A 51,954-nucleotide genomic window follows, 5' to 3' on the forward strand; every position below is an offset into this window, starting at 1 on the left:
GCTGGGCTGGGCTGGGCTGGGCTGGGCTGGGCTGGGCTGGGCTGGGCTGGGCTGGGCTGGGCTGGGCTGGGCTGGGCTGGGCTGGGCTGGGCTGGGCTGGGCTGGGCTGGGGATGATCGCCATTTTCATATACCACAGGGAACATTATTCACGTCAGGTGACGGTGTCAGATAGTACAGCGGGATATTCGGGGGCAACCGCCGGGGCCGCCCTTTACTGTAATGCTAAAAAAAAACGGGCCTGAAATCCCAGGCCCGTCTGTCTGTAACAAGGTTTATTGCAGATTAATCAGAATCAATCTCGCTCAGATCGCCCTGAATTGCCTGAGCGTTCGGGTTAACTTCCGGTTTCAACTTACCGCCATTGGCCAGGAAGTCATACCGCTGGAAGTAAGCATTGCGGATAAAGGCATAAGGATCGCTCTGTTGTTTCAGCATGCCATCGGAATCCAGCAATTCGGCACGGGTTTCAATGCCTTCCAGCACCCATTTGCCTGCCGACATCCAGATAGTCAGAAAGCTGAGAGGCGGATACAGCGCATCGACCATATCCCCGCCGTCCTGACGCAACGTAAAGCTGCCATAACCCGGTAACTCGACATACGGGCCATAACCTACCCCGTAGTGACCCAGCGTAGTACCAAAGCCTTGCTCGTGCTCACGCGCCAGCGCAGGGTTTGCTTTACCGGCCACATCGATAAGTCCGCCCAGCCCCAGTGTTGAGTTCAGGAAGAAGCGGGTAAAGTGGATAGCCGCACGATGCACATCCCCTTCAAGCAAATAGTTCACCATGCTGGAAGGCTCATCCAGATTGCTTAATGCATTACTGATCCCGTTTCGCGCAGGTACCGGTACATAGTTCCGCCATGCAACCGCCACCGGACGTACGATATACGGGTCCAGCACGTTATAGTTCAGATTGAACATTGTACGGTTAAAACTTTCCAGCGGATCACTGTGATGTGCTGAACCGCCCCCTGTCGCCTGCGGAGCGGAGGCTTGTGCAACCGGCTGCGAAACCTGCTGTGCTTCAGGCTTTATCACCTGCTTATTTTTTTCAGTGTCCGGATGACTCCCGGCACACCCTACCAGCAGTAAACTGGCCACCCCCAGAATGGTCAGGCGGTAATGCATGCTGATCTCCCTGTGCAATGATCTGAAAGACCATCAGGGTTGCTGCTGGTTAATCTCAACAGCGACCGTCTGATGACCGTTATACGGTAATTTACCAGTCTGGCCATACCAGTCGCCCGATTGCGGATCCGCACTTCCGTCACGGGAAATCCGCACTCTCACCTGAATATTGTGCTGTGCTGATAGTAAACGTTCCTGAACCATTGCGTTACTGTCATCCAGAGTCACAGTCAACGGAAAATGGCTCAGCGGGATACGTTTCACTGCCACCGGGACCGGAGATACACCATCGGTCACTGAAATATACAATATTCCGTTCGGGGTTAACATTTTTTCTGCAGTCGGTGCAATCGCCACATTAAGCGTCAGTTTACTGCTCTGTTGTCCGGCATTGGTGCGAGCAAGCTCGATTCCCTGCTCTACCGCATTAGCTTCTTTGGAGTTTGCCGGCAGTAATGGCAGCATTTTTTGCCAATAACCGATCGCCGTATCGTAATTTTGCTGGGTATAGTTTACCGCCGCCAGCAAACTTAAAATGCGTAAATTATTTGGCTCGGCGGTCAGCATAGTACTGAGCATCACCTGAGCCTGGCGGTTATCCTGAGGATCCTGAGAACGCACCAATACGCTGGCATAATCCAGTTTCAGTTCATTGTTATCCGGTGCCAGTTTCAGTGCCCGCTGGAAAGCCTGACTGGAAAGCGGTGTATTATTCAGCACCATCCCCAACCGGCCCAGCATCGCCCAGTCATTAATATTATCAGGGTGCGACTGCAGGGACGTTCTCAGCCCGACCTCAAACTCTTCCAGTTCCTGAACATTCAGCGCTTTATCCTGCGGATTCATTAACTGAGCACGTAACTTCGGATACTGTGCGTTGATCTGATCCCATGCCAGTACCTGAGCCAGTCCTCCGGTTTTCAGATACATGCCCAGGGTCACCAGTACCAGAATAATCAGCCCCGGCCAGAGCACCCAGCGGCCGGAATGACGGCGGGTAACCGTCTGTTGTTGTGGAATATCCGTCAGCAGCGTTTGCTGTAACTCGATAATCATTTCCTGCTTTTCGGCAACAACACCCTGCTGCTCATCTTCATCCAGTTCATTCAGACGCTGACGGTAAAACGTTTTATTGAGCTGATCGCGCTGAGTGCTGGTGTCTTTCCCGGAACGCCAGCCACTGGTCAGAACCAGCGCACATGCCGCCAGCAAAAGTATAAAAATGCTTAACCATAACGCGCTCATAACGGCTTCCTGTCATCGTCCAGTAACGCAGCCAGTCTTTGCTGTTCAGCTTCATCAAGCTCGCTGCGCGTATTTTTTCTTCTGCTACGTAGGATGATCAACGCAGCACCTGCAATAATAAAACACGCCGGACCGACCCAAAGAATAATGGTTGACGGGGTGACCGGCGGCTCATAGGTGACAAAGTTACCGTAGCGGGCCACCATGTAACCGATAATCTGCTGGCGGCTCTGCCCCTGTTGCAACATCTCATAAACCTTCTGCCGCATGTCTGCCGCAATCATCGCGCCGGAATCCGCAATGCTGTTGTTCTGACATTTCGGACAACGCAAAGACTCGGTCAGAGAGCGATACTGTTCTTCCTGGGCCTGTGACTTAAATTGATAAGTATCAATGGCAGCCCAGAGACTAAAGCTGGTCATCATAGCCGCCATGAAAAGTATCAGTTTTTTCATCGATTATTTCTCCGCTGACTGGCTGTACTTATTCCACAGCGGTTGGATCTGCTGCTGCCAGACCTGAGCATCCACATTCCCTGCATGGCGGTAACGGATAATGCCTTTACCGTCGATCAGGAAAGTTTCCGGCGCGCCGTACACACCCAGATCCAGTCCCAGCATGCCGTCGCCATCGTACAGACTGAGCGAATAGGGGTTACCCAGGGTATTCAGCCAGTTAACCGCCTTAACCCGATCATCTTTATAGTTCAGGCCGACGATGCGGATACCTTTTTCGGCCAGCGTATTCAGATACTGATGCTCTGCGCGACAGGTCGGGCACCAGGTTGCCCACACGTTTAATAACAGAGGTTTGCCGTTCAGTAACGCGGTCTGGTCATAGTATTTGCCGGGATTTTGCAGGGATTCCAGTTTAAACACCGGCATCGGTTTACCCACCAACGCCGATTCCAGCAGGGTAGGATCATCCCCGTGGGCATTACGGTTGAGTTGCCAGAGTAAGGCGGCGGCCAGCAATAAAAACAATACCAGCGGGATAAACAGTATTTTCTTATTCATCAGTGCTGCTCCTCCCGGGACTGATGTTTTTTACGGGAACGGTAACGGGGATCCAGCAGGCACAGCACCCCTCCGACAGCCATAAAGACACCGCCAAACCAGATCCAGCGAACAAAAGGTTTGTAGTAAATGCGTACTGCCCAGGAACCATCACCAATCTCTTCACCCAGCGCAGCATAGAGATCGCAGGCAAAACCACCGCTGATAGCGGCTTCGGTCATCATGGTATGCGCCACCGGATAATAGCGTTTTTCCGCATGCAGCACAGCAACCGGCTTACCTTTATGCGTAACATCAATGATCGCCTGGCCGCCCGAATAGTTCGGACCGGTCAGACGCTGTACATCACGGAAAATAAAATGATAGTTATGAATATCGATGTTATCGCCGGGTTTCATCCGGACATCACGCTCCACACTGTATTGGGTGCTAAAGGCGATACCGATAACCGTGACCGCCACGCCCAGGTGTCCCAGCACCATGCCCCAGTGACTGCGTGACAGATGTAACAGGCCACGGAAAAAGCGGTGCCGGTGGGTAGCACGTTCATGCAACTCCATCAGCGTCAGTAAAATCACCCAGACAGACATCAGCAGCCCCACCACGGCCATCGCTTCAATGCGGTCCTGCAGGATCAGCGGTAATGCTATTGAGCAGATCAGGGTGACCACCACGGCAACGAGCAGGCGTTTAACCAGTTTTTTCGGCTCATCCCGACGCCAGCGCACCAGCGGCCCTATCCCCAGCATCAGTGCAAAAGGCGCCATGATCCAGGTAAACAGGGTATTAAAGAATGGCTCACCAATAGAAATGCTGCCCAGACCAAGTTCTTTATGAACCAGAGGTAGCAGTGTACCCAGTAACACCACCAGCATGGCGGCAATCAGCAATACGTTATTCCCCAGCAGAAAGGATTCCCGTGACCAGGCCTCGTTCTGCACCCGGCTGCGCACCTGTCCGCCACGCACGGCGTAGAGCAACAGTGAACTGCCGATGACAATCACCAGGAAAATCAGAATAAAAATACCGCGGGAGGGGTCGGACGCAAAAGAGTGCACAGAAACCAGTACCCCTGAACGTACCAGGAACGTCCCGAGCAGGCTCAGTGAAAAGGCTGTGATCGCCAGCAGCACGGTCCAGGATTTAAAGGTTCCGCGTTTTTCAGTGACGGCCAGGGAGTGAATCAATGCCGTACCTGCCAGCCAGGGCATCAGCGAGGCATTTTCTACCGGATCCCAGAACCACCAGCCCCCCCAGCCAAGAACGTAGTAGGACCAGGCGGATCCCAGCACAATACCAATGGTCAGGAAGACCCAGGCGGCAGTCGTCCAGGGACGCGACCAGCGCGCCCATGCGGTATCCAGACGCCCGGTCATCAGTGAGGCAATCGCAAAAGCAAAGGCAACGGAGAAACCGACATACCCCATATAGAGTAACGGCGGATGGAAAATCAGGCCGATATCCTGAAGCATCGGGTTAAGGTCACTGCCATCGACCGGGAAGTCAGGCAGAGTGCGAATGAACGGGTTGGACGTCAGAGTAATAAACAGCAGGAAGCCCAGATTAATCATGCCCATCACAGCGAGCACCCTGGCAATCGCGTCCTGCGGCATCCCCCGGCTCAGTAAGGCCACGGCCAGTGTCCAGCCACTGAGCATCAGCAGCCACAACAGTAATGAGCCTTCGTGAGCGCCCCAGGTGGCCGCAATGCGATACCAGACCGGTAGCAGGGTGTTTGAGTTTTCTGCCACATAAGCCACAGAGAAATCATTCACAATGAACGCGTGCACCAGGATCAGGAAGGCCCCGGCAATACAGGCAAACATACCGTAGCTCAGCGGACGGGCCATCCCCATCAGACGACTATCGAGCCGGGCGGCACCCCATAGCGGATAGATACTCAACAGTAATGCCAGACCCAGCGCCAGACATAACAAAAAACTGCCTATTTCAGGGATCATTGTTGCTCACCTTGCATGGTCTGGATATTTAACGCCGGATCGTCAGGATTCTTTTTCATCGCATGGGTAATTTCCGGCGGCGTATACTTCGCATCGTGTTTTGCGAGTACCTGCCGGGCTTTAATCACGTTGCCATCCTCCAGCACCCCCTCGGCCACAATGCCCTGCCCTTCCCGGAAGAGATCCGGAAGAATACCCACATAGGTAACCTCAACGACCCCATTGGCGTCATAGAGTTTGAACTGTACCGCCAGAGTGTTCGGGTCACGTTTAACACTGCCCGGCAGCACGATGCCCCCGATACGTAATTGCTGACCCGGGTGGGGTTTATCCGTATGGTCGGCCCCCCGTCCGTAAAGAATTTCCCCGGGGGTATAGAACAGATCAATGTTAGAACGCAGCGCATACATGACTAACCCGGTGGCCATCCCAAGCCCCACCAGAATTGCCACGACGACCATCAGGCGGCGGCGGCGACGAATGTTCACAGGGAGCCTCCGGCTTTAGCAGCGGTTTTCTTTTGTCGGGCAGCATTGACCCGTCGTTCGCGGGCCTCACGCTGTCTTATCTGTTTTAGTAACAGTGTTCGTTGTACCCGTGTGTGGACGATAAGCGCAGTGAAAGCCAGCAAGGTGAAGAACACTGACAGCCAGACGTAAAAGGCATATCCGCCCATCCGGAAGAAATCAGCCCACGAAGAAAAGGCAGGAGTCATGATTTACGCCCCTTATTAGCAATGACGGAAACCCAGGGACGGTTACGCTCGGTATACAGGATTAAGGTGCGCAGGCGGATTAATGTCAGCGTGATAAAGACCAGCAGATACCCGAGGATAGACCAGCGCAGAGGTGTGCGCATCGGTTGTGCAATATCCTGCTGCAGGAAGCCGGACGACCCCTGATGTAAGGTATTCCACCACTGAACAGAATAATGAATGACAGGCAGGTTAACGACCCCGACCAGAATGAGAATTCCGGCGGCCCGTCCGGCTACACGACGATCATCGAATGCATTATACAGGGTAATAACACCCATATAGATGAAGAGCAGCACCAGCTCAGACGTCAGACGGGCATCCCATATCCACCAGGTGCCCCACATCGGTTTACCCCACGCAGAACCGGTGACCAGCGCAATAAAGGTGAAAACAGCCCCCACCGGCGCCATCGCCGCGGCAACCAGATCAGACATCTTCATCTGCCAGACCAGACCGATAAAAGCGGCAATCGCCATGGAGGCATATACCCCCATCGACCACATTGCTGCCGGTACATGAAGATACATAATCCGGTAACTGTCGCCCTGCTGATAATCTGCAGGCGCATAGCCAAAGCCCCAGATCCAGCCCAGTAACAGAGTGATTGTCGCCACCAGTGCAAACCAGGGAATAAACCTGCCGCACAGATGATAAAGCCTTTCCGGCCTTGCCAGCTGATGTAACCATTTCCACATTTTCGTATTGCTCACTAATATTTACTAAAAGCGGCACAACACGCAGCTTATTGCAGACTGATCCGTAATGCTGCGGCTGTGGCAAAAGGTGCCAGCGTAATACTGGCGATTAGCATTGCGCCTAATATGGCCAGATAGCCCCCGATGGAGACACCCTGGCTGGCAGCATCAATGGCTGCACTTGAAAAAATCAGTACCGGGACGGCCAGCGGCAGAACCAGTAAACTTAGCAGTACCCCGCCCCGTCTTAATCCGACGGTCAGCCCGACCCCGATGGCCCCCAGAAAACTTAAAATCGGCGTTCCCAGTAGCAACGTCAGTGCCAGTCCACACCAGCCGGAAAAACTCAGTGACAGCAGCAAAGAGGCCAGTGGCGATAAAATAATTAGCGGTACACCGGTCACCAGCCAATGTGCGATCACTTTCCCCAACACAGTCAGAGGTAACGGCGCAGGTAATAACACCAGCTGTTCCAGTGAGCCGTCCAGGAAGTCATCACGGAACAACCGTTCCAGCGCCAGTAATGACGAAAGTAAGGCGGCCACCCAGACAACTCCCGGGGCTATCCTGGCCAGTAACGCAGACTCCGGACCGATCCCCAACGGAAACAGTGTGATCACGATCAGAAAAAACCATAGCGGATTAATAAGTTCCGAACTGTTGCGAAACGCTACTTTTAATTCCCGACGAATCATACTCACCAGCATGGCGCGTTCCCTTCCGCCAGCAAGCGTATTTTCCTGACCGGTATCTCCCGGGAAGGTAAATCCTGATGCGTAGTCAGAATAACGGATCCCCCCTGCCGGGCATGCACTGAGAATTGTGACATTATTTTTTCAACCCCTGCTTTATCGATAGCCGTCAGCGGCTCATCAAGGATCCAAAGCGGAGCCTCTGTCAACCATAGCCTGGCCAGCGCTACCCTGCGCTGTTGCCCGGCGGAGAGCTGCGAGACCGGCGCATCCTCATAACCCGTAAGTTCTACTTCTTCTAATGCATGAAATATTTGCTGATGACTGCAGGCTGGGTGAAAAAAGCGCAGATTTTCCAGTGCCGAGAGAACCCCTTTAATTCCCGGCAGATGGCCCAGATAAATCATTTGCCGGTGCCAGATATCACGCTGGGCGGCTATCGGAGTGCCTTCCCAGAGAATGTCTCCGGATTCAGCATGGCTCAGGCCCGACAGCAGGCGTAGTAACGAGGTTTTACCCGCACCATTCGGCCCCTCAATCTGAACAATATCGCCACGTTCCACGTTGAACGAGAGCTGCTCAAAAAGCACCCGTTCATCACGAACGCAGGTCAGTTTTTTGGCTTCCAGCATGCAGAATCTATTCGCTTTAACATTAAGAAAGCCGAACTATAGCATAAGGAAATCGGCTGCCGAATGGTGAAAATGGTCACGGTTCCATAAAAAAGCTCTGACGGACACTTTTCCGCCCAAAAAACAGACAATGATAAAATTTTGTTACGTTTATTTTTAAAACCCCGGCGGTGTAACGGGAAAAACACCGATTTCTGTAACAGCTGAGTTCCTCCTCCGGTGACCGTCACAACGCCGGAAAACCCGCTATTTTTAAGATAATTTGACACCTGCATGGCCTGATTCTCTTTCCCTCCCGACCGTTAACCGTACTAATAAATCACATCCACCCCGCATAAAATCAACATTGAAATAACAACAGTGGCAACCTGTAAATTACCGCAAAGACTCCCCTGATTTATTGAGAAAAAAGACTAAACTTAGCGGGTACAGATCCGTTAATTGACCGCCGGAGGGCAGAATGCAGAGTCCTGAAACACAGCGTATGCGAGCCAAAGAAGTCGACAGTGATGAAAAAAGTAATGAAGATGAAATCACCACCGCCGAAGAAGAACTACCCTCCTCCGCTGTCGCTATTCATGAAACGATCCGCCAGAGCGGTGAAAAAGAGCTGGAAAGAGACAGTATGGCATTACTGCTTTCTGCGGTTACTGCCGGATTATCGATGGGGACATCCCTGTTGGTAAAAGGGTTATTACAGGTGCACACGGAAGGTATGCCTGGCAGTTTTCTGCTCGAGAACTTTGGGTATTGTGTTGGCTTTATTATCGTCATCCTCGCGCATCAGCAACTCTTCACTGAGAACACCATCACGGCCGTATTGCCGGTGATGCATAAGCCGGTAAAAGGAAATATTCTGCTACTGCTGCGGCTTTGGGGGATCGTATTAGTGGGGAATTTTATCGGTACTGCGCTGATTGCACTCGCCTTTAATCATATGCCGGTTTTTGACGACACACTGCAACAGACCTTTGTCCATTTGAGCGAAACGGCTGTCAGACACGATGCTCTGCAGATGTTCTGTGGTGCGCTGATCTCGGGCTGGCTGATTGCGACCATGGTATGGATGTTTCCGCACGCCGGATCCGCAAAAGTCTTTGTGATCATAATGATCACCTGGATTATGTCGCTGGCCGGGTTGTCGCATATCGTCGTCGGTTCGGTAGAAGCTTTTTACCTGGTCTTCAATGGCCATATGAGCTGGGCTGAATTTTTCTGGCCGTTTGCCCTTCCTACTCTGCTCGGTAACATTACCGGCGGAACGTTTATTTTCGCCCTGCTCAGCCATGTGCAAATCCGCAATGACATGAGTGAACTGAATAAGCAGCATAAATGATTGTCCTGCCGGGGCCGGCTTACGGCCCCGGCCTTTCTTTATGTAACGGCATCCCCCCGCCCTTCGGGCTACCGTAGTTTCCCCGTTACAATACCGCGCCGGCCTTCCAACCCGGAACCCATTGTTCCTGCCCACTGCAGACGCGGAGATAATGTCTGCTGCAGGCCGCCGGACGGTTCAGGGAAGTCACAGACGGGATCGTACAGGAGAACCTTCAGCCCGTGCTTAACTGTCCGATGGTAAATTAAAGCTATCCCTCAGTTATTAAATATAAAAAATTCATCTGATACAGTCAGGTATCACCCCCTCAATGTCATGAATACTGGCTTACGATGCGTTGAATGACTAAGCCTGACCTGCCCCCTTAAGTTAAGAGACCGGTTCGGAACCGGGATGAAAATGATCTGACAAGGTCTGTGGCGTTAATGATGAATCATAGACAAAGATGATGGGTCGTAAACCGGGGGTAAGAGTGATAGCCACCGCCGGAACATTAACCTGTGAGGCAGCGCGTATGATGCAGCCTGATGGGTGTATTCGCTCTGATTAGCGCCCGCGGATATCGTATTTCCCCTCCAGGACCAGAAAGCCGTGACTCTTCAACTCGTCCAGAGAGATAGGTTCTCTGCTCACGGGAAGAAAAAAGCCATGCCCCTTAAGGAAAAGTAATATCTTAGGTTCCTCACCTGATCTCTTTACCCTGTAAAAACCTGTTTCCATAGAATGACTCTTCTGACCCTAAAACATTAATAAAATTAACATCAATAAATTATGTTTTCTTGATCCTGATCAATATATTCCTTCCGGACATGAAACTAAAAGTTAATTCCTTTAATAATCATCCGGATATACTTATCTCCCGCACGATAAATTGATAAGTTCTGGCGGGAAAACACTGTATTTTTAATAACTGAAACTTATTTTTACCTTAACCGCTATCCGTATCAGCCAGGAGTAAGGAAGCATCATGACACATAATAAGAATTGTCACACCCTGTAAAAATCCGGCCAATACCCGAGAATAATCGCTCATTGCCTGAGAGTAATAATATTTTCTTCAATAAAGACAACAGTCTGCGATTAACACTCCCTGTCATCGAATGAAAAATAAAAATACCTATACTAAAATATTTACTCTGTGATAGTGTAATTTTCGTAATCATTAATTCAGGAGGTATTACCATGCATGAGATGAGAAATATTGTCATCACTGGCGGGACAAAGGGTCTGGGCTATGTTTATGCGACACATCTTTCCAAAATACCTGAGTACCGGATCATTATTACCGGAAGAAGCAAGACTCCTCCCGCAGAAATAGAGCCTCTGCTGGGACCTGCATTCCATTATCGTTGTCTGGATGTGGCGAACGAACAGGAAATCATCCCCTTCTTTCTCAATATAAAAAAAGATTTCGGCCATCCTGATGTATTACTAAATAACGCGGGGGTATGGGGGCCGGTCGGAAAGTTCAATACCAATGCTATCGATGAATGGGTCGATGCATTAACGATTAATCTTTCCGGCGTGGTGAGATGTGCACATGCCGCAATAAACATTATGGAACCAGACCGGCACAGCGTTATCATTAATATGGTCAGTAACGCCGGCGCTTACCGTTGGCCTACCTGTTCCTCTTACTCAGTATCCAAGGCAGCGGTCATTAAATTTACCGAGAATATAGCCATCGAATTAAAGAAAAATAATATCTCTGTCTATTCATTCCATCCGGGCCTGGTTCACTCAACGGGGATGGTCATCGACTTATTCAGTCATCCTCCGGAAGAGCAAGGTGCGACCAGAAACGCTATGGAGTGGATTATTAAGGAGAAAGAACGCGGAAATACCGTCAGCGTTGAGGCAGGTATTCCCAATATTGAAAAGTTATGTAGCGGAAAATATGACTGTCTGAGTGGCCTTTATATGACAGAAGCCGATGATCTGGATACGATGTGCTCAGATATAAGAAAAATAAGAAAGCAAGATCTGTATCAGTTACGTATTAATAAATAATCCATCAGCTAAGCACAAGACGACACCAGGGAAGTAAAGAATAAAAAACCGCTAAAAAAGATAAAACCGATTTTAACTATGTAATACATTTAATCAGCGTGCCGGGGTCCCTCCCACAAACTAATATACTAACAGTTATCACCGGAAATACTCCCCGGAACACGGCTTGTCTGATTGTTAACGTTCAGTCCCGGGAATAAAAACTCCCGCCCATCCCGCTGGAATATATTAGTAAATTCCATAGTCTGTCCGCTATTTCAGGGCGCCTGACTTCATTTTGGTTACACAGTCCATGACTCACGGGAATGTTCACCCACCCTATGATTTTATCACTCTCTGCTATCGAGGGTTCTTTGCACTAAGATAATTACTGTATAAAGGGCACGCTCACCCTCTGATACCGGATCCTCACTTCACCCCTCCAAACCATCAATAATTATTATGAATAATTTTTTAAGGTAATCAGCTTAATTTTGACTCATCCGGTGAAATGAGCCTGTAAACCGGCCTTCGTCATTCCCGGACCGCTTGACACGCAAGACCCTTCCACAGAGAGCGCAACACATATGCCCTCCGGAACAGACAATATCACCGGCAGATTATTGAAAGTATCTGCTTGTAAAAACCTCATAGTTTACGGTAACATACAACCATATCATCATTCCGCTCCGCCGGAAACTTTGCGTCTCCTTAGTTAAATGGATATAGTTAGCGAAATCGTTAACCTCATGATTTAATTAAATAAAACAAGACTAAATCATCTCCTGATGTACACAGATATGTACTCACCCGTCAATTTCGATGCGCTTACTCCCGACTGAAGCAAAAAAAACGAATTTATTTTTTCGGCATCTTTGAGTCACAAACTCTTCACGAAGTACGTCACCACTCCGATCACCCTGGCATCGTCCAGTGCGTCACCTTCGATAATTCCACCGTCAGTAATAAACCGGCCGGCACCCACCGTGGCGAATACCTTCTGACCGGACACCTCCAGCAAGACGACCTTCCCCATCTTCACCCGTAATCCAGGTTCAGCCACAGCGTAACCTTCATCCGTCGGGATGATGATTGAGGATGCGGTGATCCCCATCACTGACTCAGGGGTTAACCGTGTTTCGACGTAATCTGCTGCGGGGGATGGGAAGGCCATGTGAGTTCTCCGATGTTTTATCGGAGGTTAGGTCATAATCAGGCGGCCAGATAGCTTTTAAGTGCTGACTCAGCGACATCAAGAGGGTTTCCGGTGCCCGGGTAATCAAATTTAAAAGGGTACAAACTGGCCCCCGGCGTATCTCCCACGGAGGTCTTAAACTGAGCTATCCCCGTCTTACCGTCAAAATAAGACAGACTGACGGCTTCGTATGTCACGTCTACTTTGTCTGACCCAGAGGAGATGCTGATGCCAAGCTGGTTATAGAGAGAGGTTTTATCTAACGTGGTCGATGCGGTGAATGACATATGCTTTCCTTTGTTTAGGATGTTGTGATCTGAGTTGCCGTGATGGCATAAGGTACGCCATCAATGTACAGAACAAGGTTTCGGGTCACGCCGGATGATGATTCACCGGAAATAAGGTCAAGGGTGGCCGCGCCTGCGACTAAACGCCCGTCACTCGCGATACCCAACCCTCCTCGTCGGACGTTCCCGGATGAATCTTGCTGCCAACCGGCCCGATTTAACCATGAGGTCATAGGGGTTCTTGCATCAGATGGGGGGTCTTCCTTGGTCACATCACCGAACCACAATGTTGCACTTAAGTTTGTGTTGTTGTACTGAGCTACCACATCCCCGGGCGAACTGACATCTGCCCGCAGTGAGCACATTGCATTGATTCCGACCTTTATCCAGAGCTCAAGGTTATTCCCCCCGCCACCAGTGAAACGAACATCAGTAACCGGACCACCATGATTTGACCAGTTAACATGCTGAGCTGAGCTATCAGATTTTCGCTGAATATTTATCAGGGAATGGCCGCCGTGCTGAGTAGACCATGGGTAAATTGCAGTAGTGTCCCACACGGCCCCGGCATCGCCGGTAACCTTAATCTGCAGTGAACTGCCTATATCCTGGAACCAGAATTTACCGACGTAATACCAGGTTTCAACCGTATTGGAATAAGTATTAATCAGCAGTGGCCCAGCTGCCATGCGCGATGCAACCGTACCATGAGAAGTGAAAATCCCGTGTGGCTCAAGAAAAGACTGACCGGGAAGATATGACGTGTTCCATGCCGTATCAACGTTATACCCGGTCTTCATATATTGAGGCTGTATGTCGGAAGTAATCAGCGTGAAATTTGAATTGCGCAGGTCAAGATATGACACATTTCCTGACGTATCTGTATAGCAGTCCTCGATACAGAAGGTAATCATAGCTATCTGGGAATCTGTCAGGTCTCCAGGATTTGATTTCTCAATCCAGCCATTTTTAATAATCGCCTGGCGTAGCCGTGGAGACTTAAATACCGGTGACGGATAAACATTTTGATAGTTAAAATTCGACCATTCAACGGCCGTCGGGTGGTCCCAGTTACCTGACGCCTGATTATCATAGCCAATCTCGTACAGACCTCCGTAAACACCATCACAATATGTTTCGTCGAAGCGAGTATCGAGTGTGTCTGACAGATTAAATCCAAGTCCGCCTACATTCTTCAAATACCAAAAGCGAATATGAACATTCTGGGGTCCTGATTGTATGTTCTCTAAAAAAGGCTGAACATTACTAGGAGTTGTTCCGGAAATAGTTGCCTGTCCATTGAAATTAAAAAAGGCAATATCACCATCATACGCTTCAATTTTGAAAACCGGCGAAGATGATTTGTCACTGAGAATAGTTAACTGACAATGTTTACCATGGGTAACTTCCGGGCCATGAAGGTTAAATGTATGGTTGTTTCCCGGAATTGAGGCTGTTGTAAAATCAACAGGAGAGGTATAGAAAATTCCTGCCGGAAAAATAATTCCGGGCGCAGCTGCCCCACCCAACCCCTGTGACCATAGGTGCATATTAATGATTGCATCATGGTTATCGAAAATTCCTCCCGGTACGCCGCCAAAATGCAGCACCGTAGCCTCATTCGTGTTACGGCACCGCTGCCACGCCCAGGAGTCAGAAACCTTTGCAGTAAAACCACCGTCATCAGCGTAACTACCGGACACAGCAACGAACTCATCACCGCCAAATGAGGACTGACCATAAGGTGTAATATCCTTATTCCAAGCTGCCAATAGTACTCGCTGTCCTTCATAAGTAGGTACCAGAAGGCGGAGATCAGCGAAGGAAGCTACCTGGCCTATGTATCCAAACCCAGATGATGAGTGAAAGACATTAGGATCAATCATTGATAAGTCAGGCCAGTAAAACTGCTGCACCATATAGCTATCATAGACAGCCATAGAGTAATTCTGAGTTGTGACAAACTTAGCCACCTGTCCGTGATATACAGGATAACCAGCAGCATTAATCACGATTGGCTGAGGAACCTGAACGGTATTACCACACTCATTTTCCACATAAACCGGTATCTGATTCTGCGGAAATGTCGGGTCAGTATCAGGAAGGCCGATAAAGATTTTACCGTTTGAGCATGCTTTGAATGAGCGTGACATGGTGAACGGAGTTACTGGGTTTGACACCATGATGTTATAGCTATTATCAGCCATTATTTTCTCCGGGCGAGTGATGGCCTCGCGGTTAAACGATAATTTATAAATTTCAGGTATAAAAAAACCCGCAGCTAAGCGGGTCGTAATCAATGAAAGTAACTTATCAGCGGATGGCGCGTTCTATATTCGCCAGCTTGTGCCTAACCATTTCAAGGTGATGTTGCAGGGAGAGCATTTGAAACTGCGCGGCGTCTATTTCGTAACCAAGCTCCTTGAGTTGAATTAACAGGCGACCAAGTGGATTAGGATTATCACCATTAGGCGCCAAGTGACCTGCCGAATAATGCCAGGGGCTCCGTAACTCTTCTGGCTTTACTACATGGCGGTAGTTCTCGAAATATGCCATCGGGTAAGACAGTGGCAAAGATATTTGCTTATCGTGTCGTGACAGCAATTCTCCCTCCAGGATAACGGAGTGAACATATTCGATAGCCGGTTCAATCTGCTCCGGGGTCAACTGCTCAAAACTGGTTATCTGGAACTTCTGATGAATAAGCGCGTATGCTTCTGGGTACATCATATGCCTTTTGCTGACCAGCATGTTTACGGCATCACGAAGTGGCGTTCTTTCCTCAGTAGTACTTTTCCGCGTCAGTGGTTTTTCATAACTGCCATTTTTGCGAATTGATGGCAGAACTTCGGCCGTAACCCATTTGCGAAATTTATGGGGTACAGAGCCTTTATTAACTGCATCACGACAACGCAGAACGAGGGTGTACATGCCAGATTCGCTGACGATGTTGGCTTGCTCATTACCTTTGCTCAAGCCCTTAATTGAAGTAAGGGCTACTTCTTCCTCGTCCAAATTCCTAAGAGCGTTAGTTGTTTGCGTTAAACCTAGCGCCTTACAGATATCAACCGCAACAAACCACGGCTCCCCTTGCTTATCTACAACGCGAATTTCGCTATCGCCAAAGCGGAAGATGGTGAACTCTGGGTTTTCTTTTGCTACAATTTTCATGTCGATTATTCCTAGTAGATGTTTCGATAACGAAGCCCTGACTGTTCACGCAGTTGGGGCTTCAACTTTTACTATCATTTCAGCAATCCTTCATTCCTTAGGCTGCGGATTAATCTCTGTATTATCTCTGAATTAAGTGACCTTCCCTCCTCTCTTGCTCTATCTTTGAGTAGCTCCTTTACTTCTGCTGGAATTCTTACTCCAAGTGGAGCTATATCTTTAACTTTCATACACACCTCAAATGGCTACACCGTGATAAATAAATAGTACACGGTGATTATTTTAAGTCAAATTTTTTTTGTCTACACTGTGTAGTTAATACACTGCGTAGGAGGTTTGATGAAAGGTGCAAGGGATATTAGCCCACTAGGGGTCAGGCTTCCTGATTCATTGAAGGCCAGATTGCAACAAGAATCTAAAAAAAATGGCCGGTCATTAAATTCAGAGATAGTCATGATTCTCCAATCTTACATCGAGCAAATAGATAACCCTGAGTCTATTAATGGCCTAGCAGACAAAGAGGCTGAGAGGTTCAAAGAGGCTCTTCTGGAAACCCTTAAATCCATGTACGGGAAGGAAAAATGATTCGTAAGGCCTTTTTGATAATTGCTCTTTTTTCTCCAATCTATGCAAACGCAAACTTGCAAGTGCTTACCACGGGAAATGATCTGCTTTATGACATTCAGCAAGGTAAGGCTGGAGATGGAGGCTCTAAGTTATTCATACTTGGTTTTGTCCGAGGGGTATCAGACATGCAGATGCTGACAGGTGCTGCATGTGAGCCTGATGGAGTCGATGTAAATCAGCTTACTGATGTTATAGAAGAATATCTTGAGAAAAACCCAGCAACAAGGAATCAAGCTGCTGCTTTTTTATCAGCCGTGGCTATTCATCAAACTTTTCCATGTAAAAAAGGCTGATTTGCACCCTATTGCACCCTGCCAGTGATATGCTGGCAGAAAAATAAGGAGGTTGGTTGTGAGAAAACTGCTCTTGATTGCCCCATTAATCCTAGTTGGATGCGCCAAAGTAAGTGACTATCAGAATAAATGTGAGCAGATCTACCCTAGACTCACAGATATGGCTAACTGTCTTGATAGAAGCATAAAAAATGATTCAAGAATGTCATCGGCATCACAGCCAAAGCTGTATGTCTTAGCTGCTAAGTATTTGGGGCAAGGAGTGGATAACGGCAATATTAGCGATGCTCAGGCAAGAATGGAACTTCAAAACCTATACGTTAACATGCAGAGGCAGGAATCAATGGATGAGCAATCGAGATCCGCTGCAATTCAACAGGGATTACTGAATGCTCAAGCCATTAGTACAATGCAATCTATACAGCAGCAAGCGAATAGGCCGACATATGTTCCACCTGTAAGATTGCAGAATAACAATCTAACCACTACATGCGATTCATACGGTAATCAAACCACATGCCATAGTTATTGATTGTTATCGCCACTCATACCACTCAGAGTTGAAACAATACCAACTCTGAGTAGTTGCTTCAGCCCGTCTATTCCCACTGCATCCTTTATGGCTTTGACTGCAACCTTGTCAGCAAGGAACCTCCTTTCTGCTACTTTTAGTTGGGCTGGAGAGCCGCCAGATTTGGCAACCTTAACGCCCTCTCTGACTGCTTTTTCAATAGCATACCTGCCGCTTCTCGTGGCTGATATTTTAGCAATGGTACTCTTTAGTGCTGCTCCAGCGGTAGCCCCAATTGCGGCACCAGCCATTCCCCCGCCCGCTCCGCCGACTACTGCGCCAGATACAGAGTTACCTACTGCATCTAAGACAGTTTTTGCTATAGGATGAATTCCAGAATCGAGCGCCTTCAATACTTCTGACGTTCTGCCTGTTTGTTCAATGTATTGCTGCGGCTTTACTGCTGACCTGGCCAATGTGCCGTAAGCATCAGCTATCCTGCCAAGATCGCGAGAATATCTGCTTATGGCCTGTATGTTTTGCGGAGTGAGAACTGAGGCTATGTGATTTATGCCAGCGGAGTCAGCCTTTCCTCCACGAACACCATGCGATAGTGCGTCTTGAATAATTGATGAAATTGCAGGAACTCTCTCGCTTTCAGGGAGTGAGGAAATGATGCTGTGAAAGCCATTTTGTCCATTCAACCCATTTGCAGCGGAGGAGCGCAATGAAGCTGATCCTTTAGTAATCAACGTGTCGTTTACAAGCCCACGCCCGAATAAAGATTCAGCATTATTTTGTGCTGTGATACGAGCTTTTGACAACTCGTTTGCATTACTCCAACTATCAAGAAACCCTCCTCGTTGCGCTAGAGACTGCATATCATCAGTTATAGCTCTTCTTACTTCCCCTGCTCTACGTGCAGCATTCGACTCCCCGCCACGAATATACTTTTGCTCGGCGTCTGCAAATTTTGCCCTCCAGGCCTTCATACCATCAAAAGTAACTCCGCCATTATTTGACGAAAGTAACTGCTTCATCTCGGGACTCAATGGGACGCCTGCTGATCGCTCTGACTGAATAACTGCATTGGCATTGCTCATCGGCATTCTTTGGTTAGGCATCGTTGATCTAACATCATCCCAAGCAGACTTTTCAGCATTCCTCATATCATCCAGATTGTTTTGGATGCGCTGCTTGATAGCCGAGCTTTTCTCTGATGCCGTGCCTGCCTCCGCTCCGAATTCGTCCAGGTTTCTATTCAAGTTGGTCGCTATTTCATTAAATGCCGCATGATGGGCATCCTGAACAACACCAGGTACAGAGGCCAAAGCACCCTCAGCGTGAGCAATCCCGCGACTACCAGAAGCCATCCCAGGAGTTAATTTGTTTACGTCCACTCCCGCTGTATTTGCAGCATCTGAAATATCGCTCGATACATTTGCTGCCTGACCTGAAATAACATTACGGCCGTTTTGGCTTTTTGCCAGGTTAACAACATCATTAGCTGTATTGATAGCTCCGGCATCAGCTGTGGGCGATGCATTACCCGCCGCTCTCATTACCTTTGAGTCTTGAGCAGCCCCACGAACGCCATTAAATACAGCAGGAACAGCCCTGGCCACTACTGAACCAGCCATCCCCATACCGGTATTTTCCAGCAACTGAGTCGGATCAATTTGTCCATTCTGCTGAGAACCCGCCAGTGTGCCAACGAGGTTTTCAGATAGCATGCTGGCGACCTGGTTTGCTGCGCGTTCTGTCCTGGATGCACCGATTGCGGAGGCGGTGGCCGCCGCGGCCTTCTCTGCACCAAATCCAGGCACAAGATACGGACCAATTTCCGCACCGAGCTGTGCATATGGGTCTGTTGGTCTGGCACTTTGAGGTAACTGGAACTGGTATACCTGGTCCTGCTTTGGCACACCCACGGCATCCAGAGCTGTGTTAACCACGCTCCCGGGAATATTCGCCACATTCACGCCAGCCTGTAACAGGCCTTTTCCTGCCTGTTCAACATTCTGCATCATGGTTGGTGATGGCTGCTCTTGAACCCATGGCTGATTAGCTTCCTGTGACAACTGGTCTAATTCTGCATCGCTACCTGGCTGAGCCTTTTGCTGTTGCGTCCACTGAGCAAAGCGAGGGTCATTGATGTATTCCTGCGTTTCCTGAGGCATAGCCTGGTTCTGGCCGGACTGATATTTCTGAACGTTGCCGGGACCCCAGTTATACGAAGCGAGTGCGGAAGTAACATCACCGCCATTCTGTCTTAACATCTGACCCAGGTATTTTCCAGCCGCGTCAACCTGCATATCCGGGTCTGATTTCAGTCGCTCAGGGTTATAGCCCATGCCCTTTGCCGTTTCCGGCATCACCTGGCCAAGCCCGATTGCCCCTTTCGGGCTTAATGCGTTCGGGTTGCCACTGGATTCTTTGCTGATCACCGCTCTGAGCAATCCAGACGGAATGCCATACTTTTGCTCAGTAGCAGAAACAACATCGGCACCCTGCTGAGGTGCCGACTGCTGAATGTTATTTGGTGACTGACCTATATCGAAGTCTGATTTGCTTGCCAGGCCATTCTGGATTGCTTTATCCATAACCTGTTGCTTTGTCGTTCCTTCGGGAACATTCGATATCACCCGGCCATTTGGAAGCCTTACATCCATAAAAAATCCTTAATTCATAGAGTGCCAGTCAACAGCACCTGCGCCAGAGGGGGTAGAGTAAGACTGAATATCAGAGCGGTATTTATCGACTAAAGGGCGCTGAGTCTGCAGGTACTTTGTCTGTCTTTGCAATACTGTCAGAAAGTTATTAACTGCAACTTTGGCCCTTGCAGGCGATACGCTTCTGTCCAGACTAAGAAAAGCCTGAGCTGCGGCCTGCCCTTCAGCATCCGACACTGGACCCGTACCCTTCATACCAACAACGCCCATCTGCCTGGCTTGAGACTGTAATTGCTGAATTTGGGACCAAGCATCAGCAAATCTTGTGCCTGGCAAAAGGTTGTTTATCTTCCCCGTAACTCCGAACAGCCCCCCCCAGGTATCAGGGTCGATTTTTTTAATACTATTTACCGTATCTAGCATGTTAGACGTAAGGTTTTGCTGTTGATCGTAACCACTTACGAATGCCTGCTTTTTCTGGATCTGCTGAGACTGCTGATTTTGGATATTAGCCGATACTTGCTGCCCTGACTGATTAGCAACTTGCTGCCTGATAGCCTGATCACCACGCTGAATGTCAATTTTCTGACCTTCAAAGCCGTTATTGACATTATCCTGCTGGATCTGGTGCTGAAATTTCTGGTTATCCAACTGATATTTGGCATTAGCGATGGTGCCAGCCTGAGTTATCTGGGCATTTTTGCTCTGAAGGTCAAAGTATTTATCTGGACCGATAGCATGCATCCCGACCAAATCAGTAATCTGATTAAATCGTTGAGGGTCGGTTTGAGCAATCTGAAATGCCTGGTTGGGGTCAATTCCCATCCCTTGCAGAGTTTGCTGATGCTTTTGGATGGCCGTCGCCACTGCCTGAGGACCTTGCGTGAGAGCTAACTTTAAGTCCATAGCAGCATTGCCCGCGCCTTGTTTTAGGCTATCATTCGCCAGTCCTATTGCCTGTTGCGTTGTAGCTGCTTGCGTCGGATAGCTGGCATAAAGCTTTTGCAGTGCTGCTGTATCATTATTTGCAAGGGCGTCGCCTACTTTTTGCTGGTATGTGTTCAGTGCCTGCTGATCATTAATTTGCTTAATACCCTGCAACACACTCGCCCCACCCTGCAATGCCTGAACTCCAACATTGTTCGCCCCCGACCTGTCAGCCTGGTTTGCCTGACTAATAGCATTGACAGCATAATTAGCATCGCTGGATTGAGGGGCGTTGCTGTTAGATGAAGCAATGACGCCGCCAAATTGTGGTATTCCTGATAACTGGAAAGTTGCCATTTTTCACCTCAAAAAAGACCACCAAGCAAGCCGATGCCGCCGCCAATTGCCGCACCTAATCCAGTACCAATCCCCGGTACTACGTTCCCGATTGCGGCGCCCGATATTGCACCGCTTGCCGCACCACCAATTCCTGATTGTAATGACGACGGGCGATTAGCATTAGCAGCTATCGCATTTGCCTGCTGCTGCAGAAGTTGACTGGTGTTATTTGCATAACTCTGCCCGGCTGATGCCTGGCCAGCCGCGGCGTTCATGCCAATACCCAAGAGATTGCTCTGATTCTGCATCTGATTCGACAGCCAGTTTTGCCCTAAAGTCGGAGCAATTGACGCTAGGCTGTTGCTTGTCGCAGTAGATCCAAGTCCGCCGGTAGCCTCAGATGATGCCAGTTGCTGATAGCGGGCTTGATTAGCCAGCTGTTTATACTGGTCCGAGTTGTAATAACTATTGAGTGCGTCATTTTGGCCAGACAGTGTTGATAGCCCCTGAAGCTGCTGTAATGCTGGCTGACCAACCGCCATATACGGCTTCAGGTTATTCATAACCGTTTGCCACTGGTCACGCTGTAAATCTATGCCACGGTTAGTAGCATCAGCCTGAGCCGAAGAGGCCGCACCAGCCCCACCTTTGTGCAATCCCACTTGGTAGCCAGATAAGAGCATTTCCTTTTTTTCTGGTTGCATGCCGTTAAATAACATTGTATTTCTCCTCGCACATTTTGCGTGTCATTTGATAAAGAGTTATTCCGACCGGAACACCTTCATTCAGGTATGCATCTTTCATATGCCCTATCCTTTCAGCACCCACAGCAAGGGCAGCAATAGCCCCATATCTGGTGGTGTCTGGGACCATAGTTACCATATTGGTGAATGATGAGTTTCTGAGCAGCCAGTTAATGAATACCGCATGAGCCTTGATTGCATATTTGCCACGGTATTTCGGGGCGTAGATAGGGTGGCACTCCACTGTGCTATGCCAGAAGGTTCGAATCTCATGAACTCCGGCGAGTGAATCTCCATCGTAAACCCCGAGATACAGGGCATCGGGCTTGATTAGGTAGTAATCTCCCTCATCAACGATGTTCCCCGTTATTTCTCTGTTGTTCAGAAATTCGGAAAGCCCAACAGGATCATCAATTACTTTTAATTTCATCGGAAATGAGTCCGTGCGTTACAGCCATGTCTTCAAGTGCTTTTACTCGCTGGCGGGTTTCAATTAGCGCCTGGACAATGGCCTGTATTTCAGTCTGAGAGTAAACAGCGCCAACCGTATAACTCTGGTCGGCGTTGAATGCTGATTTGCTGGCGGTACCAGTTGATAGGGTCCATCCGGTTTGCCGGGGACCGATAACCTTAGTCCCGTTTACCGAATATGACGATGCGACATTTAACGGTCCTGCAAGGCTCTGTGATGATGTGTGACTTTTTGAAAGGTAATCACCTGATATGTTGTCAATATCACCCCTGTCATCCTGCTGAGAGGTTTTAAGCGATGAAATGTCATCACTGTTCTGAGTTATTCGAGACTCATGGTCCAGCAGTTCAGTTTCATTGGCAGAAATTCGCTGTTCATGATTAGTTAACTCATTTTCGGCAGCCGATATTCTTTGTTCATGGTCTGCCAGTTCAGTTTCGGCAGCCTGTAACCGCTTTTCATGGTCTGCCAGCTCCATTTCTGCTGCGGTAAGGCGCTTTTCGTGGTCAGCTAATTCAATATCCTGCTCATCGTTTTTCACCTGAGCATCATAAGCGCCATTACCCGCCTCATTCGCTTTTCCGGCTACATTCCCGAGGTCAGACCCTTGCTGTATTACATAAAGTGAATACGGCTGGCTAAATCCATGCGGGAGTAGCGTTGCGTCGATTCGTGAAGCCTGAACTGTTACCGGTGTTTGAAGTGATGCATCAGCCATTATTCCAGCCTTACCTGACACCCTGACAGGGTTACAGGAGAAGAGGTTATGATCCGCACCTTAACACCCACATTTTTGCGGATATGTCCGAACCTGCGCCACAAAACGCGCCTGTCATATGCGAAAGATGAGTTTTGTTCAATCATCTGCTCACGGCCGAAATTAATGCCGTCAGTCGTTGCGGACAAAAACAGCCGGTCAGCTATCTGAGCTACGCCGGTCGATGCTTCAAGTTCGAAATCGAATACCCGCATGTTGTCGGCTTTGAATAGCGGAGTGTAGAGCAGGTGTTCCTGCTGGGCTCCATATTGTGCGGATGATGAAAAATTAAGCTGACCGGTCACAGCTTCTGTTTTATCTCCACAGGTGATTTGGTTACCCTCAAACATGAAATCTATCCCACGGTGCGGAGAGTCGTATAGGCCAGTTTTCATGATATTCCACTGCGGACCGTTACTGCTTGCTGATGCGTCATAGCAGAGAACATGGCCAGGTAGATGGATAATCATTAACTCATGGCCATCAAACCTGAGCGTTTCCATGACAGCAGATGAAAGGTCAGAAGCTGAATAACTGCGAAGTATTTTCTCAATACTTGCCGTGGCGATTGGTGCCGCTGAGCCCTGGCTGATGGCATAAACAGATGGCGCACCGCCTGACGGGTTGCTGATAAATGCATGTGAGTCACCGAACTTACACTTGCACCGTGTGCCGGCAATTCCCTTCTGCACCATTAGTGACGGCTGCGATACGTAAATTGCGGCACTGGTATCTGTCGACCCGGTCAGAGAGAAGTATTCGATTGTTGAAGAGCCGAACATCACAGCAAAGTCACGCCATGTATCACAGGCAAGTATGCCATCAGGCTGACTTTCTGCGGTATAGAATGGCCGATACTGGTCAGGGTGTGATTCGTCCTCAAGGTCAGTTACGCCGAAGTCCTGAGAACCGTCCTTTACCCACAGATAGCGCCCACGCAACCGGCACACATCACGAACTGAACCGATATCGTACTGCGCATAGGTCACATCCCCTACCGTTGACGGCCAGTTTTGCAGCGTCTTAGTGGTCCCGTCATAACGGTAAAGAGTCAGCACGCCATTAGCTGCCACTGCCTGACTTGTTGCTGAGTGAGCCATGCTGATTCGCCCGGCCCCAGACACATCACCCACTTGTGACTGGCCGCGATACAGCTTTCCTCCCAGGACCCGATACACTACCGACTCATGAGTATTAAACTGTACGCCCCTGGACAGGCCAGCCACATCATCACGCTTATCAATGCCCGGAAAAGACCGGAGATACCCACTGGAGTTCAACACCTCTTTCGGTGTCGCCAGCATATTGACCGGCAGCGCATCAATATAATCAGCGTTAGCCGGACTCTTCGCTATCCCCTTCATCAGGGGTAACTGTTGGATTGGCATTCTGTTTCCCCGGGTAGAAATTCCAGTTGTTGTAAGTCGCCAGGCGGTTACCGGAACCAACAGGCATCCGCTGAGGATATGAGTATCCGATACTGGCAGCACGACTGATGGCGGTGGACTTCATCAGCCGTTCTTTTCCGTAACGGGCAGTCATTACCACTTTGTCAGCTGGCGTAACCACGTAATCAGGTGCGATGCGAAGCGCCAGGTTATGAACCACGGCACTGACTGAACTGGACCGCATACCGTGGTCGTCACCTTCTGCCGGCGGGTTATCATCATCAGCAAAAACATAGCCAGTGATGATCCCCTGACCATCCTGATACCACTCAGACATCATCATTTCGAGGTCATCAACGGCGTCTTCCATTGACTGCGGCTCAACGTCTGTCAACGTGGCGTCAGAAGCAACACCCAGCTTCCTCAGGGCTGCGCGAACAATGTCGCCTTTAGTCTGCGTCAGCATCGGTAGCCGCCTTAGCCTTGCGGCGCACTGGCTTATCAAGAAGTTTTGACGGATGGTCAAGCCAGCCATCTTTTACGTGATTTTCCACCTCGGTGTGGTCAACCACTTTAACGTGCGCCATAACACCCCATACCTTGCACGGGCCGCCAGGCTTATAAACTGCGGTATCCATATCAGCCTCACGAAAAGGGGCCGAAGCCCCATAACGATGACAATTAAGCGGTTTGACCAGCCAGCCCAACACCGATAGCTTCCGGACGGGTGGCGTTCACGCCATACCAGAGCGCGATACGGCACTTCCCGGTAAGCGTGGCAATGTCGCCCTGAGTCGCCATGATTCCGCTCACACCTACGCCAGGAATATCAAAGGCAGTCGTTTTCATGCCAGCAAACAGGTCGCTGTTAGCAGGGATCGGCTGAGACACGATACGAATAGAATCATCCGCCCAGAAAACGTTAGTTTTGGCTGTGGCCACGTTCAGGATATTGATAGCGGTCGCATCTGCCAGCGTGGTGTTAACGTTGGCATAAGCGCGCTGCTCCGGTGACAGGGTAGTGTCATTCAGAGCTACCGGTTTCGGCGTGATTTCCAGATGAGTGCCGTCAACCACATTAACTACTGAGAATGTCGCGTCATCGGTCAGGACGTTCTTAGCCATCTGTCCGAGGAACTTCACTCCAGCAAAGGATATTTTGTCGCCGCGCTTGAACCCGGTAGTGCTGGACACGGCGACGGTAGCGAAACGGTTATCAACGTTGGTTTTGTTACCATCGTTATCCAGTTTCCACGCCTGAGGCGCGAATGACTGAGCGCCCGAAACAGTGACGCCAGTTGCGGTTGATGCTGACAGTGTTGGCAGCTTCGGTGAGCGCATGACGTCATCAAACCCGGCCACCTGACGTTGAATGGTTCCGGATTTATACGCGTCTTCCGGTACGTTACCGAAAATATCGCGACCAACCAGGTTATAACCGGCTTTTCGGTAATCATCAGGGTTAAAGAACCATGAAAGGCCAGCATCGCGATTCAGTTCTCGACTGAACATCAGCGATTCTGCATGAGCGACAAAGTCCCAGCCCTTTGACGAATCACCATTGATCTGAGCCGGGTCGGTTACCACCAGTGACCCCATATCAGCGGCCATGTTGGCAATTTTCAGTTCCAGATTGTTCGCCAGTTTACGCGCTGATGCCTGAATGCGGCGGCGGTAGCTGGTTTCATCACGCAGGTCGTCGGCACGAAGAGCGAAGTAATCGTTATCCGGGTCGCCTAGGTTAACGGCAACGCTCAGCTCTTCAATGCCGGTTTCTTTGCCTGTCAGGTCCCATCCTTCCTGACTTGGTGACTCCTGCTCTACCGGCATCCAGACCGTGTTACTGGAACGCTGCATTGACGCGGCTGGCGGGGTGTATTTGGTTGCTTTCTGCGCCATTGGCGTCAGGTTTTCGACGGTGTTGATCACCTCGTCGATAGCATAGGTTACTAGCTGACCTTCATTAAGAGCCATTATCGGATTCCTTTAAGTTTTGCTTTCAGTTTGCGGTAAGTCTCCGTGTCACCGCTGCTGGCCGCTTTATCCATCTGCTTTTGCAGAGATTCACGGTTTGCAGCTGTAACATCGCCGGACACAGCTTCATCAGCCGGCGGGGCTTTCGAGACGGGTTTACCGCGAGGCTTAATCGTGAGTTTTGCATCGAGTCGAGCCAGTTCAATGAGGGCTTGCTGACCGTCCATTGCTACGATCTGGCGTAACTTCTCCGGGTTGGCACCCAGGTGGTACATAATTGCCGCTGACTTTTCAGGAAACAGACGCATGATTTCGGTGTCGATACCCTCAGGCACCAACGACCGGAAGCTGTCTTCTTTCTCTTGATAGTCAGGAAGGTTTAGTTTCTCTGCCGCGTCGTAGTGTTTGCGTACTGCTTCGACCGTCTGCGTTGAACTTTGCGTGTACTCCTGCGTTTTGCGGCCCTGCTCTGCGACTGCATTGCTGCGGGCATCCTGAGCCTTAATCAGCCAGTCGTTGTTAGCCTGACTGAATGCTGCAAGTGCCCGCGTCTGGTCGTATCCATATTTCTCCAGACCTTCATCCGACAGATACTGATTGATGTCAGGCTGTGGCGGCAGGTCAGGGTTAACACGCAAATTCTCCGGCACTTCACCGCGTCGAACAGCTTCAAGCTGCTGCTCAATTTCACGCTGGCGCTTACGTTCGATACGCGCCTGTGCAAACTTTGCGTTAGTTGCCGGGTCTTGTTTCTGTTTATTCTCGTCGTCACCCAGAACAATCTCGAAGCCTTCTTCCTGACCTTCGCCACCGTTGGCATTACCGGTTAGCTGACTATCATCAAGTGCCGCTTGCTGATCGCCGGACAGGGTTTGTTCTTCAGTTGCCTGAATATCGTCGGTATTACTCATGATTCACCTCATGGAAGGGATAAAGTTACTCGCCGGGAATGGCGGAAGGTTGCTGATTCTGTTGCTGCGGAACCTGTTGTTGCTGACTCTGCTTTTGCAGGAGATTGGCAATATCGAGTTGCTGACCGTGATGCTGTTGGTTAGCTCTCAGCATTTGGTCAGCATCGTTATGTGCCGCGGTGTTCTGTTTCTGGTACCAGTCAGACAGGACGCTGAGCGCATCCCGTAGTGACTTATCGTTAAGTGATTTAGCGTTCGCCATCGCCTGAACTGCCTGAGCTTGAGTTAACTGCGCCTGCTGCTGCGCGGTGTAGGCTTTAATCTGCAAGTCCTGCTGCTGGTTCTGCGCTTTCATTTGTTCGGCCTGACCTTGTGCCAGTACACCCTGAGCCTGAACCATTGCCGGATCAGGTTGATTCTGTTGCTGCTGTTGCGCTTCCTGTAGCCACTGTTGCTCTTCGGCAGTTTCAGGTTGTTTGAGCCCCTGAATAACCAACTGCTTGTTGGCGTAGTCACGGGTAATCTCAATGCCCTTGCCATCCAGCAATGTTAGATACTGCAACAGCAATACGTTCCAGACCTGCTGTGACGGGTCAATCTGCCCGAGCAATTCCTTTAGTTCAGCGCGGTGCTGTTCTTTCATTGACTGGAATGAGGGGCCAACATCGGTGTAGCACTCAAAACGACCGCTAATATCGTTCAGTACTACGGTCTGCCCAGACGCCACATCAACTACGCTCGTCATCGTCTGGACCGTCTTCTCTTCGCCGTCCGGCAGTGTCATAGTGACCGTGCGCGGAACGTCGTAGATATCACTGACCATTGATGCATAGATTTCACCGTCACGACGCATTGCGGTAGCCAGATTGTCCTGAAACACAAATGTTTGCAGGTCTGAGCGCATGTTTAACTGGTTAACAGTGTCGAAAGCCACCTGACCATTAGCTGCTGAGTTATCAACGCCCAGATCGGCAACCTGTTGCACCGCATCAGACGCAGCCTGGAGCGCGTACTGGTTGGCAGGTGGTATCTCCGGGTCATCCAGATAACCAATGGCACCGAGCGGTAAATCACTGCTGCTCTCGTCGGTTCGGTTCTGTAGGTAGTACGGGTAATCAGCGTCACCCGAATACATGTACTCGTAACCTTCAATCTGCTCAGGGTAAAAAATAGGTTTCTTGCGAGGGTTACGGGCCACAATGTCGGCATTGAAGCTCATGATCATGTTGCGCAGGCGTTGGCCGTCTTTCGTCAGCCGGACAATACCCTCATAAACCTCCTTGTCCTCGACAAATCCCCACTCACCGAACACTGGCACAATCGGCAGATGCTCACCGGCAATAAGTTGCTTATCCTTCAGGATGGCAGACGATGACAGGATGGTTTTGTACACCCGTGAACGCTTGATTTTACGCTCGCCGATTTTCTTCATACCGCGGTCGGCCAGCATGTCGATGACGTTCTGAATATCACGCTTGAAGTAACTCACCGGCTCACCGGTCAGCGGGTCTTCGTAGATAAACGCGATTTCTTTTTTCTCGACGACCTCGTAATACTCAGCAATATGAATGACGTTGTTTGTCATCCAGGGAAACAGCCAGTCATTCGGAGACTGGAATGACGGAATATCGGTGGCATCAAGGCCAAACTCTTCAGCAAATGATTCCCAGCCATCCTGTGACAGTGCGCTAATCACGGTGACGTGCTTTGCGTCTGACTTATCCTGCTGCTTTGCATTGGCATCCCAGATAACGTGAGAACATGCCTCATGAATCGGTACACGCCGGATGATCTGGTTATTGCTGGTCGGGTCCTCGTCTTCGTACTCAGTGACGATACGCCAGGCACCGATACCACATTCAATCTGCTCCTTCACCGCAACATTAACCGAAGTCTTCGCAGTGTTGTGTCGCATGTCGGTGCGGTACATCCCCATCAGGATTTCAGCAGCGTTCGGGTCGGCGTTATCCTTGGGTCGAAACAGTACATCAATCGGGTTCTGACGCATTTCAGCAACCAGTTTCCGCACTACCGGGCGCACGATATCGAACTGGCCACGGTATTGCAGGGTGGTGTATTTGGTTAGCCAGTCATCCCATTGCGATACGCGACTGAAAAATAAATCGTTCTTCGCTTCGGTTCTGGCTTCTTCGCTGGCAGTCCAGTCCCGGTCAAACTTACCGAGAATGTCATCCAGTCTGTCGTTGGTGTCGGCCATTATCTTCCTCGCGAAATTGGTCTGATTGGTGCCGGTGTTTTCTTCTCTTTCGGCTTTTTGATGTCGCGCATCATTTTGGCGAACCGGCGCATCATGTAGCCGTAACGGACTGCTGACAGAACGTCATCATTCAGTTTTACGATCTTGCCGTTTTCGTCGCGGTGGTAGAGTCGGAATTCATCAAAAAATGGTTCACATGTGTTGAACACCTTGAACCGTCCATCGAGCATCATGTCTCGCATTTCAGTAATGCCGGGTTCAACAGCATTGCCGCCATCCGGCCATGTAGCGTGTTCAGGAAGCATCTGGAAACCGGCATCAGCGTATTGGGCCTTTAACTGCTCACCGCCGCCCTTTTCATGCTGATTGCCATCGTGTGGCCACGCGGTGGGGATTTTATTAGCCCATGACTTAACAGCGCCCCATGCCTGTACTGCGGTTTTCTCCTTGTCCTTCCAGACGCGTGAAACATAAATCGTGTCGGCGTCTTTATCCCACCACAATTGCACCTGTGCCTGCGGGTGATCCCAGCCAAAGTCCATTGCATCGATAACATAGAAATGGTCAGGGCATTCGAACGGATGACATTTGATGGTTTCTTCGGGTATCTGAAATATTCGTCCGCTGCCCATCGTCGGAATACCTCGGGCACGGGCTTCGCGCTCATGCTCAGGGTAAGAAGCGATGATTTGCTCTTTCTGCTCTTCGGAGTAGTGATCTGCATCGTAGATGGTCATGTTGACCACCTTCTGCATTTTGCTCGGATTCTTCAGGAACTTCGTGACAACATCAGACATTCCCATCAGCGGGGTGAATGTCAGCAGTGAGAACTGGCCGTATTTATTGGTACGGGTCAGCCCTTCTCCATAAATACTGTAGGGTGGCTCTTCATCGAACCAGACACCGTGAATAGTGTCACCCTGCCAGCGGGCTCGGCCCTGCGAGTACGGCTTGAAGTAGCAAATTGATATGCCGTCTTCAACACCCTCAGCTGTGCGATGCTTTATCAGCAGGTGGTCGACCAGATTCGGATAAAACGGCGACTTCTTCCAGCTGATGATGTCTTCTTTCGGGATTGAGCCATAACCCGGTTCGTCATTTTCTTCGATACGGCCACACAGAATACGCTGAGTGGTTTTGGTTACTGTTTCGTTAGTCTCACCGCCAACCCAGAACACCACCGGCTCATAGAATCGCTTGCCGCCCCACTCCCCACCGTAAGAACCGTCCGCGGGATAACCTTTGGTTCCCGGGTATCGACCGGTCAGATGGAATGCTACCTCAGCACCACCGGAATATGATTTACCCAGCTGGTTACCGGCCATGAAACATCGTTCGGTAAAGTCGTGGCCGGCATCAATAAATTCACGCTGCTTTCCGTAGGGGTGGTATTCAAATAACTGGTGGGTCCTGCGGTATTGTTCCTCTTCTTCCAGAAGCTCAAGCAGCTCTATCTGCTCGTCCTCTGAAAGTTCATCAAGCATCGTTTCGTTTACCACGGCTCAGTAACTCCTGTATTCGGGAGCGACGCTTATCGCGATCTCCCTTATCAGGTGTCACGTCCTCGACTTGCGATTGCTCTTTTAAGCCCAGGTCCCGGGCGATGATGTTTGCGTTAAGCAGGTCAGCAGCGGCACCGGAAAACTTCTGATCGTAGATGATTTCCTCTGCTCGCGTGGTGACGTAATTAAAATCATCCCGAGCCTTATAAAGCGCCCATGTCGGCTTAGTTATATCAAGGAAAATAATTAACCCTGTCAGTGTCATTGCCCGCATCTTGGCGATAGGCTCCTGCGTCACTTCTCCCTGATATGCGAATGCTTTCATTTCCCACAGCGGATTAGCCTCAACCCATTCGAAGTATTCACAGCAGGCTGTCCATAGCGCCTCGGGGGATTCGAACTTAGGATTACGCCCATGACTACTGCGGGCCTCCCAGAATCGGTTACCCTTTGGTGCTGCCATACAGAACATTCCTCTACATATAAAAATACCGGCCCCGGTAATTTGGTGACTGGCTTGGATGAAATAATATATAAAACTCTGTTAAGGCCACTATCATGATGACCTTTGCAGAATTTTATAAATCAGGATTGTGCGATAACACCCGCTGCCCGAAGCTGGGTCAGCGTGTCGTTCAGTTTAGCCGCTACGTTGTTAATCGCCGTTTGGGATGTAGGGAAGTCAGTTGCTGTTTGTGTGCCGATGTTGGCTACTGCCGCACCTTGCTTAACCCCGCCCAGCGCAGAAGAAGTGGCGGAAGTTAGTGTATACGCTGGCCCCGCTGGACCTGCTGGCCCTGCTGGCCCGGTCGCGCCAGTATCACCCTTATCACCTTTCGGCCCTTTATCATCATTATCTGCTGTGTACTTCGCTTCAAAGTCTGTTTTACTCAGGTACAGGATTTCACCGTACTGACTGTTAAACAGATAGCCACCAACCTGCGGGTTGAATGTTGCAGCAAAGGCAGCAGAGATATACTGCTCGTTATATGCGCCATCAAACGATACGAGACCAGAGCCGTCGTTAGCGTAAGTAATGGATTTAATCGGCAGTCCACGCACGTAAATGTCGTCGCTATCTTTGTAGAGCGGCCACTGAGGGATGTAGTTGGGATTTGTCATGATGTTCTCCTTTGCATTAAACAGCACCCGGATGGATGCTCTGTGATGCAGAGAGCCGTTGTGAAAGTGACTCTCGGGTTGGTTAGTGCGGCTCCGAAATCGGAGGGACCTATCGCTTAGAGGTGATACCCATATTCTGGGTAACGGTAGCGCAGATTTACGCTTTGCTTTTTAATCATGTGTTTAACACGCATTTAGAACCCGCCTCAAAATTGAGGAGAGCGATACGGGAATCACCGTAACGGGGTTTTCCTAAAAGGTGTAAAACCTACACTATTTGTGCAGGTCTGATGTGAGCAAATCTGCGTACATCTCTCTGGCTTACTAACTGGGCTGTTATTGCTGCGTTGGTTGGTATTTTTTGGATTTAGAAGCTCTCAAGGATTCTCTCCTTTCTTTCAGTGTCATTAACACCTCGATTAACACGTCAACGTTCTCTACGCATGCAACACCTTCGGCTACTCGACCGCTGGAGAAGTAATCGACTGCACTTTTAAGGTATCGTTGAGCAGTTACCAGTTGAGACTTTTCGTCTTTAGTCATGATCTCCGCCTTCCATAATTAACACCATGTCCGGGTTGGTCAGCTTCATGATGTGCTCATACTCAACTGCTAATACGCGCTTTTCTTTCTTCCTGTCGTTCATCAGGCGACTTCCAATCGTACCTTTGAGCTTTGAGCGAGTCTCTTTGATTACGAACTTATGCTGAGCCTCTTCACCTATTGCGGCGCGGCGGCGCAGTTGCTCCGACATCCAGTTAAATGCTGCGATGAAGTTTTCTTTAATTGCTGATGCAGCATGACCAGTAAACCCCATGATTAGGAACATGCATCCATCACGGGAGATATTCATCATTGGCTGAATGTCGCCATTTTTATCAATAAAATCAGTGGGCTCATAATTAAGCCGCTTAAATTCATCCGAGCATTTCAGATTTCTAATCGCGAGTAATACGTTTTTGTGCTTCTTGCCAAAGTATTCTGCGACCCTTACTGATGTAGTCATCAGATCACCGCCTGATACTGTGACCATTTCACGGAAATCGAAAGCAGGTAAGACTGTAGAATTGTTCATATCGGCATTTCCTTTTAGTGATGAACCCTGTCGCACAGGAAGACGGCCCCCAGAAAGCTCCGACAGCTAGCCGGTTCCTCAAGGTGCATCCTGAAAAGGTTCTGGGATTTAAGCGCGTGCGTTGCGCCAATAAAAAAGCCCACCGGTCAAAGTGGGCTTGGTACGTGGTAACGGATGCGTAACCCCGGGATTACAGGCGATTCATGGGATTGAGCTTATTTATCTCTTCATCCCGCATGGTCACCTCCATACTTTTAGTTTTCGACGCAGTGAAATTACTTGTCGGGTAATCACAATCGAGGCCACCGCAGTGATGGCCTCTGTTCTGATTACTGCTCGCTGAGTCTCTGCCTTAGCAAATACCCTTCAAGCATCCAGATTTTATTAACAGCGTTATCGCGTGCAATTTTGCGCCCGATCTCTGCATCAAAATTTTCAAGGCTGGCACAAGCGGATTCGCCGGTGACAGTGAAACCATTTTTCAGAGTCAGAACGCAGAAGGTAAGGGCCTGAAGATGTGAGTTATGTGCAACTTGGCCGCCTTTACCTTTGACGCCATCTGCTGCCGTGAAATACGTTTCCTCTGAGATGACGCTTTGGATGTGATCAGGCGTTACTCGAGGGGCTGTTTTGTCTTTGGCGACGATCTCATTTTCGATTTCGCTATCAGTCATAACTAACCTCTGTTCTGATTACAGGAACTTATCTTTCAGAGCGACCAGATCGGCCTCGGCGTCTTTGCCGAGGACTTCCAGACCGTGCTCAACAAGTTCGACGAACGCGTCAAACTTGGCTTTGGCCTGTTCCAGTGGTGAACTGGTTACAGGAGTTTCTGCGGCTGTTGTCTGGACTGCACTACCGCTGCCCGATGCTCCGGTATCAGTTGATACTGGCGTTTCGGTCACTGCTGGGGTAGCTGCTGCTGGTTCTGCTACGGATTGATCTGACATTTCTTCGCTCTCTTTTTTCGTAAAAAGGCTTTTCAGCCACTGGATGAATTTCATTGTGATTGCGCCTCAATTTTCCTGATGGCCTGCCGGTCGATGTTGGCCTGATTCAGCAAGCCGAATAGCTCAGCATTCAGCGTGACGCTGTCGCCGTAGGTGAAGTTGTCAGGAATGGTTGGTTTAGTGATTGGCGCTGTCAGCTCTGCCGGGATCGGCAGACACGGTACTGTGACTGCCCGGTACTCCGTTTGCTTCTGCTGCCTGGCGCAGCCGGTCAACAGCATCGCGATTAACGGCAGACTTAGCGCACTGGTCCGAATGCAGGTAGGTTTTAATCTCACTCTGTAGCGCCTTATTGTACTGGTCTGCGTCTGCCCGCTGCTGGAGCACATCAGACATGATTACGTTTTGCTTACTGATGGCAGCAGTTAACTTCTGCACACCGTCAGCCAGGTCATCGTTTTTATCCTGAAGCTCGTTAATCTGGGCGTCTTTGCTGTCGCTCAGTCTTTCCAGTCGCTCGTTTGTCGCGGTTAACTGGTGATTGCTGGTATTCAGCCCCCACAGAGCAATGCATACGAGAAGGATGAATAAGCATGGGATGATGACGTGGGCGTTATTGCGGAGTTTGGTGTAAATGGCTTTGGATTTTACGAGCAGTGTCAGCCAGAGCATAAAACCCCCTTGGCTTTCAGTAGTCGTGCTGTTCTGTCGTCCAGGCCGTTAGTGCCACCGTTAATGATTCGGGTAATAGCCAGTAAATCATCTTTGTCAGCGAGAGCATTCAGGCCGTGATTACTCCACCATGCAGCAGCCGACTCAGCAGCCAGTGCGTAAGTGGTTAACTGGTCAGGGTCTGCGACGATATCAACGCCCAGCCGCTTCACCAGGGCCTGATAATTACTGCGACCGGTAATCTGAATTAACCCGCGGCCTCGAAACCGGTAACCATCACCCGATGAAATATCACCATTCCCGTTCCGGTTGGCGTAGATGATGTTGGCTATCATCGGCTGGTCAGCCGGGTGAGCATTGGTACCGGCATCAACTCTGCCGTATTTCAGTGCATCTGCCTGACTTATTCGGTTGCCAAACATTGCCAGCAGCACACCATAGCGATAATTCAAACCTTCTTCGATCTTCGCAAACCCTCCCGATTCGTGTCCGGTCTGTGCGAGAAAGTGTGCCTGGCGGTACGGGTTGGTAATACCGAACTTATTCATCGCCGCGTTAATATTCGGGAACCAGACATCGCGGAGATAATCACCGACACCGGTGGCGGATTGGAAATTAGCTGCCGTCAGCATCTGCTTCCTCCTTGCTGTCGTTAAGGCCGAACTTCTGGCGGGCAAATGCAAACAGGGAATCAACACCGATGTACCCGACTGCCGCAGATACCGGCCAGCAGAGTTCAGGCGGAAAATTCCAGTGAAATATCGCGCAGATGGAGGTTAATGTCGGTTTAGCGAAGAAGCAGAGAATGCCGCACATCAGTGCGCCGGCGATTCTGTCTGTCCATCGTGCTTTTCTGTTCCGTGACGTTGCGAGGATCGACATGACAAAGGCCAGGACAGAGTAACCTGCCTCGTTCCTGTGCGTGGCTAGCCATGAGAGCATCGCAGCCCAGGTGTCCGGCCTTTCGCTCATAGTCTGTTTCTTCATAGTCACCCCCGAACGGGGATTGAGGTGTAGGGATTCACCCTGTGCCGTTAACGCTACAGTCAGAGAGGATGTTTTAACGGGTCGTCGATTGGCAAAGGGTGAAATTCAGGCATAAAAAAGGCCCTGCCGTAGCAGAGCCTGGATGAAATTATGGAGTGCTAGAAACGAAAAAAGCCCCGCGGGTTAGGCGAGGCTTAATGTTGGTTTGCTCTGTTCGCTTTTACGCTCCGAGCTTACAGTAAATATACCTAACTGCTTGCCCGATTTATTTAGCTATTCGTGCTTTATGCTGCGATTTGTGGAAATTCTTTCCTCATCTCACGCTGCGCAGCATAAAACATTTCTCCTTCAAGGATATTTTCAGCCCATTCTAACCTGTTGCGCGACTCCTTTGGTGTGGTGCCAGCCAGATAAGACAGTGACCGCTGAATGTCTTGCGAGCTTTTGCGCTTGCAGTACCGTAATCTGGCTACAGACCGGATCGGGTTGTCACGACCGAATGTCTTTGTCATTACGCGTTCCACAAAGTCAGCATCATCGGATTCTTTGGCGAGAGAGATGATGTTGGCTGCGGATGATTGAGGTATCAGCAAGTCACGAGCCTTGCGGTAAAGCTCATCGCCGCGCAGACCTTCACAGTAAAGCTGAGACACGATTTTCTCTATCTGCTTACCCTTCTGTTCACTCCATTCAGAGCGCATCATTAACCGGCCAATGACGTTGATCTGCCCTCGCTCATATTCCTCGTTGCCGAGGTGCTGACCCCAGAGATTCAGCATGTGGCGTACCCATCCCCGCTGTGACTCGTTAATGGTTTTCCAGCCGTTACCGAATAACCGGCGCATATCGGCTTCTGACCGGACAGCAGATATTTTCACTACTGAGCGGTAATCGTGTTCAATTCGCATTCTTTTTTCTCCGCTTACTGCCAGGCTGTGCCGGGTAGCTGTGTGATATTTTGTAGGGGGTTGTCGGGGTGATCGAGGTGAAGCGATTGAGGATTCGGGTTAACCAGGTCATGCAACGTCCTCCCATCGCTTTAGCTTCCCATCCAGCTCACGAACAACGACCAGCAAACCGCCCCCCCTCCGCTTCTCCAGCCGCTCAAGGCGCAACGCATCAATCTGACCGTCATCCAGCCAGAATCCAGCCTTCGTCAAAGCGTCTAAAACGCCTTTAGATAGGTTGTCTAAATCACGGGTGCGGATATCAGGAGGTGATGCGTAAATCGTTACTGAGAGGCGGTGAGGCGTTTTTACTGCGAGGTTTTGTTGCTGGATGATGTCGTTTACTGATGTGGCGTACTGCTTTCCCTTTTCGCTGATGTAATTTCGCCCTCTGGCATGCCGGTAGTACGTATTATTGGACGGTGGCCAGGGCAGGATCAGGTGATAGTCATTCATACCGATACCAGGCCCTCCCTCAACCAGATAACCTGCGTCCGGGCCATGCCTTCGAGCGCGCACTCTTTGGCATATCCTGCATCAACGAGGTGGGTGCGCCTGTCGATTTCATCGTGGCACTGCTGGCAGGCGATAGTTGCTATCAGATCAGGCGGTTTAATTCCGGTACCGCATAACCCGGCCAGGCGTATATGGGCTAGCACCGTGGTTTCCGGGTTATGGCTGCATACTCCGGGGATTCTTACCTGGCAATCACGTCCGCGGGCCGCCAGTCTCAGCTTATTCTTCGCCATCGCCTTCCTCCAGGTCATAAAAGTTCGGGCTCTTTGCGCTGTACAGTTCATCGCAGGAGTCACAGAGTTTCCCGTCAGTAGCCGTAAATCCGCAGGCTGTGCAGTCAGTTTGCATGGCACCCCCTGAGGTAACTATCCAGCAGTTTTATACGCCCTACCGATGGCATAGTGCTTTTCCGGTAAACGTTGGCCCATGCCCGCGCCGGATCGGTTTTGCACTGAATTTTGTCGTTATCAATCAGCCACCGGAGGTCCTGGTTTACTTTGCTGGCATGGAACCCTGTAGCTGCGATTATTTCGCCGTTGGTTAACCAGCGTCCGTCTTCAAAAAGGTCGAGTATCTTTTGCCTGAATGGTGTCATGCTGCCCTCTCCATCAGTCGTTTGCCGAAGTTAATAAGCTGATCCCGGTCCACCGTTTTGAACTGGCACGAACCCGTCGTCCACGGGTGCCAGATAATCAGCAGCGACCCCTTGTTATTGCCACCTACCGGCTTTCCGGCTTGCGAGGAGATAAACGCCAGACGGCCACCGGTTATCAGCCGGACTTCGCTGGCTGTTTTCACCGCCTCTTTGAACCAGCCCACGGATATATCCGCCGGAAGAAGCATCACGCACCCGACGTGATTCAGTTCTTTTTCCTTCGCTGCCTTTTCGACAAACGGTAGCGGTGCGCTGTATGGTGGGTTTAGCCAGACATAGCCATTCTCAACATGATCACCCCACTCTGTCTGAAGCGTGTCCTGTTCAACGGTGATGTACTTCCGGCAAAGCGCGTTGTGCGGGCTGGCAGCGGCATCAAGCTGGAACTGAAATTCAGCATTGAGTGCGCGGAATATTTCCGGCGGGGTTTGCCAGCTATCCTTGTGCTCTGCTGGCGTATTGGATTTATCAGTCATTCTGTTTCCTCAGAAAAAGGCATACAGCCTGTTTAAGGTGTTCGGGTCTTTGGTGCCCGCGAATACGTGTTTAATGGCGGCGTTAATCAGTGCGCTATACACCCTCTCGAAACGTTCCTGCTCCATGCTGGCGAAGGCCAGGCTTTCCGCTTCTGTCCGGACGTCACCGTTTAATCTGACCGTCTGGACATAGAAACCGGCCAGTATCGTCAGGTCTTTACGGAAACGGTCAAACTGGCTTTGTTCGTCCATATGCTCCAGGCCGGCACGGTTGGCGCACCAGTGCTGGAAGCAAAAGCCAAAGAAGGCCATTACCTTGCGGTGAAAGGATGGATTACGGGTCAGTTTGATTTCGGCGATGTAGGTTTCGCCGGATTTGAAGCGGTTGATTCGAGGAAGGTCTATATCGTCTGCTAGTGAGAATACGCCGCCCGGATGTTTCACCAGGTCGAATTGCAAAGGTCACTCTCCTTTCTGGCTATCCTGTAGTGCCTGTCGGGATGCTTTCCAGAATAACCATCTGTCGTTAGTTCTGGGTAGCGTGTAGAACCCTGACTCATCTTTATCTAACAAAAAATTTTTGCATAAATCGATGCCAGAAATACTGAGGATAAACGCCTCGAACTGCCTGCGGGCTTCATCCATTCTTTGGCCCCTTGTTTTGTAGCCTGTAGAACGCGCTTTGATACGCTTCCAATCGCCTTATCATCTGGCAGTTATGACAAAGAATTACAGCTGAAAATCCAGATAGCGGACTAAATTCTTTTTGCCCGCATCTCAAATCACTACCATTGGGATTAATGTGCTTACCACAGCCTTTGGATTCATCCATTGCCAGACTCCTTCATCATCAGGAACACGATCATTGCGGCGCGGAGTGGGTTTCTGTTGCTTGCTGAAACTCCGCTCTCATGCGCTGCCATCCAGGACGCCTTTCCGTGGGGAGTTAGCGATATACGCTCTCGGAGAATAATCCGAAATCCATCCTCTGCACGACTGCATGGACAAAAGCTCAGCTTGTGTACGACCCGTCCAAACCCTTTAAAAATTGAAGCAGATTTCGGGTTTAGTTCTCCCAGTTCGACTCGACATTTTGGGTTTTCAATTCGCCCAACTAAAACGGATATCTCGCCGTCAGTTAGCTTGCTGTAGTTCATATTCCTCTCCAAATTCAGGCACAAAAAAACCGTATTAAGCGGCGGCGGGGTTAGCTTGCTTTCTGGCCTCGCCAGTTACTGACCGGCTTCGATTCCTGCTCGTTCTGAGAAAATCGCTTCGCGGCTTCTTCCTGGTCGATTGTGACAAAGTGACCATTGCGCCATCCCATGTAAAACGTCTTCGGCTGACCGGACCGGTATTTGCCGATAATGATTTCAGCGATGCCGCGCATGTTGCTATGCTCGTCGTACACCTCGTCCCGGTACGGGAAGATAATCACGTCTGCGTCCTGCTCGATGGCCCCGGAGTCTTTCAGGTCTGCCATTGTCGGCCGCTTATCGACACGCCCTTCCACACCGCGGTTAAGCTGCGACAGGAGGATGACCGGTACTTTGTTTTTCAGGGAGAACTGCTTCAGCTTGCGGGTGATCTCCGCGATTGCCAGGTCGTGACGGTCAGACTTTGGCTTTCGCATCAGGCCTAGGTAGTCGATGGCCACAAAGCTCAGTCCGTTGTCGGCGTTCAGTCGCTCCGCATGAGCGATAATTTCATCGACACTCAACGTACCTTCCAGGACGTAATTGTCTTCGTTCTGAATCTGTGCCGCGGCATTGGTCAGGCGGGTGTACTGTTCGTCAATCATATCCAGCGGGTTGCGTAGTGCGCCTACTGCGATATTCCCGCGGTCAGCCAGATGGCGCTCAACAACCTGCATTTCTGACATTTCCATCGAGATAAACAGACCCCTGCCCTTCTGCCGGCCGATGTTGTTTGCGATGTGAATTGCGATCTCGGTCTTACCCATGCCCGGGCGACCGGCGATGATGATCAGGTCTGTCCGGTCAAAGCCGCCGTACTCATCATCCATCGGCCCGATACCGGTTTTCAGGTACAGCCCAGATTCTGCACCGGTCATTCGCTCCTCAAGGACAGCCATGTAATCGTCCAGCATATCCCCGATGCGGCGTGGTAACTTGTCGTTGGTTTCAAACTGGATCTTTGACAGGCCTGATGCTACTTCTGAGAGGGTTTCGTTGATGTTGTTGGTGTTGATACTTCCCAGCGAGTTAAGCGCCTCTGATAGCTGCGCCTTAGCCTTGCGGATCATCCAGCACTGGCGAACACGTTTGGCCCAAGCCTTGATGTTCGATGCCGCCGATGCTCCCTTTGCCACCTCAAGCACCCGATGGGATGTTTCCTCCGGAACGCCGTTTTTCACGCTGAATACGTCAACCGGTTCGGCCTGGTCCAGCAATCGGACAATGGCCCGGTACATTTCCCGCAAGTGGAAATTCTCAAACGATTCGACCGGTAGCTTACCGGCGATGTCCCGACAGTCGATGTGATCGCCTTTGACCATCATCGAGGCAACCAGTAATTCCTCAAACTCAATACTTTCCATGTCAGGCCTCAGTCGTCAGGATGGAGTCGATCATCCGCTGTGTCAGCGCAGTGGGAAGGCCATACTTCGTGCCGCTCGGGTTATTCCCGCAGGCATAATCCGTAGGCGTGTAGCCAAACTCGATATACCCGTTAACCATCGTGTCCACGTCAGCCGGTTCGCAGCCTGTTTGCTTGCAGTACGCAACATGCGAGGTATACAGGCGGGTCAGTCCAGCCAGATTGGTTTTGCTGATCACGGTGATTCTTGGTAGTCCGTATTTCTCGGCCTTGGCGTTCCAAGTGTTTATGAACCGTTGGTGGTCGAGTTGGATTTCAGAGTTTTTCTTCCTACTGCGTTTTGGCTTTTCAGGGTTTGATTCTTCCTGAACCGACAAACTCCCCTCTGGGGATTTAGGGGTAGTTTCTTTTTTCTTTTGAATAGTTTCTTTTGTGTTTAGCTGACTTGGCTTATGGGTATTAGCTGACTTAGCTAATGTTTCATTAGCTGGTTTGGCTAATGTTTCGCTATGTTGGCTAATGCCGGTATTCCAGTCAGAAACGACCTTGTTTACCCCGACTGCAATCCCTGTAGAAACAAGGATTCGCATCGCAATCATTTCGTTTTTTGCTTTACAGACATGCGTGTGATGAATGCCTGTCATCGCAGCGATCTGGGTATTGGTTATCCTGTCCAGCTTCTTGCCAAATCCGTATGTTTTCCTGATGATCGCAAGCACAACTTTTAGCTGCCGGGCAGTTAAATCGGCTGACATAACGGCTTCCAGTAGCTCGTTGGCGATGCGGGTATACCCATCATCGGTGTCGGCCACTTTGCGCTCCAGTTCTTCGTTTACCGGCTCATTTTGAACCAGCGATAAATGTCTAGCGGCGACCATTCTTCACCCCCGCTTTAGCCAGTCGATACTCACCAATAAGCCGGGCAGCAAAGGCCCGATTTTTAACTGCAACATCGACCAGACTGACCGGTCTTTCCGGGTGAAATTCTGGTGCCTTACCCTGGATTTTCTTCGTGTTTTTCATGTATAATTACCCCTGTTGAGTTGTTTAGAAATCAATGGTTAGTTGTGTAGAGGCTACTGTTCCCGCAGTGGCCTTTTTCTTTGTCAGAACGTTAAACATTTCCTGAAACGCCCTGCTGATCGGACTAACGTCTGATGCCATTCCGAAAGCACAAAGCACCGAAGCAATAAATCTCCAGTCTGTTCTGCTTATCTTCGATTCGTGGCACCCTACGAGGGCCGCCAGCTTGCGCTGTGTCAGCGTGGCAAGGTTGATGAGTAAATCAGTCTCCGCCCGGTCTATGGCTCGCTGAGATAGCTTGCTGTTATTTGCATGTTCCATTTGATTAAATCCTTGTGTGTTTAGTTGAGTGATCAGCAGGTGCTGTCACTTAGATTTATCAGTGTTTTTAGATAGGTTCGCTTTTCAGCGACGTAGGCGGGGGCCATTGTTAGAGAGCGGATGATGCTTAGGCTGCGCGATTGCTGCCTTTGGTACCATACATTAGCCAGTGCGGCTCACAATTGAGCGCTAAGGCCAGTTCAAACAGGAAGCGCGGGCGTTTGGTTGTTCCGTCTTCAATTCGCTGTAAAGATTGCTGTTTCATCCCAGCTTTCTCAGCTAACTGCGCTTGGGTCAGGTTTAACTCGATGCGCTTCTGTTTGAGGCGTTGAGAAATTGTATTCATTGACTCACCTCCACAGTTTTATCTGTATTTTCTAACAGTTAGTTCTGTTTGTCAAATACAGTTTTAACTGTGAGGATCAAGGCAAAAGGAGAGTAACTATGAGCCTTGCAGATCGTGTTCGTAAACGCCGTAATGAGCTGGGAATAACCCAAACAGAAGCAGCAGAAAAAGCGGGAATAAAGCAGCAGTCTTGGGCTAGCATTGAAGACGGGAAGACCCTTAAGCCCCGCAATATAGTTGGCATCTCTGAGGCTTTGCAGTGTGACCCTGCATGGCTTATGAATGGTGGTAATTTCCAGCCAGCTAGCGAAGTGAACACAAGGAGAATTCCGTTGATAAGCTATGTTCAGGCTGGCGCCCTAGCAACAAAGAGCACCATAGAAGCTATGGATGGGAACTTCGAATATGTCATGACAGACATGGACTGGTCTCAGTATACATTTGCCTTGAAGATTGTCGGTGACTCAATGGAGCCAGATTTCAGAGCTGGGGATGTTATCATCGTGGACCCGGAGATCGAGCCAGCACCAGGTGAATTTGTAGTAGCAAAAAACGGTGACCACGAGGCGACATTCAAAAAGTATCGCCCCACCCTGATTGCCCACAATGGCAAACAACAGTTTGAGTTAGTGCCTTTGAATAATGACTACCCGACGATGAGTAACGCTGATCACGCAATTCAGATAATCGGAACCATGGTAGAACACCGGATTTACCGCCGAAAAAGATAACCCACCCATACTAAAGACCGCTGAAAGGCGGTTTTTTTTCGCCTTTTCAAAATTCATTTCCTCAATCAAACAATGACTTACAGGTTAATCTGTTATTTATACAGTTTTACCTGTTGACTATAATACAGTTTTATCTGTAATCTTTACCTCAACAGCAGGACGCTGGCGAACACAGAAACGGATTAGCTCTTTATACAACGGTGATGGATCACCTACGTGGCCGAAAGGCCAATTAGTACCAAAGCGTGAGTTTTGGGATTGGATGAATGCAAACGCATGGTTGTGGGCAGTAGTAATACCACGGCGTCGGCTGAAGTCGCGGGATAACAAAACCGTCTTGAACGGTGGCTAAACCAGCGCACGTGAACGGCGAGGAGCACCGGCCATCCAATCACCAAAACTTACTCAGGAGGTAACTATGACACGCAGAACTCAATTCAATGGTTCAGCAGCAGGCCGCCGCCGTGTGCGCCGCGCTGATCTCCAGAGTGAGGCAAGCAAAAGCTCAGAGGAAATGCATCGCCCTACTCTGTCACTTTCAGGCAGCAAGCGGTCGAGTGTTGAGCGGGCAGTTAAGCCAATAGATTTGAGTGACCTGTTTGCGTATCAGGATCAGATACAGAAGCACGCAGACAGCATTGAAAAACAGAATCACCGCATCTGGTATAGCAAGCCAGGCGAACGCGGTATTACATGCACCGGCCGCCAGAAGTCGCGCGGTCGTTCGATTCCTTTAGTGTGAGGTGAGTATGAAAAAGTTTGAAGAGTTATCCAGAGAATCACAGTACATGGCAGTTGAAGTCCTGAAAGAGGTGATCATCGAAAGCCACAAAAGCAGAGGTGATATTGACGGGCAAAGAATTGAGTATTTTGCCCATTCGATTAGAGAGGCCTTCGCAGCACTTGAGTCTGAAAGGCCTGAATACGGGAGTGGTTCCTCAGATTGATTTCTTGAGTCCTACCCACATCCTCCCTACTGATTTTGTGACAATGACTGCAGGGAGAATGCTAATTTTTTCCGCTACAGCTATAGCCTTGTCCAGTACTGATTCAGTATTCAGTGTCTGACTTGAAAATACATACTCTGCTTCTGGGAGTTTGTATCTAATTCCCCCACTGGATTCTATTGTTTTTTGGAACCCATTTGCGCTCATAGAGTCGTGTAATTTTTCATAATCCTTAGGTGTTGCCCCATGCAATTCAACCCTAATAGTAAACTGAGCCATTAATTAACTTCCCTTATCTGTCTGTGGAATAACCAACGTATCAGTTTCCTTTGTCTGTGGAAAGCAGGGAAAGCGGGAGCCTGCCCCGGTAAAAACAGGCAAAGCCAGTAACCCCCTATAGCTCATTAACCAGTGGGCTATAGGGGTAATACAGCCCTGAACAGGAGTGGAAGACCTGTTCTGATTAAATCTTTAGTGATTGCCCTTCACTCGTGGAGGGCTTTTTTATGCCTGTCATATCAGCGTCCATTCACTGAGTGGGCGGTTATATGACCCATAACCCTAACGGAGTATCGCTAATGACAACCAACGTCATCGGCGGCGTCATTGGCGCTGCTAAATCACTGTTTAAATCACAGCTTGACCGTATCAAGCGATTTGTTAATGAAGCGGCCCGTCCGGGCGGGGAGGCTTTTGCGTGAAGAGGCTGAAATTTAACGTCGGATTTATTCGCTACTCACTGCCGGATAACGATGCTAACCGGCTTCGGATGTTACAGCTTACCAGGAGGTCGAAATGAGCCTGAACCTGACTATTGAATGCTCAGATGTGCAGACACGCGGGGCTATGCGGCCCGGAAAGGTCAGCGTTTCACTTGAAGATTGCGCCATCGACGGCCTGACCACTGAGCAGCAAACAGAACTGTGCGGCCAGATGGATTTCGACGTCCTGGTTGAGTATGTGAATTCGCTTATGGAGGTGAACCATGCTGCATGAACCTTCATTTGCAGTCGCTGAGAACGCAGAGGCACAACGCTGGGATCGGCACTATGCCGAACTGAATTATGACGAAGCGGTGCGGGAACGGGCCGAGGAATTGTCTGCCCTATTCCCTGATGACGTTGAAATGTTCGCAACAGATAACCCGGCGTACTTCTCTCTGCTGGCAAGCGACGATGCACAGGACGCCTATGCCGCGTTCGTTGATCGCATTTGCCTGGCTAAAGCTCAAGCCGAATGGAGTTGACTATGGAACCAGGCATCTACCACAACTTATCAAATGCTGATTATCATGCGGACCCGGCGATCGGGTCTACTTCAGTTAAGCAAATCAGTGTTAGTCCAGCAAACCTCTACTTCAACCCATTCAAAGGCAGTAAGTCAGCTCATATTGGTAGCGCCATCCACGCAGCCATACTTGAGCCTGATGTGTATAAGCGGGACTTCTATTTGCTTCCTGATGGCCTTGACCGGCGATCGGCTGACTACAAGGCAGCGGTAAGTGAATACGGTTCAGACTTTGTTCTGGTGGGCAGCGAGGTTGAAACAGTAAACCGCATGGTTGAGTCAGCCAGAATGAACAGTGATTTTGTTGATTACATGCGGTCACCTGGTAAATCTGAGATCTCCATGTTTGCCACGTGTGACATCACTGGCCTTAACCTGAAATGCAGGTTTGACAGGCTTTCTGAGTCCTATCCTTACCCGCTGGATGTGAAAAGTTGCAGGGATGCATCGGAGCGAGGGTTCAGCAGTGCATTCGGCCAGTATCACTACCACATCCAGGCGGCCTTTTACCTTCATGTCCTAAGGCTGGTAACCGGCAGAGATCTTAATCAGTTCTGTTTTTTCGCCGTAGAAAATACAGCGCCTTATCGAAACTGCATGTATTACATCGGCGAGGAGTCGCTTGAACAAGGACGAAAGCAGATGTTTGAGGCGCTGGAGAAACTAGCCGAATGCATGGAAAGCGAATCAGCCAGATATGAGGGGATAGTTCTCCCCTCGTCTGAAATAAATATCCCTTCTTATCTCTTCGATGAAGAGTTTGATGACGAGGTAATAATCTAATGGACCTATCACAAACCATTATCCCACGCTCTGATCAGCTTAATTTTGACGATGTTCAGATAAGTAGTATCACTGCGGTAATTAAATCTGTCCGAGCCGGAAATAAAGAGCAGCCAGTATTTATTGATTTGGAAGGATATGACGGAAGGCCTTACAAACCATCAAAATCAATGCGCCGAGTCTTGATTGAGGGTTGGGGCAATGACGGCCATGCCTGGGCGGGGAAATCTTTAACCTTGGCCGGAGACCCCTCTGTGAAGTACGGAGGTGTGGCTGTTGGCGGCATCAAAGTTAAAGCCATGAGCGATGTCGAATCCAGCTTTTCTCTGATGCTGACGGTATCGCGAGGGAAACGCGTAGAGCATACGGTCGAAAAATTGGTAACGAAACCCAAGGTAGACCCGCTGGAGTGGTTTTCCGAAGCAGCAATGCACTCAACGCTGGCTCAACTTGAAAGCAGATTTGAGAAAACAAAGGCAGCTCTTGCTGGCGATGACGATCGGGTGAGTAAGGCCACTGAGGTATATAAGACCAGAAAATCAGAGCTGGAGGCGGGCGGAGGAAATTCCGCATGAAGCTAATGCCCCACTACCGCCGGACAAAGGATGGTCCGCTTTCAGGCATCAAGGAGAAGATAACCTGGCAGTTAAACAAGGGGCCAATGACAGGTCAGCAACTGGCCGACAAGTTCGGCCTTAGCCTCGGCAGGATAAACGAGGTTATGCGCTCCAGCTTTAAAGGCGACACCGTGAAGCTCGGCAAAGGAGAGCCATTCGCCACTGATGGCAGAGCCATGGATAGGCTCTACTGGCTGGAAGCCAAACCACGGCGCGTTAATGCGAAAGAAAAGACACGGATCGTCTTCAGCCGAAAGCACTACGTCAATTAAACCCCATTCACCCAGCCTATCCTCTGCCATACGGCACCGGGAGGGTTATCTGTTGGAGAGGAAAAGTGGAAAAGACTCCATATAACCCGAGCAAAAAGGCCACAGGCCGGGTTAAGAACCCACTGCCAGCACCTGTTGACTGCCGCTATTGCCAGTCGCCGGTCAGCATCGCTAAAAACTCAGCTATCTACGGTCGTGAGTATGGCGAATGGCCTTGGCTATACGTCTGCGAAAGCAGCTTATGCCGGGCTTATATCGGCATGCATCCGTTTACGGCGATTCCTCTGGGGACACTCGCCAATCAGGAATTACGAAATGCCAGAAAGGAATGCAAACCGGCATTTAATCACATATGGCAATCAGGATTGATGACCAGAACCGAGGCATACCAATGGCTGGCAAAGAAACTGAGCATCCCTGCTGGCGAGTGTCATTTCGGTTGGTTTGATGTCGATCTCTGTCATAGAGCAAAACTAATTTGTGAGGGAGTAGCGGCATGACTGATATCTCAGAACTGGTGCTTATTATGAAGCTTGATTTGCATCGCGCTGTTGGGAATTTCAACCCAGAGATAAAAGTAAAAACAGTTTACTTACAGAGGATAGTTGAGGCACTGGAGAAAGCGCAGGCCCGCATCGCCGAACTGGAAAACGATGAAGTGCGCCAGCGGCTTGCCAATGCTGAGCATCAACTCTACATGGCTGAACTGGCTAAGCACAATCTCAGGGCCAGCAGGAAAGCTCAATTCCGGAAGCGCAAAGGTGCAGAGAAGCGCATTGCCGAACTTGAAGCTGGTAAAGATGCAGAACGCAGGGAGTGGCTGGCGCGGGGTGTTTGCCTGGTGGGCCAGGAATTAGCAAACAGGATTGAGCATGGAGAAGATGACGCCTGCCTGTCTTTTGCCAGATCAACAGCTATTGGTTTTGCAGCAAAAATCCTCGCCGGGGAGGTTGAATTATGAAAACTCAAATGCAGTTGGCTAATCGCGCATGGCGACTGAAAACCAAAGAGCTTGGTTGGAATCGTGGTTGGAAAAATGGTCGTAAGGGATGGAAAGCTTTTTGCCGTGAAAACGCCGCTGTGACTGTCGAGGAACACCTGAAAACAGACCCTCCATTTGAAGATCAGGAAGACGCAAAGTGGCACGTGTCCGAAGAACTAACATACTGGACTGAATAATGAAACCAATAACTGAGCAGAGACGGCAGGAGCTGATTGAGTATATCAAGGCTGCTTTGGCTGCCCACGTCCAGCGTGGTGGGGATAGTGATGAAGAGGATGTTTTTAAAATCGCCCTGGCTTCACTGACTGCAGTACGTCATCAGTGGTCAAATGGGTGCAATCTATGGGTGCCGAGAGCACTCCGTTACCTTGCTGAAAATGAAAGGCCTGGGGGTGGCAATTCATATTTTAACACAGAGCACCTTTACCAGCTGGCGAGAGAACTTGAACTAAGCATGTCTTCCCCGCTCTACACCGCCCCGCCGGTACCGGTGATTAAGCTGCCTGAGAAACTGCCGTGTGATGTCAGATTTGATCCTGGCATGATTTTTAGAAAGGGAGTTTTAGTACAGACAATGCTTGATGCTCTTATCAGACGTGATGATTACGAGAAGGAGCTTGCAGAATTGTCCGAGGACGAAAGAAAAGCAAGACAGGAAAAAATCTCCGAATTTCTCAACGGCCTGGGTGAGTGATGAGTAACACGGCTGAAGCAATCCCGTGGTTAATTATCGGTCTGATTGTCTGCCTGATATGGATACGAAAATGACCCGAATCACCACTCACATACTGGCAGGTAACTACCCTGCTTTCATTAAACGAATAGCGTTCCGCATTGCTCTGTGGGATGCGTACAGGAGGAAGTGATGATACTCGCCGGATACGTCATCCTCATTCTCTCCGGTAACCAGGCAACTCCCCTCACTGAAACAATCTACCCCATCGAAACACAATGCCAGCTGACAATCATACGTCTACTGACTCGGCGGCCAACGGCTGATTTATTGTGTGGTGAAGTTAAGAGGAATGTGTAATATTGCTTATCAATTTAGTGATCGAGATGCGATTATGAATGATTCCGATATAATCAATATATGGATTGCTGCTGGGACTATCACTGCAGCAGTTGCGGGTTGCATAGGTGCTGGAATTACAGGTTATTATTCTTACAAAAACAGTCGGGAAGATAAGCTGAGATGGGCAAATGATATCGTTTTTAACCTTGCAAAAGATGCAAACTCTGTCATAGATTCTGATGGTGCCATCCCGACTGGCGAAGGGGCCTTGAGCAGAATCATAACTGTCTCTTATAAATGTATAGAATTTATAGAGAGAGAGTTTGAATCAAAAGACGATAGAAAAAAATTATACTCCGTAATGTTAACTTTTTTTCACACAAGTATCTTGCAGGAAATAAAATCAGGTGACTTATGTGTGAATCTCTTTATATTTGGCAAAAATGACGCAATAAAGAAAGCTATTTCAAGCCAAGAAGATTTTGTCAGAAAAAGAATTTTTCCCTAATTCATTAACCGCCCACTGAGGCGGTTTTTTATTGCCCAAAGGAAACCACTATGACCCACGCCGACCCACTCGACCAGGCATCAGAACTGGAACATCAGCAGTTGCAGATTTCCCTGGTAAATCGCCCATTGCCGAAGCCATTCTCAGCAATTTGCCTGAACGGTGACTGCGGGACAGCATCGTTACCAAAATCCAATTACTGCTGCTCTGAATGCCGCGAAGATGCAGAGAAGCATGAACGCGCCGCCAGATTTAAACGCCACTAACCCCACCCTCTAAACCAAACCACCCTATTCCCGCACCGGTCACCGGCGGCATCGCCGCGCCTGCGGGTTGGGTAAAGGAGAATGCTATGCAGCAATCAGATTTAATGACACAGGAAGAAGTATTCAGCGTGATCGGCAAAAAGCGCGTTGCACTTTACCGGCTGCGCAAGGAAAAAGGATTTCCGGAGCCGGTATTGCAATATCCATCGCGCTACGTTCGTGCTGACGTTGAAAACTGGCTTTTAACCGGCGGAGTTAACCGAGCTTCTTAACGTGCCAGAATATCTTATCGGCATATATTTCATACGCTTCTTTTTGCTCCGCTATCCAGTCGTGTTTGTTATACACGGCCATCACTCCCCCAAGTTCATGCCCCAGCATCTTTTCGGTGACATGGGGCGGAACTCCTTCACTGGACAGGTTCGTGACGAGGGATCGTCTGAAATCGTGCGTCCGCCATTCTGGTATATCAATTAATTCCCTTAGCTTCGCCATATAAAGGTTTGACGATGACCGGTCTATCGGCTTGTCCAGTTCCATCCCGGGAAACAGTATGTGATTTCCGTTATTCATCAGGCGCTCAATGTATGGCTGAACATGACTGAAGATCGGACGCCGGATAACGTTACCCATTTTCGAGATATCAGACGGCGTGGTCCAGATCATGTCGTCCAGGTTGAAATCAGCCATTGTTGCTAGTCTCATCTCTGAGAGACGGCTCCCCCACAACAGCAGCAGCTGGTGAAGGATGCGGTTTGAAGAATGTATCTTTGAATTCTCCAGTGCTACCCATACCTTTGCCAGCTCACCATACGTCAGAACCCTCGTCCCCACGTCGGACCGCTTGCCAATGGTTTTCACACTGAGCTTCATCACTTCACAGGATGGGATTATTTGCCGGCTGATGCACCAGTTGATAACGGAGCGCAACTGGATCAGTAATACTCTGGCCTTTTTCTTATTGTCCTTTTCCTGCATATCAAAGAAACGGACCCACTGAGACACCGTTATGTTGTGTACAGGCACGCCCTGAAAATGTGTGTACATGGTGTTGTACACGACAGAACGATACAGCGTCTGAGTGTTCTTTCTTAGGCCGCTTACATATTTATCCCACCACTGATCAAGGCACACCTGCAGGGTGATATCATCGCCAAGCGATGAAAAATACGTTTTCGGGTTTACGCCCCGAGTGTACAATTCACGCATCTCGCCGACAGCGATCCGGGCGTCCTTGAGAGACATTGAAGGGTAACGCCCGATAGTCAGTCGCACCGGCTTACCTTCCCAGCGGTACCGGAACTGAAAAGCAATGGTCCCGGAGGGTGTAATGCGCGCGCTGAGACCTTCGGCGTCAGTAAGTTCTGCCGGTCCGTCATAAGGCTTGCCATTGAGGTTTCGCAGTTTGGTATCGCTAAGGGCCATGATTATGA

73 protein-coding genes are annotated in these 51,954 nt (G+C 49.7%); 20 read left to right on the forward strand and 53 right to left on the reverse strand.

Annotated features, from left to right (window positions below; all coding sequences use genetic code 11):
* Positions 1-284: 284 nt before the first annotated feature.
* The 10 genes from mlaA to ccmA are packed head-to-tail and all read right to left on the reverse strand — an operon-like array spanning position 285 to position 8,131.
* Positions 285-1,133 carry a phospholipid-binding lipoprotein MlaA gene (mlaA, locus tag ABD035_RS10360; protein ID WP_343869930.1) on the reverse strand — a complete coding sequence of 283 codons (849 nt, stop codon included), beginning with the start codon at positions 1,131-1,133 and terminating at the stop codon, positions 285-287.
* A 33-nt stretch (positions 1,134-1,166) separates the two neighbouring features.
* Positions 1,167-2,378: a c-type cytochrome biogenesis protein CcmI gene (ccmI, locus tag ABD035_RS10365; protein WP_343869932.1), complete on the reverse strand. Its 1,212-nt coding sequence runs from the start codon at positions 2,376-2,378 to the stop codon at positions 1,167-1,169.
* Entirely contained in the window at positions 2,375-2,833 is a 459-nt protein-coding gene (locus ABD035_RS10370; RefSeq protein WP_212713443.1) for a cytochrome c-type biogenesis protein, read from the reverse strand. Before ABD035_RS10370 ends, ccmI begins: the two co-directional genes overlap by 4 nt.
* Positions 2,834-2,836: 3 nt before the next feature.
* On the reverse strand, positions 2,837-3,394 hold the full coding sequence (locus ABD035_RS10375) for a DsbE family thiol:disulfide interchange protein (protein WP_343869937.1): 558 nt from the start codon (positions 3,392-3,394) through the stop codon (positions 2,837-2,839).
* Positions 3,394-5,355 carry a heme lyase CcmF/NrfE family subunit gene (locus ABD035_RS10380; RefSeq protein ID WP_212713441.1) on the reverse strand — a complete coding sequence of 654 codons (1,962 nt, stop codon included), beginning with the start codon at positions 5,353-5,355 and terminating at the stop codon, positions 3,394-3,396. The genes ABD035_RS10375 and ABD035_RS10380 overlap by 1 nt, the downstream gene beginning before the upstream one ends.
* Entirely contained in the window at positions 5,352-5,843 is a 492-nt protein-coding gene (ccmE, locus tag ABD035_RS10385) for a cytochrome c maturation protein CcmE (RefSeq protein ID WP_212713440.1), read from the reverse strand. Before ccmE ends, ABD035_RS10380 begins: the two co-directional genes overlap by 4 nt.
* A complete protein-coding gene (ccmD, locus tag ABD035_RS10390) occupies positions 5,840-6,070 on the reverse strand; it encodes a heme exporter protein CcmD (protein WP_343869940.1) in 231 nt (76 codons plus the stop codon). The genes ccmE and ccmD overlap by 4 nt, the downstream gene beginning before the upstream one ends.
* Entirely contained in the window at positions 6,067-6,807 is a 741-nt protein-coding gene (locus tag ABD035_RS10395; protein WP_212713461.1) for a heme ABC transporter permease, read from the reverse strand. Before ABD035_RS10395 ends, ccmD begins: the two co-directional genes overlap by 4 nt.
* Before the next feature lie 47 nt (positions 6,808-6,854).
* Positions 6,855-7,514, reverse strand: coding sequence for a heme exporter protein CcmB (gene ccmB / locus ABD035_RS10400; RefSeq protein WP_212713438.1), 660 nt, complete (start codon positions 7,512-7,514; stop codon positions 6,855-6,857).
* Positions 7,505-8,131 (reverse strand): cytochrome c biogenesis heme-transporting ATPase CcmA, encoded by a 627-nt coding sequence (gene ccmA / locus ABD035_RS10405; RefSeq protein ID WP_343869943.1) that lies wholly within the window; start codon positions 8,129-8,131, stop codon positions 7,505-7,507. Before ccmA ends, ccmB begins: the two co-directional genes overlap by 10 nt.
* 460 nt (positions 8,132-8,591) lie before the next feature.
* Between ccmA and ABD035_RS10410 the strand changes: the two genes are divergently transcribed.
* Both ABD035_RS10410 and ABD035_RS10415 read left to right on the forward strand, forming a co-directional pair.
* A complete protein-coding gene (locus ABD035_RS10410) occupies positions 8,592-9,467 on the forward strand; it encodes a formate/nitrite transporter family protein (RefSeq protein WP_343869945.1) in 876 nt (291 codons plus the stop codon).
* Between the two features lie 1,182 nt (positions 9,468-10,649).
* Complete coding sequence (locus tag ABD035_RS10415) at positions 10,650-11,477, forward strand: SDR family oxidoreductase (RefSeq protein ID WP_343869947.1); 828 nt, start codon at positions 10,650-10,652, stop codon at positions 11,475-11,477.
* 859 nt (positions 11,478-12,336) lie between these two features.
* Here ABD035_RS10415 and ABD035_RS10420 read toward each other — a convergent pair.
* The 5 genes from ABD035_RS10420 to ABD035_RS10440 form a co-directional block, all read right to left on the reverse strand.
* A complete protein-coding gene (locus tag ABD035_RS10420) occupies positions 12,337-12,630 on the reverse strand; it encodes a hypothetical protein (RefSeq protein WP_343869949.1) in 294 nt (97 codons plus the stop codon).
* Between the two features lie 38 nt (positions 12,631-12,668).
* Positions 12,669-12,938, reverse strand: coding sequence for a hypothetical protein (locus ABD035_RS10425; RefSeq protein WP_343869951.1), 270 nt, complete (start codon positions 12,936-12,938; stop codon positions 12,669-12,671).
* Positions 12,939-12,952: 14 nt separating this feature from the next.
* Complete coding sequence (locus ABD035_RS10430) at positions 12,953-15,145, reverse strand: phage tailspike protein (protein ID WP_343869953.1); 2,193 nt, start codon at positions 15,143-15,145, stop codon at positions 12,953-12,955.
* A gap of 106 nt (positions 15,146-15,251) precedes the next feature.
* Positions 15,252-16,109 carry a BRO-N domain-containing protein gene (locus ABD035_RS10435; RefSeq protein ID WP_343869955.1) on the reverse strand — a complete coding sequence of 286 codons (858 nt, stop codon included), beginning with the start codon at positions 16,107-16,109 and terminating at the stop codon, positions 15,252-15,254.
* 74 nt (positions 16,110-16,183) lie between these two features.
* Positions 16,184-16,339 (reverse strand): Arc family DNA-binding protein, encoded by a 156-nt coding sequence (locus tag ABD035_RS10440; RefSeq protein ID WP_343869957.1) that lies wholly within the window; start codon positions 16,337-16,339, stop codon positions 16,184-16,186.
* A 109-nt stretch (positions 16,340-16,448) separates the two neighbouring features.
* Between ABD035_RS10440 and ABD035_RS10445 the strand changes: the two genes are divergently transcribed.
* Together ABD035_RS10445 and ABD035_RS10450 are read left to right on the forward strand one after the other, a co-directional pair.
* Complete coding sequence (locus tag ABD035_RS10445) at positions 16,449-16,694, forward strand: FitA-like ribbon-helix-helix domain-containing protein (protein ID WP_343869960.1); 246 nt, start codon at positions 16,449-16,451, stop codon at positions 16,692-16,694.
* A complete protein-coding gene (locus ABD035_RS10450) occupies positions 16,691-17,029 on the forward strand; it encodes a Rap1a/Tai family immunity protein (protein WP_343869962.1) in 339 nt (112 codons plus the stop codon). The genes ABD035_RS10445 and ABD035_RS10450 overlap by 4 nt, the downstream gene beginning before the upstream one ends.
* Before the next feature lie 525 nt (positions 17,030-17,554).
* Here the strand turns inward: ABD035_RS10450 and ABD035_RS10455 are convergent.
* The 36 genes from ABD035_RS10455 to ABD035_RS10615 form a co-directional block, all read right to left on the reverse strand.
* Positions 17,555-20,212: a lytic transglycosylase domain-containing protein gene (locus ABD035_RS10455; RefSeq protein WP_343869964.1), complete on the reverse strand. Its 2,658-nt coding sequence runs from the start codon at positions 20,210-20,212 to the stop codon at positions 17,555-17,557.
* A gap of 9 nt (positions 20,213-20,221) precedes the next feature.
* Positions 20,222-21,496: a phage DNA ejection protein gene (locus ABD035_RS10460; protein WP_343869966.1), complete on the reverse strand. Its 1,275-nt coding sequence runs from the start codon at positions 21,494-21,496 to the stop codon at positions 20,222-20,224.
* 8 nt (positions 21,497-21,504) lie between these two features.
* Positions 21,505-22,161, reverse strand: coding sequence for a DNA transfer protein (locus ABD035_RS10465; protein ID WP_343870311.1), 657 nt, complete (start codon positions 22,159-22,161; stop codon positions 21,505-21,507).
* 25 nt (positions 22,162-22,186) lie between these two features.
* The gene (locus tag ABD035_RS10470; RefSeq protein WP_343869968.1) at positions 22,187-22,651 is read right to left on the reverse strand and encodes a DUF2824 family protein; all 465 of its coding nucleotides are present in this window, start codon (positions 22,649-22,651) and stop codon (positions 22,187-22,189) included.
* Positions 22,632-23,411: a phage tail protein gene (locus tag ABD035_RS10475; RefSeq protein WP_343869970.1), complete on the reverse strand. Its 780-nt coding sequence runs from the start codon at positions 23,409-23,411 to the stop codon at positions 22,632-22,634. Before ABD035_RS10475 ends, ABD035_RS10470 begins: the two co-directional genes overlap by 20 nt.
* Positions 23,411-24,838 carry a packaged DNA stabilization protein gene (locus tag ABD035_RS10480; protein WP_343869972.1) on the reverse strand — a complete coding sequence of 476 codons (1,428 nt, stop codon included), beginning with the start codon at positions 24,836-24,838 and terminating at the stop codon, positions 23,411-23,413. Before ABD035_RS10480 ends, ABD035_RS10475 begins: the two co-directional genes overlap by 1 nt.
* Entirely contained in the window at positions 24,786-25,304 is a 519-nt protein-coding gene (locus ABD035_RS10485; RefSeq protein WP_343869974.1) for a packaged DNA stabilization gp4 family protein, read from the reverse strand. Before ABD035_RS10485 ends, ABD035_RS10480 begins: the two co-directional genes overlap by 53 nt.
* The gene (locus ABD035_RS10490) at positions 25,288-25,425 is read right to left on the reverse strand and encodes a hypothetical protein (RefSeq protein WP_343869976.1); all 138 of its coding nucleotides are present in this window, start codon (positions 25,423-25,425) and stop codon (positions 25,288-25,290) included. The genes ABD035_RS10485 and ABD035_RS10490 overlap by 17 nt, the downstream gene beginning before the upstream one ends.
* A 94-nt stretch (positions 25,426-25,519) precedes the next feature.
* Complete coding sequence (locus tag ABD035_RS10495; protein WP_343869978.1) at positions 25,520-26,812, reverse strand: P22 phage major capsid protein family protein; 1,293 nt, start codon at positions 26,810-26,812, stop codon at positions 25,520-25,522.
* Positions 26,812-27,723: a scaffolding protein gene (locus tag ABD035_RS10500; RefSeq protein WP_343869980.1), complete on the reverse strand. Its 912-nt coding sequence runs from the start codon at positions 27,721-27,723 to the stop codon at positions 26,812-26,814. Before ABD035_RS10500 ends, ABD035_RS10495 begins: the two co-directional genes overlap by 1 nt.
* Before the next feature lie 25 nt (positions 27,724-27,748).
* Positions 27,749-29,941, reverse strand: coding sequence for a portal protein (locus ABD035_RS10505; RefSeq protein WP_343869982.1), 2,193 nt, complete (start codon positions 29,939-29,941; stop codon positions 27,749-27,751).
* Positions 29,941-31,425 carry a terminase large subunit domain-containing protein gene (locus ABD035_RS10510; RefSeq protein ID WP_425579720.1) on the reverse strand — a complete coding sequence of 495 codons (1,485 nt, stop codon included), beginning with the start codon at positions 31,423-31,425 and terminating at the stop codon, positions 29,941-29,943. Before ABD035_RS10510 ends, ABD035_RS10505 begins: the two co-directional genes overlap by 1 nt.
* Positions 31,418-31,906, reverse strand: coding sequence for a DNA-packaging protein (locus ABD035_RS10515; protein WP_343869986.1), 489 nt, complete (start codon positions 31,904-31,906; stop codon positions 31,418-31,420). Before ABD035_RS10515 ends, ABD035_RS10510 begins: the two co-directional genes overlap by 8 nt.
* 122 nt (positions 31,907-32,028) lie before the next feature.
* On the reverse strand, positions 32,029-32,565 hold the full coding sequence (locus tag ABD035_RS10520; RefSeq protein WP_343869988.1) for a head fiber protein: 537 nt from the start codon (positions 32,563-32,565) through the stop codon (positions 32,029-32,031).
* A gap of 535 nt (positions 32,566-33,100) precedes the next feature.
* Positions 33,101-33,640: a Rha family transcriptional regulator gene (locus tag ABD035_RS10525; protein WP_343869990.1), complete on the reverse strand. Its 540-nt coding sequence runs from the start codon at positions 33,638-33,640 to the stop codon at positions 33,101-33,103.
* Positions 33,641-33,969: 329 nt separating this feature from the next.
* The gene (locus ABD035_RS10530) at positions 33,970-34,314 is read right to left on the reverse strand and encodes a Gp49 family protein (RefSeq protein WP_343869992.1); all 345 of its coding nucleotides are present in this window, start codon (positions 34,312-34,314) and stop codon (positions 33,970-33,972) included.
* An 18-nt stretch (positions 34,315-34,332) separates the two neighbouring features.
* Positions 34,333-34,644, reverse strand: a complete 312-nt coding sequence (locus ABD035_RS10535; protein WP_343869994.1) for a hypothetical protein — start codon at positions 34,642-34,644, stop codon at positions 34,333-34,335.
* On the reverse strand, positions 34,641-34,871 hold the full coding sequence (gene lysC, locus ABD035_RS17665) for an Rz1-like lysis system protein LysC (RefSeq protein ID WP_425579721.1): 231 nt from the start codon (positions 34,869-34,871) through the stop codon (positions 34,641-34,643). Before lysC ends, ABD035_RS10535 begins: the two co-directional genes overlap by 4 nt.
* Positions 34,768-35,262 carry an Rz lytic protein gene (locus ABD035_RS10540; RefSeq protein ID WP_343869996.1) on the reverse strand — a complete coding sequence of 165 codons (495 nt, stop codon included), beginning with the start codon at positions 35,260-35,262 and terminating at the stop codon, positions 34,768-34,770. Before ABD035_RS10540 ends, lysC begins: the two co-directional genes overlap by 104 nt.
* A complete protein-coding gene (locus ABD035_RS10545) occupies positions 35,250-35,894 on the reverse strand; it encodes a glycoside hydrolase family 19 protein (protein WP_343869998.1) in 645 nt (214 codons plus the stop codon). Before ABD035_RS10545 ends, ABD035_RS10540 begins: the two co-directional genes overlap by 13 nt.
* Positions 35,878-36,249 carry a phage holin, lambda family gene (locus ABD035_RS10550; RefSeq protein ID WP_343870000.1) on the reverse strand — a complete coding sequence of 124 codons (372 nt, stop codon included), beginning with the start codon at positions 36,247-36,249 and terminating at the stop codon, positions 35,878-35,880. The genes ABD035_RS10545 and ABD035_RS10550 overlap by 17 nt, the downstream gene beginning before the upstream one ends.
* 284 nt (positions 36,250-36,533) lie before the next feature.
* Positions 36,534-37,157 (reverse strand): hypothetical protein, encoded by a 624-nt coding sequence (locus ABD035_RS10555; protein ID WP_343870002.1) that lies wholly within the window; start codon positions 37,155-37,157, stop codon positions 36,534-36,536.
* A 108-nt stretch (positions 37,158-37,265) separates the two neighbouring features.
* Entirely contained in the window at positions 37,266-37,652 is a 387-nt protein-coding gene (locus tag ABD035_RS10560; protein WP_343870004.1) for a RusA family crossover junction endodeoxyribonuclease, read from the reverse strand.
* Positions 37,649-37,945: a DUF1364 domain-containing protein gene (locus tag ABD035_RS10565; protein WP_343870006.1), complete on the reverse strand. Its 297-nt coding sequence runs from the start codon at positions 37,943-37,945 to the stop codon at positions 37,649-37,651. Before ABD035_RS10565 ends, ABD035_RS10560 begins: the two co-directional genes overlap by 4 nt.
* Complete coding sequence (locus ABD035_RS10570; RefSeq protein WP_343870008.1) at positions 37,932-38,060, reverse strand: hypothetical protein; 129 nt, start codon at positions 38,058-38,060, stop codon at positions 37,932-37,934. Before ABD035_RS10570 ends, ABD035_RS10565 begins: the two co-directional genes overlap by 14 nt.
* On the reverse strand, positions 38,050-38,307 hold the full coding sequence (locus ABD035_RS10575; RefSeq protein ID WP_343870010.1) for a hypothetical protein: 258 nt from the start codon (positions 38,305-38,307) through the stop codon (positions 38,050-38,052). The genes ABD035_RS10570 and ABD035_RS10575 overlap by 11 nt, the downstream gene beginning before the upstream one ends.
* On the reverse strand, positions 38,304-38,843 hold the full coding sequence (locus ABD035_RS10580) for a phage N-6-adenine-methyltransferase (RefSeq protein ID WP_343870012.1): 540 nt from the start codon (positions 38,841-38,843) through the stop codon (positions 38,304-38,306). Before ABD035_RS10580 ends, ABD035_RS10575 begins: the two co-directional genes overlap by 4 nt.
* 9 nt (positions 38,844-38,852) lie before the next feature.
* Positions 38,853-39,302 carry a DUF1367 family protein gene (locus ABD035_RS10585; RefSeq protein WP_212713398.1) on the reverse strand — a complete coding sequence of 150 codons (450 nt, stop codon included), beginning with the start codon at positions 39,300-39,302 and terminating at the stop codon, positions 38,853-38,855.
* A gap of 3 nt (positions 39,303-39,305) precedes the next feature.
* Entirely contained in the window at positions 39,306-39,488 is a 183-nt protein-coding gene (locus ABD035_RS17700) for a phiTE_015 family protein (protein WP_486388824.1), read from the reverse strand.
* Positions 39,481-39,675, reverse strand: a complete 195-nt coding sequence (locus tag ABD035_RS10590) for a hypothetical protein (RefSeq protein WP_212713397.1) — start codon at positions 39,673-39,675, stop codon at positions 39,481-39,483. Before ABD035_RS10590 ends, ABD035_RS17700 begins: the two co-directional genes overlap by 8 nt.
* On the reverse strand, positions 39,668-40,000 hold the full coding sequence (locus ABD035_RS17670) for a phage protein NinX family protein (RefSeq protein WP_212713396.1): 333 nt from the start codon (positions 39,998-40,000) through the stop codon (positions 39,668-39,670). Before ABD035_RS17670 ends, ABD035_RS10590 begins: the two co-directional genes overlap by 8 nt.
* A gap of 50 nt (positions 40,001-40,050) precedes the next feature.
* Complete coding sequence (locus ABD035_RS10595; protein ID WP_343870015.1) at positions 40,051-41,403, reverse strand: replicative DNA helicase; 1,353 nt, start codon at positions 41,401-41,403, stop codon at positions 40,051-40,053.
* 1 nt (position 41,404) lies between these two features.
* Positions 41,405-42,280, reverse strand: a complete 876-nt coding sequence (locus tag ABD035_RS10600; RefSeq protein ID WP_212713394.1) for a replication protein — start codon at positions 42,278-42,280, stop codon at positions 41,405-41,407.
* Positions 42,267-42,425, reverse strand: coding sequence for a hypothetical protein (locus tag ABD035_RS10605; protein ID WP_212713393.1), 159 nt, complete (start codon positions 42,423-42,425; stop codon positions 42,267-42,269). Before ABD035_RS10605 ends, ABD035_RS10600 begins: the two co-directional genes overlap by 14 nt.
* Positions 42,426-42,449: 24 nt before the next feature.
* A complete protein-coding gene (locus tag ABD035_RS10610; RefSeq protein WP_025901425.1) occupies positions 42,450-42,746 on the reverse strand; it encodes a CII family transcriptional regulator in 297 nt (98 codons plus the stop codon).
* Positions 42,747-42,873: 127 nt separating this feature from the next.
* Positions 42,874-43,092 (reverse strand): helix-turn-helix domain-containing protein, encoded by a 219-nt coding sequence (locus ABD035_RS10615; protein ID WP_343870020.1) that lies wholly within the window; start codon positions 43,090-43,092, stop codon positions 42,874-42,876.
* A gap of 98 nt (positions 43,093-43,190) precedes the next feature.
* Here ABD035_RS10615 and ABD035_RS10620 point away from each other — a divergent pair, with 98 nt between their 5' ends.
* From ABD035_RS10620 to ABD035_RS10630, 3 genes are all read left to right on the forward strand, one after another.
* Positions 43,191-43,823 carry a LexA family protein gene (locus ABD035_RS10620; RefSeq protein ID WP_343870022.1) on the forward strand — a complete coding sequence of 211 codons (633 nt, stop codon included), beginning with the start codon at positions 43,191-43,193 and terminating at the stop codon, positions 43,821-43,823.
* A gap of 418 nt (positions 43,824-44,241) precedes the next feature.
* Positions 44,242-44,565, forward strand: a complete 324-nt coding sequence (locus ABD035_RS10625) for a transcriptional antitermination N peptide (protein ID WP_343870025.1) — start codon at positions 44,242-44,244, stop codon at positions 44,563-44,565.
* A 7-nt stretch (positions 44,566-44,572) separates the two neighbouring features.
* Positions 44,573-44,770 carry a hypothetical protein gene (locus tag ABD035_RS10630; RefSeq protein ID WP_343870028.1) on the forward strand — a complete coding sequence of 66 codons (198 nt, stop codon included), beginning with the start codon at positions 44,573-44,575 and terminating at the stop codon, positions 44,768-44,770.
* Here ABD035_RS10630 and ABD035_RS10635 read toward each other — a convergent pair.
* The gene (locus ABD035_RS10635) at positions 44,762-45,049 is read right to left on the reverse strand and encodes a DUF2622 domain-containing protein (RefSeq protein WP_343870030.1); all 288 of its coding nucleotides are present in this window, start codon (positions 45,047-45,049) and stop codon (positions 44,762-44,764) included. The genes ABD035_RS10630 and ABD035_RS10635 overlap by 9 nt on opposite strands.
* Before the next feature lie 299 nt (positions 45,050-45,348).
* Between ABD035_RS10635 and ABD035_RS10640 the strand changes: the two genes are divergently transcribed.
* The 13 genes from ABD035_RS10640 to ABD035_RS10700 all read left to right on the forward strand — a co-directional run bounded on the left by ABD035_RS10640 (position 45,349) and on the right by ABD035_RS10700 (position 50,793).
* Positions 45,349-45,471: a hypothetical protein gene (locus tag ABD035_RS10640; RefSeq protein ID WP_256360140.1), complete on the forward strand. Its 123-nt coding sequence runs from the start codon at positions 45,349-45,351 to the stop codon at positions 45,469-45,471.
* Between the two features lie 94 nt (positions 45,472-45,565).
* Positions 45,566-45,766 carry a hypothetical protein gene (locus ABD035_RS10645; protein WP_343870035.1) on the forward strand — a complete coding sequence of 67 codons (201 nt, stop codon included), beginning with the start codon at positions 45,566-45,568 and terminating at the stop codon, positions 45,764-45,766.
* Positions 45,756-46,016, forward strand: a complete 261-nt coding sequence (locus tag ABD035_RS10650; protein ID WP_343870037.1) for a hypothetical protein — start codon at positions 45,756-45,758, stop codon at positions 46,014-46,016. Before ABD035_RS10645 ends, ABD035_RS10650 begins: the two co-directional genes overlap by 11 nt.
* 2 nt (positions 46,017-46,018) lie before the next feature.
* Complete coding sequence (locus tag ABD035_RS10655; RefSeq protein WP_343870039.1) at positions 46,019-46,840, forward strand: PD-(D/E)XK nuclease-like domain-containing protein; 822 nt, start codon at positions 46,019-46,021, stop codon at positions 46,838-46,840.
* Positions 46,840-47,415 (forward strand): hypothetical protein, encoded by a 576-nt coding sequence (locus ABD035_RS10660; protein ID WP_343870041.1) that lies wholly within the window; start codon positions 46,840-46,842, stop codon positions 47,413-47,415. The genes ABD035_RS10655 and ABD035_RS10660 overlap by 1 nt, the downstream gene beginning before the upstream one ends.
* Positions 47,412-47,729, forward strand: coding sequence for a hypothetical protein (locus ABD035_RS10665; protein ID WP_343870043.1), 318 nt, complete (start codon positions 47,412-47,414; stop codon positions 47,727-47,729). Before ABD035_RS10660 ends, ABD035_RS10665 begins: the two co-directional genes overlap by 4 nt.
* A 65-nt stretch (positions 47,730-47,794) precedes the next feature.
* A complete protein-coding gene (locus ABD035_RS10670) occupies positions 47,795-48,229 on the forward strand; it encodes a zinc-finger-containing protein (RefSeq protein WP_343870045.1) in 435 nt (144 codons plus the stop codon).
* A complete protein-coding gene (locus ABD035_RS10675) occupies positions 48,226-48,690 on the forward strand; it encodes a hypothetical protein (protein ID WP_343870047.1) in 465 nt (154 codons plus the stop codon). The genes ABD035_RS10670 and ABD035_RS10675 overlap by 4 nt, the downstream gene beginning before the upstream one ends.
* The gene (locus tag ABD035_RS10680) at positions 48,687-48,908 is read left to right on the forward strand and encodes a hypothetical protein (RefSeq protein ID WP_343870050.1); all 222 of its coding nucleotides are present in this window, start codon (positions 48,687-48,689) and stop codon (positions 48,906-48,908) included. Before ABD035_RS10675 ends, ABD035_RS10680 begins: the two co-directional genes overlap by 4 nt.
* Positions 48,908-49,426, forward strand: coding sequence for a hypothetical protein (locus ABD035_RS10685; RefSeq protein WP_343870052.1), 519 nt, complete (start codon positions 48,908-48,910; stop codon positions 49,424-49,426). The genes ABD035_RS10680 and ABD035_RS10685 overlap by 1 nt, the downstream gene beginning before the upstream one ends.
* Positions 49,427-49,757: 331 nt before the next feature.
* Entirely contained in the window at positions 49,758-50,255 is a 498-nt protein-coding gene (locus tag ABD035_RS10690; protein WP_343870054.1) for a hypothetical protein, read from the forward strand.
* Positions 50,256-50,305: 50 nt separating this feature from the next.
* Positions 50,306-50,521, forward strand: coding sequence for a hypothetical protein (locus ABD035_RS10695; protein ID WP_343870057.1), 216 nt, complete (start codon positions 50,306-50,308; stop codon positions 50,519-50,521).
* A gap of 86 nt (positions 50,522-50,607) precedes the next feature.
* Positions 50,608-50,793 (forward strand): helix-turn-helix transcriptional regulator, encoded by a 186-nt coding sequence (locus tag ABD035_RS10700; protein WP_212713376.1) that lies wholly within the window; start codon positions 50,608-50,610, stop codon positions 50,791-50,793.
* Here ABD035_RS10700 and ABD035_RS10705 read toward each other — a convergent pair.
* The gene (locus tag ABD035_RS10705; protein ID WP_343870060.1) at positions 50,777-51,946 is read right to left on the reverse strand and encodes a tyrosine-type recombinase/integrase; all 1,170 of its coding nucleotides are present in this window, start codon (positions 51,944-51,946) and stop codon (positions 50,777-50,779) included. The two genes, ABD035_RS10700 and ABD035_RS10705, sit on opposite strands and share 17 nt — an antisense overlap.
* Between the last annotated feature and the right edge of the window lie 8 nt (positions 51,947-51,954).

It is taken from the genome of Tatumella terrea (assembly GCF_039523755.1).
GTDB lineage: Bacteria > Pseudomonadota > Gammaproteobacteria > Enterobacterales > Enterobacteriaceae > Tatumella > Tatumella terrea.

What these genes read in the sequence shown, in the direction of transcription:
- ABD035_RS10620 (WP_343870022.1), top strand. Translation starts at nt 43,191, where the DNA reads ATGAGCCTTGCAGATCGTGTTCGTAAACGCCGTAATGAGCTGGGAATA.
- ABD035_RS10430 (WP_343869953.1), bottom strand. Translation starts at nt 15,145, where the DNA reads ATGGCTGATAATAGCTATAACATCATGGTGTCAAACCCAGTAACTCCG.
- ABD035_RS10700 (WP_212713376.1), top strand. Translation starts at nt 50,608, where the DNA reads ATGCAGCAATCAGATTTAATGACACAGGAAGAAGTATTCAGCGTGATC.
- ABD035_RS10415 (WP_343869947.1), top strand. Translation starts at nt 10,650, where the DNA reads ATGCATGAGATGAGAAATATTGTCATCACTGGCGGGACAAAGGGTCTG.
- ABD035_RS10540 (WP_343869996.1), bottom strand. Translation starts at nt 35,262, where the DNA reads ATGCTCTGGCTGACACTGCTCGTAAAATCCAAAGCCATTTACACCAAA.
- ABD035_RS10665 (WP_343870043.1), top strand. Translation starts at nt 47,412, where the DNA reads ATGAAGCTAATGCCCCACTACCGCCGGACAAAGGATGGTCCGCTTTCA.
- ABD035_RS10435 (WP_343869955.1), bottom strand. Translation starts at nt 16,109, where the DNA reads ATGAAAATTGTAGCAAAAGAAAACCCAGAGTTCACCATCTTCCGCTTT.
- ABD035_RS10650 (WP_343870037.1), top strand. Translation starts at nt 45,756, where the DNA reads ATGCTGCATGAACCTTCATTTGCAGTCGCTGAGAACGCAGAGGCACAA.
- ABD035_RS10525 (WP_343869990.1), bottom strand. Translation starts at nt 33,640, where the DNA reads ATGAACAATTCTACAGTCTTACCTGCTTTCGATTTCCGTGAAATGGTC.
- ABD035_RS10425 (WP_343869951.1), bottom strand. Translation starts at nt 12,938, where the DNA reads ATGTCATTCACCGCATCGACCACGTTAGATAAAACCTCTCTCTATAAC.
- ABD035_RS10370 (WP_212713443.1), bottom strand. Translation starts at nt 2,833, where the DNA reads ATGAAAAAACTGATACTTTTCATGGCGGCTATGATGACCAGCTTTAGT.
- ccmI (WP_343869932.1), bottom strand. Translation starts at nt 2,378, where the DNA reads ATGAGCGCGTTATGGTTAAGCATTTTTATACTTTTGCTGGCGGCATGT.
- ABD035_RS10645 (WP_343870035.1), top strand. Translation starts at nt 45,566, where the DNA reads ATGAGCCTGAACCTGACTATTGAATGCTCAGATGTGCAGACACGCGGG.
- mlaA (WP_343869930.1), bottom strand. Translation starts at nt 1,133, where the DNA reads ATGCATTACCGCCTGACCATTCTGGGGGTGGCCAGTTTACTGCTGGTA.
- ABD035_RS10615 (WP_343870020.1), bottom strand. Translation starts at nt 43,092, where the DNA reads ATGAATACAATTTCTCAACGCCTCAAACAGAAGCGCATCGAGTTAAAC.
- ABD035_RS10655 (WP_343870039.1), top strand. Translation starts at nt 46,019, where the DNA reads ATGGAACCAGGCATCTACCACAACTTATCAAATGCTGATTATCATGCG.
- lysC (WP_425579721.1), bottom strand. Translation starts at nt 34,871, where the DNA reads ATGCTGTTGACCGGCTGCGCCAGGCAGCAGAAGCAAACGGAGTACCGG.
- ABD035_RS10635 (WP_343870030.1), bottom strand. Translation starts at nt 45,049, where the DNA reads ATGGCTCAGTTTACTATTAGGGTTGAATTGCATGGGGCAACACCTAAG.
- ccmD (WP_343869940.1), bottom strand. Translation starts at nt 6,070, where the DNA reads ATGACTCCTGCCTTTTCTTCGTGGGCTGATTTCTTCCGGATGGGCGGA.
- ABD035_RS10515 (WP_343869986.1), bottom strand. Translation starts at nt 31,906, where the DNA reads ATGGCAGCACCAAAGGGTAACCGATTCTGGGAGGCCCGCAGTAGTCAT.
- ABD035_RS10480 (WP_343869972.1), bottom strand. Translation starts at nt 24,838, where the DNA reads ATGCCAATCCAACAGTTACCCCTGATGAAGGGGATAGCGAAGAGTCCG.
- ABD035_RS10565 (WP_343870006.1), bottom strand. Translation starts at nt 37,945, where the DNA reads ATGGCGAAGAATAAGCTGAGACTGGCGGCCCGCGGACGTGATTGCCAG.
- ABD035_RS10460 (WP_343869966.1), bottom strand. Translation starts at nt 21,496, where the DNA reads ATGGCAACTTTCCAGTTATCAGGAATACCACAATTTGGCGGCGTCATT.
- ABD035_RS10470 (WP_343869968.1), bottom strand. Translation starts at nt 22,651, where the DNA reads ATGAAATTAAAAGTAATTGATGATCCTGTTGGGCTTTCCGAATTTCTG.
- ABD035_RS10610 (WP_025901425.1), bottom strand. Translation starts at nt 42,746, where the DNA reads ATGGAACATGCAAATAACAGCAAGCTATCTCAGCGAGCCATAGACCGG.
- ABD035_RS10590 (WP_212713397.1), bottom strand. Translation starts at nt 39,675, where the DNA reads ATGGATGAATCCAAAGGCTGTGGTAAGCACATTAATCCCAATGGTAGT.
- ABD035_RS10485 (WP_343869974.1), bottom strand. Translation starts at nt 25,304, where the DNA reads ATGCTGACGCAGACTAAAGGCGACATTGTTCGCGCAGCCCTGAGGAAG.
- ABD035_RS10490 (WP_343869976.1), bottom strand. Translation starts at nt 25,425, where the DNA reads ATGGCGCACGTTAAAGTGGTTGACCACACCGAGGTGGAAAATCACGTA.
- ABD035_RS10500 (WP_343869980.1), bottom strand. Translation starts at nt 27,723, where the DNA reads ATGAGTAATACCGACGATATTCAGGCAACTGAAGAACAAACCCTGTCC.
- ABD035_RS10380 (WP_212713441.1), bottom strand. Translation starts at nt 5,355, where the DNA reads ATGATCCCTGAAATAGGCAGTTTTTTGTTATGTCTGGCGCTGGGTCTG.
- ABD035_RS10570 (WP_343870008.1), bottom strand. Translation starts at nt 38,060, where the DNA reads ATGCAAACTGACTGCACAGCCTGCGGATTTACGGCTACTGACGGGAAA.
- ABD035_RS10510 (WP_425579720.1), bottom strand. Translation starts at nt 31,425, where the DNA reads ATGCTTGATGAACTTTCAGAGGACGAGCAGATAGAGCTGCTTGAGCTT.
- ABD035_RS10465 (WP_343870311.1), bottom strand. Translation starts at nt 22,161, where the DNA reads ATGCTCTTATCTGGCTACCAAGTGGGATTGCACAAAGGTGGGGCTGGT.
- ABD035_RS10375 (WP_343869937.1), bottom strand. Translation starts at nt 3,394, where the DNA reads ATGAATAAGAAAATACTGTTTATCCCGCTGGTATTGTTTTTATTGCTG.
- ABD035_RS10545 (WP_343869998.1), bottom strand. Translation starts at nt 35,894, where the DNA reads ATGCTGACGGCAGCTAATTTCCAATCCGCCACCGGTGTCGGTGATTAT.
- ABD035_RS10680 (WP_343870050.1), top strand. Translation starts at nt 48,687, where the DNA reads ATGAAAACTCAAATGCAGTTGGCTAATCGCGCATGGCGACTGAAAACC.
- ABD035_RS10675 (WP_343870047.1), top strand. Translation starts at nt 48,226, where the DNA reads ATGACTGATATCTCAGAACTGGTGCTTATTATGAAGCTTGATTTGCAT.
- ABD035_RS10695 (WP_343870057.1), top strand. Translation starts at nt 50,306, where the DNA reads ATGACCCACGCCGACCCACTCGACCAGGCATCAGAACTGGAACATCAG.
- ABD035_RS10605 (WP_212713393.1), bottom strand. Translation starts at nt 42,425, where the DNA reads ATGAAAAACACGAAGAAAATCCAGGGTAAGGCACCAGAATTTCACCCG.
- ABD035_RS10685 (WP_343870052.1), top strand. Translation starts at nt 48,908, where the DNA reads ATGAAACCAATAACTGAGCAGAGACGGCAGGAGCTGATTGAGTATATC.
- ccmB (WP_212713438.1), bottom strand. Translation starts at nt 7,514, where the DNA reads ATGCTGGTGAGTATGATTCGTCGGGAATTAAAAGTAGCGTTTCGCAAC.
- ABD035_RS10640 (WP_256360140.1), top strand. Translation starts at nt 45,349, where the DNA reads ATGACAACCAACGTCATCGGCGGCGTCATTGGCGCTGCTAAATCACTG.
- ABD035_RS10455 (WP_343869964.1), bottom strand. Translation starts at nt 20,212, where the DNA reads ATGGATGTAAGGCTTCCAAATGGCCGGGTGATATCGAATGTTCCCGAA.
- ABD035_RS10495 (WP_343869978.1), bottom strand. Translation starts at nt 26,812, where the DNA reads ATGGCTCTTAATGAAGGTCAGCTAGTAACCTATGCTATCGACGAGGTG.
- ccmA (WP_343869943.1), bottom strand. Translation starts at nt 8,131, where the DNA reads ATGCTGGAAGCCAAAAAACTGACCTGCGTTCGTGATGAACGGGTGCTT.
- ABD035_RS10555 (WP_343870002.1), bottom strand. Translation starts at nt 37,157, where the DNA reads ATGCGAATTGAACACGATTACCGCTCAGTAGTGAAAATATCTGCTGTC.
- ABD035_RS10580 (WP_343870012.1), bottom strand. Translation starts at nt 38,843, where the DNA reads ATGACTGATAAATCCAATACGCCAGCAGAGCACAAGGATAGCTGGCAA.
- ABD035_RS10575 (WP_343870010.1), bottom strand. Translation starts at nt 38,307, where the DNA reads ATGACACCATTCAGGCAAAAGATACTCGACCTTTTTGAAGACGGACGC.
- ABD035_RS10450 (WP_343869962.1), top strand. Translation starts at nt 16,691, where the DNA reads ATGATTCGTAAGGCCTTTTTGATAATTGCTCTTTTTTCTCCAATCTAT.
- ABD035_RS10395 (WP_212713461.1), bottom strand. Translation starts at nt 6,807, where the DNA reads ATGTGGAAATGGTTACATCAGCTGGCAAGGCCGGAAAGGCTTTATCAT.
- ABD035_RS10475 (WP_343869970.1), bottom strand. Translation starts at nt 23,411, where the DNA reads ATGGCTGATGCATCACTTCAAACACCGGTAACAGTTCAGGCTTCACGA.
- ABD035_RS10440 (WP_343869957.1), bottom strand. Translation starts at nt 16,339, where the DNA reads ATGAAAGTTAAAGATATAGCTCCACTTGGAGTAAGAATTCCAGCAGAA.
- ABD035_RS10690 (WP_343870054.1), top strand. Translation starts at nt 49,758, where the DNA reads ATGTGTAATATTGCTTATCAATTTAGTGATCGAGATGCGATTATGAAT.
- ABD035_RS10560 (WP_343870004.1), bottom strand. Translation starts at nt 37,652, where the DNA reads ATGAATGACTATCACCTGATCCTGCCCTGGCCACCGTCCAATAATACG.
- ABD035_RS17700 (WP_486388824.1), bottom strand. Translation starts at nt 39,488, where the DNA reads ATGGATGAAGCCCGCAGGCAGTTCGAGGCGTTTATCCTCAGTATTTCT.
- ABD035_RS10660 (WP_343870041.1), top strand. Translation starts at nt 46,840, where the DNA reads ATGGACCTATCACAAACCATTATCCCACGCTCTGATCAGCTTAATTTT.
- ABD035_RS10530 (WP_343869992.1), bottom strand. Translation starts at nt 34,314, where the DNA reads ATGACTGATAGCGAAATCGAAAATGAGATCGTCGCCAAAGACAAAACA.
- ABD035_RS10595 (WP_343870015.1), bottom strand. Translation starts at nt 41,403, where the DNA reads ATGGAAAGTATTGAGTTTGAGGAATTACTGGTTGCCTCGATGATGGTC.
- ABD035_RS10445 (WP_343869960.1), top strand. Translation starts at nt 16,449, where the DNA reads ATGAAAGGTGCAAGGGATATTAGCCCACTAGGGGTCAGGCTTCCTGAT.
- ABD035_RS10550 (WP_343870000.1), bottom strand. Translation starts at nt 36,249, where the DNA reads ATGAAGAAACAGACTATGAGCGAAAGGCCGGACACCTGGGCTGCGATG.
- ABD035_RS10705 (WP_343870060.1), bottom strand. Translation starts at nt 51,946, where the DNA reads ATGGCCCTTAGCGATACCAAACTGCGAAACCTCAATGGCAAGCCTTAT.
- ABD035_RS10535 (WP_343869994.1), bottom strand. Translation starts at nt 34,644, where the DNA reads ATGAAATTCATCCAGTGGCTGAAAAGCCTTTTTACGAAAAAAGAGAGC.
- ABD035_RS10600 (WP_212713394.1), bottom strand. Translation starts at nt 42,280, where the DNA reads ATGGTCGCCGCTAGACATTTATCGCTGGTTCAAAATGAGCCGGTAAAC.
- ABD035_RS10625 (WP_343870025.1), top strand. Translation starts at nt 44,242, where the DNA reads ATGACACGCAGAACTCAATTCAATGGTTCAGCAGCAGGCCGCCGCCGT.
- ABD035_RS10520 (WP_343869988.1), bottom strand. Translation starts at nt 32,565, where the DNA reads ATGACAAATCCCAACTACATCCCTCAGTGGCCGCTCTACAAAGATAGC.
- ABD035_RS10410 (WP_343869945.1), top strand. Translation starts at nt 8,592, where the DNA reads ATGCAGAGTCCTGAAACACAGCGTATGCGAGCCAAAGAAGTCGACAGT.
- ABD035_RS10630 (WP_343870028.1), top strand. Translation starts at nt 44,573, where the DNA reads ATGAAAAAGTTTGAAGAGTTATCCAGAGAATCACAGTACATGGCAGTT.
- ABD035_RS17670 (WP_212713396.1), bottom strand. Translation starts at nt 40,000, where the DNA reads ATGAACTACAGCAAGCTAACTGACGGCGAGATATCCGTTTTAGTTGGG.
- ABD035_RS10420 (WP_343869949.1), bottom strand. Translation starts at nt 12,630, where the DNA reads ATGGCCTTCCCATCCCCCGCAGCAGATTACGTCGAAACACGGTTAACC.
- ABD035_RS10505 (WP_343869982.1), bottom strand. Translation starts at nt 29,941, where the DNA reads ATGGCCGACACCAACGACAGACTGGATGACATTCTCGGTAAGTTTGAC.